Annotated in this window: 49 protein-coding genes and 1 pseudogene; 28 read left to right on the top strand and 22 right to left on the bottom strand. The window is 64.2% G+C overall.

Annotated elements, in window-relative coordinates; translation table 11 throughout:
* The 5 genes and pseudogenes from AC3WJM_RS18320 to AC3WJM_RS18340 form a co-directional block, all read left to right on the top strand.
* Window positions 1–444: pseudogene (locus AC3WJM_RS18320) on the top strand (TasA family protein); the annotation flags it as partial.
* Between the two features lie 84 nt (window positions 445–528).
* Window positions 529–1,515, top strand: coding sequence for a signal peptidase I (locus tag AC3WJM_RS18325; protein ID WP_332602680.1), 987 nt, complete (start codon window positions 529–531; stop codon window positions 1,513–1,515).
* Window positions 1,516–1,573: 58 nt separating this feature from the next.
* Window positions 1,574–2,068, top strand: coding sequence for a hypothetical protein (locus AC3WJM_RS18330; protein WP_492272595.1), 495 nt, complete (start codon window positions 1,574–1,576; stop codon window positions 2,066–2,068).
* 66 nt (window positions 2,069–2,134) lie between these two features.
* Window positions 2,135–4,369, top strand: a complete 2,235-nt coding sequence (locus tag AC3WJM_RS18335) for a S9 family peptidase (protein WP_492272596.1) — start codon at window positions 2,135–2,137, stop codon at window positions 4,367–4,369.
* A gap of 55 nt (window positions 4,370–4,424) precedes the next feature.
* A complete protein-coding gene (locus AC3WJM_RS18340; protein WP_492272597.1) occupies window positions 4,425–6,038 on the top strand; it encodes an ATP-binding protein in 1,614 nt (537 codons plus the stop codon).
* A gap of 133 nt (window positions 6,039–6,171) precedes the next feature.
* On the opposite strand, the gene AC3WJM_RS18345 is transcribed toward AC3WJM_RS18340, so the two are convergent.
* The 3 genes from AC3WJM_RS18345 to AC3WJM_RS18355 form a co-directional block, all read right to left on the bottom strand.
* Window positions 6,172–6,345, bottom strand: coding sequence for a hypothetical protein (locus AC3WJM_RS18345; protein ID WP_172465637.1), 174 nt, complete (start codon window positions 6,343–6,345; stop codon window positions 6,172–6,174).
* An 82-nt stretch (window positions 6,346–6,427) separates the two neighbouring features.
* Window positions 6,428–7,228 carry a response regulator transcription factor gene (locus tag AC3WJM_RS18350; RefSeq protein ID WP_492272598.1) on the bottom strand — a complete coding sequence of 267 codons (801 nt, stop codon included), beginning with the start codon at window positions 7,226–7,228 and terminating at the stop codon, window positions 6,428–6,430.
* Between the two features lie 172 nt (window positions 7,229–7,400).
* Window positions 7,401–8,051 (bottom strand): TetR/AcrR family transcriptional regulator, encoded by a 651-nt coding sequence (locus tag AC3WJM_RS18355; RefSeq protein WP_492272599.1) that lies wholly within the window; start codon window positions 8,049–8,051, stop codon window positions 7,401–7,403.
* A gap of 201 nt (window positions 8,052–8,252) precedes the next feature.
* Between AC3WJM_RS18355 and AC3WJM_RS18360 the strand changes: the two genes are divergently transcribed.
* Entirely contained in the window at window positions 8,253–9,146 is an 894-nt protein-coding gene (locus AC3WJM_RS18360; protein WP_492272600.1) for a DMT family transporter, read from the top strand.
* A 28-nt stretch (window positions 9,147–9,174) separates the two neighbouring features.
* Here AC3WJM_RS18360 and AC3WJM_RS18365 read toward each other — a convergent pair whose 3' ends face one another.
* On the bottom strand, window positions 9,175–9,729 hold the full coding sequence (locus AC3WJM_RS18365; protein ID WP_059389549.1) for a GNAT family N-acetyltransferase: 555 nt from the start codon (window positions 9,727–9,729) through the stop codon (window positions 9,175–9,177).
* A 130-nt stretch (window positions 9,730–9,859) separates the two neighbouring features.
* On the opposite strand from AC3WJM_RS18365, the gene AC3WJM_RS18370 reads away from it, so the two are divergent.
* The 3 genes from AC3WJM_RS18370 to AC3WJM_RS18380 are packed head-to-tail and all read left to right on the top strand — an operon-like array spanning window position 9,860 to window position 12,358.
* Window positions 9,860–10,342, top strand: a complete 483-nt coding sequence (locus AC3WJM_RS18370; RefSeq protein WP_059389548.1) for a hotdog fold thioesterase — start codon at window positions 9,860–9,862, stop codon at window positions 10,340–10,342.
* Window positions 10,343–10,349: 7 nt separating this feature from the next.
* Window positions 10,350–11,702: a phenylacetate--CoA ligase PaaK gene (gene paaK, locus AC3WJM_RS18375; protein ID WP_306959145.1), complete on the top strand. Its 1,353-nt coding sequence runs from the start codon at window positions 10,350–10,352 to the stop codon at window positions 11,700–11,702.
* A gap of 53 nt (window positions 11,703–11,755) precedes the next feature.
* Window positions 11,756–12,358 (top strand): TetR/AcrR family transcriptional regulator, encoded by a 603-nt coding sequence (locus AC3WJM_RS18380; RefSeq protein WP_078107744.1) that lies wholly within the window; start codon window positions 11,756–11,758, stop codon window positions 12,356–12,358.
* A 146-nt stretch (window positions 12,359–12,504) separates the two neighbouring features.
* On the opposite strand, the gene AC3WJM_RS18385 is transcribed toward AC3WJM_RS18380, so the two are convergent.
* The 3 genes from AC3WJM_RS18385 to AC3WJM_RS18395 form a co-directional block, all read right to left on the bottom strand.
* A complete protein-coding gene (locus tag AC3WJM_RS18385) occupies window positions 12,505–12,912 on the bottom strand; it encodes a VOC family protein (protein ID WP_059389546.1) in 408 nt (135 codons plus the stop codon).
* 380 nt (window positions 12,913–13,292) lie between these two features.
* Complete coding sequence (gene paaZ / locus AC3WJM_RS18390) at window positions 13,293–15,395, bottom strand: phenylacetic acid degradation bifunctional protein PaaZ (protein ID WP_492272601.1); 2,103 nt, start codon at window positions 15,393–15,395, stop codon at window positions 13,293–13,295.
* A gap of 146 nt (window positions 15,396–15,541) precedes the next feature.
* Window positions 15,542–16,267, bottom strand: a complete 726-nt coding sequence (locus AC3WJM_RS18395) for a tyrosine-protein phosphatase (RefSeq protein ID WP_492272602.1) — start codon at window positions 16,265–16,267, stop codon at window positions 15,542–15,544.
* A gap of 197 nt (window positions 16,268–16,464) precedes the next feature.
* Here AC3WJM_RS18395 and AC3WJM_RS18400 point away from each other — a divergent pair, with 197 nt between their 5' ends.
* The 7 genes from AC3WJM_RS18400 to AC3WJM_RS18430 all read left to right on the top strand — a co-directional run bounded on the left by AC3WJM_RS18400 (window position 16,465) and on the right by AC3WJM_RS18430 (window position 23,910).
* Window positions 16,465–17,478, top strand: coding sequence for a LacI family DNA-binding transcriptional regulator (locus AC3WJM_RS18400; RefSeq protein WP_492272603.1), 1,014 nt, complete (start codon window positions 16,465–16,467; stop codon window positions 17,476–17,478).
* Between the two features lie 159 nt (window positions 17,479–17,637).
* Window positions 17,638–18,873: a sugar ABC transporter substrate-binding protein gene (locus AC3WJM_RS18405; protein WP_306959157.1), complete on the top strand. Its 1,236-nt coding sequence runs from the start codon at window positions 17,638–17,640 to the stop codon at window positions 18,871–18,873.
* A 10-nt stretch (window positions 18,874–18,883) separates the two neighbouring features.
* Complete coding sequence (locus AC3WJM_RS18410; RefSeq protein ID WP_492272604.1) at window positions 18,884–19,918, top strand: carbohydrate ABC transporter permease; 1,035 nt, start codon at window positions 18,884–18,886, stop codon at window positions 19,916–19,918.
* A gap of 175 nt (window positions 19,919–20,093) precedes the next feature.
* Window positions 20,094–20,846, top strand: coding sequence for a carbohydrate ABC transporter permease (locus AC3WJM_RS18415; RefSeq protein WP_253257452.1), 753 nt, complete (start codon window positions 20,094–20,096; stop codon window positions 20,844–20,846).
* A 113-nt stretch (window positions 20,847–20,959) separates the two neighbouring features.
* On the top strand, window positions 20,960–21,727 hold the full coding sequence (locus tag AC3WJM_RS18420) for a ThuA domain-containing protein (protein WP_307054594.1): 768 nt from the start codon (window positions 20,960–20,962) through the stop codon (window positions 21,725–21,727).
* On the top strand, window positions 21,724–22,890 hold the full coding sequence (locus AC3WJM_RS18425; RefSeq protein WP_492272605.1) for a Gfo/Idh/MocA family protein: 1,167 nt from the start codon (window positions 21,724–21,726) through the stop codon (window positions 22,888–22,890). The genes AC3WJM_RS18420 and AC3WJM_RS18425 overlap by 4 nt, the downstream gene beginning before the upstream one ends.
* A gap of 168 nt (window positions 22,891–23,058) precedes the next feature.
* Entirely contained in the window at window positions 23,059–23,910 is an 852-nt protein-coding gene (locus tag AC3WJM_RS18430) for an SGNH/GDSL hydrolase family protein (protein WP_492272606.1), read from the top strand.
* Between the two features lie 49 nt (window positions 23,911–23,959).
* On the opposite strand, the gene AC3WJM_RS18435 is transcribed toward AC3WJM_RS18430, so the two are convergent.
* Window positions 23,960–24,553 (bottom strand): GNAT family N-acetyltransferase, encoded by a 594-nt coding sequence (locus AC3WJM_RS18435; protein ID WP_441433104.1) that lies wholly within the window; start codon window positions 24,551–24,553, stop codon window positions 23,960–23,962.
* 202 nt (window positions 24,554–24,755) lie between these two features.
* On the opposite strand from AC3WJM_RS18435, the gene AC3WJM_RS18440 reads away from it, so the two are divergent.
* Window positions 24,756–25,700: an endonuclease domain-containing protein gene (locus AC3WJM_RS18440; protein ID WP_492272607.1), complete on the top strand. Its 945-nt coding sequence runs from the start codon at window positions 24,756–24,758 to the stop codon at window positions 25,698–25,700.
* A 90-nt stretch (window positions 25,701–25,790) separates the two neighbouring features.
* Here the strand turns inward: AC3WJM_RS18440 and AC3WJM_RS18445 are convergent, their stop codons facing one another.
* The 5 genes from AC3WJM_RS18445 to AC3WJM_RS18465 form a co-directional block, all read right to left on the bottom strand.
* Window positions 25,791–26,654: a 3-hydroxyacyl-CoA dehydrogenase family protein gene (locus AC3WJM_RS18445; RefSeq protein WP_284990067.1), complete on the bottom strand. Its 864-nt coding sequence runs from the start codon at window positions 26,652–26,654 to the stop codon at window positions 25,791–25,793.
* A 2-nt stretch (window positions 26,655–26,656) separates the two neighbouring features.
* Window positions 26,657–27,457, bottom strand: a complete 801-nt coding sequence (locus tag AC3WJM_RS18450) for an enoyl-CoA hydratase/isomerase family protein (protein ID WP_306959175.1) — start codon at window positions 27,455–27,457, stop codon at window positions 26,657–26,659.
* Entirely contained in the window at window positions 27,457–28,680 is a 1,224-nt protein-coding gene (locus AC3WJM_RS18455) for a thiolase family protein (RefSeq protein WP_307054581.1), read from the bottom strand. The genes AC3WJM_RS18450 and AC3WJM_RS18455 overlap by 1 nt, the downstream gene beginning before the upstream one ends.
* Before the next feature lie 130 nt (window positions 28,681–28,810).
* Window positions 28,811–29,470, bottom strand: coding sequence for a pentapeptide repeat-containing protein (locus AC3WJM_RS18460; RefSeq protein WP_284990070.1), 660 nt, complete (start codon window positions 29,468–29,470; stop codon window positions 28,811–28,813).
* A complete protein-coding gene (locus tag AC3WJM_RS18465) occupies window positions 29,470–29,928 on the bottom strand; it encodes an SRPBCC family protein (RefSeq protein ID WP_059389532.1) in 459 nt (152 codons plus the stop codon). The genes AC3WJM_RS18460 and AC3WJM_RS18465 overlap by 1 nt, the downstream gene beginning before the upstream one ends.
* 73 nt (window positions 29,929–30,001) lie before the next feature.
* Between AC3WJM_RS18465 and AC3WJM_RS18470 the strand changes: the two genes are divergently transcribed.
* Window positions 30,002–30,727, top strand: coding sequence for a dienelactone hydrolase family protein (locus AC3WJM_RS18470; RefSeq protein ID WP_492272608.1), 726 nt, complete (start codon window positions 30,002–30,004; stop codon window positions 30,725–30,727).
* Between the two features lie 62 nt (window positions 30,728–30,789).
* On the opposite strand, the gene AC3WJM_RS18475 is transcribed toward AC3WJM_RS18470, so the two are convergent.
* Complete coding sequence (locus AC3WJM_RS18475) at window positions 30,790–32,268, bottom strand: amino acid permease (protein WP_492272609.1); 1,479 nt, start codon at window positions 32,266–32,268, stop codon at window positions 30,790–30,792.
* A gap of 201 nt (window positions 32,269–32,469) precedes the next feature.
* Here AC3WJM_RS18475 and AC3WJM_RS18480 point away from each other — a divergent pair, with 201 nt between their 5' ends.
* From AC3WJM_RS18480 to AC3WJM_RS18500, 5 genes are all read left to right on the top strand, one after another.
* Entirely contained in the window at window positions 32,470–33,198 is a 729-nt protein-coding gene (locus AC3WJM_RS18480) for a CPBP family intramembrane glutamic endopeptidase (protein ID WP_492272610.1), read from the top strand.
* A 67-nt stretch (window positions 33,199–33,265) separates the two neighbouring features.
* Window positions 33,266–33,703: a VOC family protein gene (locus AC3WJM_RS18485; RefSeq protein WP_059389530.1), complete on the top strand. Its 438-nt coding sequence runs from the start codon at window positions 33,266–33,268 to the stop codon at window positions 33,701–33,703.
* Between the two features lie 21 nt (window positions 33,704–33,724).
* Complete coding sequence (locus tag AC3WJM_RS18490) at window positions 33,725–34,678, top strand: 1,4-dihydroxy-2-naphthoyl-CoA synthase (protein WP_492272611.1); 954 nt, start codon at window positions 33,725–33,727, stop codon at window positions 34,676–34,678.
* Between the two features lie 9 nt (window positions 34,679–34,687).
* Entirely contained in the window at window positions 34,688–35,821 is a 1,134-nt protein-coding gene (locus AC3WJM_RS18495; protein ID WP_492272612.1) for an AMP-binding protein, read from the top strand.
* A 61-nt stretch (window positions 35,822–35,882) separates the two neighbouring features.
* Window positions 35,883–36,764 (top strand): 1,4-dihydroxy-2-naphthoate polyprenyltransferase, encoded by an 882-nt coding sequence (locus AC3WJM_RS18500; RefSeq protein WP_492272613.1) that lies wholly within the window; start codon window positions 35,883–35,885, stop codon window positions 36,762–36,764.
* Window positions 36,765–36,956: 192 nt separating this feature from the next.
* On the opposite strand, the gene AC3WJM_RS18505 is transcribed toward AC3WJM_RS18500, so the two are convergent.
* Window positions 36,957–37,265: a DUF4229 domain-containing protein gene (locus AC3WJM_RS18505; RefSeq protein ID WP_059389528.1), complete on the bottom strand. Its 309-nt coding sequence runs from the start codon at window positions 37,263–37,265 to the stop codon at window positions 36,957–36,959.
* A gap of 81 nt (window positions 37,266–37,346) precedes the next feature.
* Here AC3WJM_RS18505 and AC3WJM_RS18510 point away from each other — a divergent pair, with 81 nt between their 5' ends.
* Window positions 37,347–37,724 carry a PLD nuclease N-terminal domain-containing protein gene (locus tag AC3WJM_RS18510; RefSeq protein ID WP_059389527.1) on the top strand — a complete coding sequence of 126 codons (378 nt, stop codon included), beginning with the start codon at window positions 37,347–37,349 and terminating at the stop codon, window positions 37,722–37,724.
* 152 nt (window positions 37,725–37,876) lie between these two features.
* Here the strand turns inward: AC3WJM_RS18510 and ccsB are convergent, their stop codons facing one another.
* Genes ccsB through AC3WJM_RS18535 form a run of 5 tightly spaced genes read right to left on the bottom strand, consistent with a single transcriptional unit; the run spans window position 37,877 to window position 42,777 of the window.
* A complete protein-coding gene (gene ccsB / locus AC3WJM_RS18515) occupies window positions 37,877–38,941 on the bottom strand; it encodes a c-type cytochrome biogenesis protein CcsB (RefSeq protein WP_332602659.1) in 1,065 nt (354 codons plus the stop codon).
* Entirely contained in the window at window positions 38,941–40,692 is a 1,752-nt protein-coding gene (gene resB, locus AC3WJM_RS18520) for a cytochrome c biogenesis protein ResB (RefSeq protein WP_442880296.1), read from the bottom strand. The genes ccsB and resB overlap by 1 nt, the downstream gene beginning before the upstream one ends.
* Entirely contained in the window at window positions 40,692–41,447 is a 756-nt protein-coding gene (locus AC3WJM_RS18525; protein WP_059389523.1) for a cytochrome c biogenesis CcdA family protein, read from the bottom strand. Before AC3WJM_RS18525 ends, resB begins: the two co-directional genes overlap by 1 nt.
* A 14-nt stretch (window positions 41,448–41,461) precedes the next feature.
* A complete protein-coding gene (locus AC3WJM_RS18530) occupies window positions 41,462–42,112 on the bottom strand; it encodes a TlpA family protein disulfide reductase (RefSeq protein ID WP_370872167.1) in 651 nt (216 codons plus the stop codon).
* Window positions 42,113–42,114: 2 nt separating this feature from the next.
* The gene (locus tag AC3WJM_RS18535) at window positions 42,115–42,777 is read right to left on the bottom strand and encodes a histidine phosphatase family protein (RefSeq protein ID WP_306959194.1); all 663 of its coding nucleotides are present in this window, start codon (window positions 42,775–42,777) and stop codon (window positions 42,115–42,117) included.
* A 203-nt stretch (window positions 42,778–42,980) separates the two neighbouring features.
* Between AC3WJM_RS18535 and AC3WJM_RS18540 the strand changes: the two genes are divergently transcribed.
* The 3 genes from AC3WJM_RS18540 (at window position 42,981) to AC3WJM_RS18550 (ending at window position 45,453) form a co-directional block, all read left to right on the top strand.
* The gene (locus tag AC3WJM_RS18540; RefSeq protein ID WP_284990081.1) at window positions 42,981–43,529 is read left to right on the top strand and encodes a YceI family protein; all 549 of its coding nucleotides are present in this window, start codon (window positions 42,981–42,983) and stop codon (window positions 43,527–43,529) included.
* A 403-nt stretch (window positions 43,530–43,932) separates the two neighbouring features.
* Window positions 43,933–44,403 carry a hypothetical protein gene (locus tag AC3WJM_RS18545; protein WP_059389520.1) on the top strand — a complete coding sequence of 157 codons (471 nt, stop codon included), beginning with the start codon at window positions 43,933–43,935 and terminating at the stop codon, window positions 44,401–44,403.
* 243 nt (window positions 44,404–44,646) lie between these two features.
* Complete coding sequence (locus AC3WJM_RS18550; protein WP_492272614.1) at window positions 44,647–45,453, top strand: hypothetical protein; 807 nt, start codon at window positions 44,647–44,649, stop codon at window positions 45,451–45,453.
* A 46-nt stretch (window positions 45,454–45,499) separates the two neighbouring features.
* Here AC3WJM_RS18550 and AC3WJM_RS18555 read toward each other — a convergent pair whose 3' ends face one another.
* Both AC3WJM_RS18555 and AC3WJM_RS18560 read right to left on the bottom strand, forming a co-directional pair.
* Entirely contained in the window at window positions 45,500–46,207 is a 708-nt protein-coding gene (locus tag AC3WJM_RS18555) for a redox-sensing transcriptional repressor Rex (protein WP_059389518.1), read from the bottom strand.
* Window positions 46,208–46,258: 51 nt separating this feature from the next.
* Complete coding sequence (locus tag AC3WJM_RS18560; protein ID WP_059389517.1) at window positions 46,259–46,513, bottom strand: glutaredoxin family protein; 255 nt, start codon at window positions 46,511–46,513, stop codon at window positions 46,259–46,261.
* A 77-nt stretch (window positions 46,514–46,590) separates the two neighbouring features.
* Here AC3WJM_RS18560 and AC3WJM_RS18565 point away from each other — a divergent pair, with 77 nt between their 5' ends.
* Window positions 46,591–47,409 (top strand): HAD family hydrolase, encoded by an 819-nt coding sequence (locus AC3WJM_RS18565; protein WP_284990086.1) that lies wholly within the window; start codon window positions 46,591–46,593, stop codon window positions 47,407–47,409.
* Window positions 47,410–47,728: the final 319 nt, after the last annotated feature.

The raw sequence follows: 47,728 nt of genomic DNA on the forward strand, positions 1-47,728 counted from the left end.
AACCGCCTCAGCGTCGCCGCCTCCGGCCTGGTCCCCGGCGACACCGTCCAGCGCGTCGCCACCCTGGCCAACGCCACTGGAAACCAGAACCTCTCCGCGATCACCCTCACCACCGCGGCCTCCCCGACCTCCCTGCTGGACACCAACACCACCATGGGCCTGCAGGTCACCGTCGATAACTGCTCCACCGCCTGGACCGAAGCCGGCACCGCCCCCGCCTACACCTACACCTGCTCCGGCACCACCACCAGCGTGCTCGCCTCCCGCCCCGTCATCGGCGCCAACCTCACCCTGGCCAACCTCACCTCGGTCACCGCCGGACACACCGACAACCTCCGCGTCACCCTCACCCTGCCCTCCACCGCAGACAACACCCTGCAGAACCAGAGCAGCACCATCGCCTTCAGCTTCACCGGCACCCAGCGCACCGCCACCAACCAGTAACACCCCCACCCAGCCAGCCCTCCGCCGTCGAGCCCCCCATGCAAACGACGGCGGAGGGCCTTCCACAAGAACGGAGACCCAGCCATGACCGCATCACTGGTCCGCCCCCGGCGGGTCTCCCAGACGGCCACCACGACGGCGACGCCCGGCTCGGGCAAGAACCGGGGTGTTGCGTCGAAGATTGCCCGGGCGCTGGTCAGCGTCATCACCACCACGATCATGGTCGCGGCAGTGGCTGCGTTCCTGTTCCTCGCGGTCGGGCCCCGCGTCCTCGGCTACCAGACCAGCACCATGCTCACCGGCTCGATGTCGCCCCTGATCAACCCGGGAGACGTGGTTGTCACCGTTCCCGTGGCGGTCCAGAACCTGAAGGTCGGGGACATCATCACCTACCACATTCCGGTGGAGGACCAGCGGGTGGAGACCCACCGGATCATCGACCTGACGGTGAACAACCAAGGCACTGCCACCGTCCGCACCAAGGGCGACGCGAACAACGGCGCCGACCCCTGGACAGCGACATTGGCCGGAGGCCAGGTTGACCGCCAGGTGTTCACCGTCCCGTACCTGGGCAACGCGATCCGCGCTCTTCGTGATCCCGTGGTCCTGAAGGTCCTGATGTATGGCGCTCCGGCCGCCCTGGTGGTCATGGTTCTCGTCTCCATCTGGCGGAAAAAGCCCGAAGGCGACGACGGCGCCGTGGACACCGGCGCTGCCCTGCCGGCCTTTGACCGTCGCCCGCTCAAGCGCCTGGCACGGGAAATGAAAAGCAAGGAGGCTGCCGAGAAGTTCGCGGCCGCCTACGCCAAGATGCTTCCCCAGCGTGTGGACAAGATCAGCCACGCACTGAGTACCGGCGACAGCGACCTCGCGATGGATGCGGTGCTCAGCCTGAAAACCAGCTCCTCGATGGTGGGGGCGCTGCGGATGGAACAGCACTGCGTCCGCCTCGAACACGCCTTGGTCACAACCGACCACACCGCGGCAGCCCACGCCGGGGAACTCGTCCGCCAGCACCAACCACAGCTGGAAAAGGCCCTGGGCGGTCACACCACCCGGCGCGCCGCGTAAAATCCTCTTCACAGAACCGAACCGGATGCCCTCCCCTTACCGCATGAAAGCGGTGAGAATGGAATGGACCACCGGGCCTGACAGAAAGCCGCTGACCTTGCGTAGAAGCCGGAGCACCGCCGACGCAGCGCAGACGCCTGCGTTGGGGCGCGTCGCCGCGGTCCTGGCAGCGGCTGCGGTGTTGGTCTTCGCTCCCGGTATCGCGCAGGCCGCGTTCAACTCAGCTGCGGGCGCTGCCCTCCCGGTCTCCTCCGCCACCCTCACATCCACCGCCACCGTCAGCGCGTCCTGCCAAGGTTCGACCCTCACCATCAGCGTCACGAACTGGGCACTGACGGACCCCCGATTCGTAGGACAGTTCACCGTCACTTCCAGCCTCGGGCTCGTCCTTTTCAGCGGCAACAGCAACCAAAGTGGGGGCGGAACCTACACGGCGAAAATCATTCCCCACTTTGGAACCTGGAATTGGTCGGTCAGCAACCAGTATCCGGTCCCCGGCACCAACAACACCTGGACGGGCACCCCCACGTCGGGCCAGTTCACCTGCACCTAAGCGCACACCGCTACCCCCGCAGCGAACGCGGGCTCCGGCGTCCGTCAGGCTCTATATATTGAGAGCATGACCCAGACTTCCGGTTCCGCCCAGCCATCCCACGCCGAAGGCCCAACGGCCCCCGTCGCCAAGAAGGTGCCGCGCACCCGCGAGCACCACGGCGATGTTTTCGTGGACAACTACGAATGGCTCCGGGACAAGGAATCCTCCGAGGTCATTGAGCACTTGAAGGCTGAAAATGCCTACCAGGAAGCTGTCACCGCACACCAGGAACCGCTGCGGGAGGCGATCTTCCAGGAAATCAAGGGACGCACCCAGGAGACGGACCTCTCGGTCCCCAGCCGCAAGGATGGCTGGTGGTACTACACCCGCTCTGTCGAGGGCAAGGAGTATGGCATCCAGTGCCGCGTCCGGGCCGCGAACTCGGTCAACCCGGTGGCGGACTGGACCCCGCCGGCGGTGGAACCCGGCGTCGAACTCCAAGGCGAAGAAGTCCTGCTGGACGGGAACGCCGAGGCGGAAGGCAAGCCGTTCTTCTCCATTGGCGGCACCGCCGTGACGTTGGACGGCAACCTCTACGCCTACGCCGTGGACAACTCCGGCGAGGAACGCTTCACGCTCCGCATCAAGGACCTGCGCACGGGTGAACTTCTGCCCGACGTCATCGAGAACATCTTCTACGGCGTGGCCTTCTCCCCCGACGGCACGCGGATCTTCTACACCGTGGTTGACGATTCCTGGCGCCCGTACCAAGTAAAGTCGCACGTCCTGGGCACGCCCGTCAGTGAAGACGAGGTCATCTACCAGGAGGACGACGTCGCAATGTGGCTCGGATTCGAGCTCTCCTCCGACCGGAGGTACCTCGTGCTGAGCATCGGCTGCTCGGAATTCAGCGAGACGCGCCTGCTGCGCTTCGACGATTTCGACGCCGGCCTGTCCACCGTGATTTCCCGCGACGAACACATCCTCTACGAGGCCGAGCCGTTCCTCCTCGATGGTGTTGATGGACAAAAAGCTGAGACCATCCTCCTGACCCACAACAAAGGTGCCATCAACTCGATGGTGTCCATCGCGGACCCGGCCGAGTTCGCCAAGCCGCTGTCCGAGCAGAACTGGCGCACCGTCGTCGGGCATTCCGACGCCGTTCGCGTCAACGGCGCGGGCGTCACCTCGACGCATCTGGTGGTGTCGGTACGGCAGGACACGATCGAACGCGTGCAGGTGCTTCCGCTCGCCGGGCTGGGAACCGCCGCGCAAGGCGCCGCCGTGGAGCCCGCCTTCGACGAGGAGCTGTACACGGCCGGCGTGGGTGGAACCGACTATGAAGCGCCCGTGATCCGCATCGGGTACACGTCCTACTTCACGCCGTCGCGGGTGTACGACTTCGTGCTGCCCACCGCCGCCCTGCCGCACGGCGAACTGCTGCTGCGGAAGGAAAGCCCGGTGCTGGGCGGGTACACCGCGTCCGACTACGTGGCCACCCGGGAATGGGCGACGGCGGCGGACGGCACGCGCGTCCCGCTGTCCGTGTTGCGGCACGCCTCCCTTGCGCGGGACTCAAGCGCCGCCGGCCTGGTGTACGGCTATGGCTCGTACGAGGTCAGCATGGATCCCGGCTTCGGCGTGGCCCGGTTGTCCCTCCTCGATCGCGGAATCGTCATGGTGATCGCCCACATCCGCGGCGGCGGCGAGCTCGGCAGGCGCTGGTACGACGACGGCAAGAAGCTCAACAAGAAGAACACCTTCACGGACTTCATCGCGGCAACGGACTGGCTCGCGTCCTCCGGCTGGGTGGCCCCGGAGCGGATCGCGGCCATGGGCGGCTCCGCGGGCGGCCTCCTGATGGGTGCCGTGGCCAACCTCGCGCCGGAAAAGTACGCGGCGATCGTGGCGGCCGTGCCGTTCGTGGACGCGCTCAACACCATCCTGGACCCCGAACTGCCGCTCTCCGCGCTCGAGTGGGAAGAATGGGGCAACCCCATCACGGATCCCGAGGTGTACGAGTACATGAAGTCCTACACCCCGTACGAGAACATCCGGGCCGTTTCGTACCCGCAGATCGCAGCGGTCACGTCCTTCAACGACACCCGCGTGCTCTACGTTGAACCGGCCAAATGGGTCCAGGTGCTGCGTTCCGAGACCACGGGCACGGCGCCCATCGTCATGAAGATCGAGATGGACGGTGGACACGGCGGAGCATCGGGACGGTACGTGCAGTGGCGCGAGCGCGCGTGGGACTATGCCTTCGTCGCGGACTCCCTTGGCGCCGTCGAACTGCTACCTGGAGCCGGACTCAAGTAACGTTCTCGATAGTAGGCTTCCCGTGGGGGGACGGACCGGACAGTAGGAGCGTAGCTTGACTGACAATGCATCGTTGCCAAACCGGGCCTTGGTGGCCGACCCTGACCCGGCCCGTCTCGCCGAGACGGTTGCAGCGCTCGCCGCGGCAGGGTTCATGGTTCGTTCAGTGCCCGACGCCGGTTCACTTGCGGCCGCGCTGGAAAGCGAACCGTGCGACGTGCTGGTGGTGGACAACGGCCTCCGGGAGTTCCTTCCCCGAAACAGCGTTCCGGTTTTGCTCTTGTTGGACCCGGAGGATGAGCTGGATGTCGCTGCCCTGGAAGCCTGGACGATTGCCGATTTTGCCTACAGGAGCCAGCCTCCCGTCATTCGTGCACACAGGGCCTTGGTACTGATAGCCCGCGCCGCCGAACGGACGCGCCGCCGTTCGGAAGCCGAGTCGCTGAGGGAGAGCCTGCGGAAGGTATCCGCGGCGATCCGGTCAACCATTGATCCAGGCCTGATTGCCCGGCACCTGGTCGACGGAATCGGCGAGGCCTTGGGCGCGGAACACGTCTGGTTCACGACGTTCCCGGATACCCGGGTGCCGCAGGTGAGCGCCGAATGGAACGCTCCCGGACTGGTGCCGGGAGTCCTGCCGGGAGAACTCACTGACGAAATCGCCACGTTCGAACTGGCGGAACGGTTGTGGGCAGAAGCGGAAGTGCAGCCGCTGCCCAAACGGGCTCCCTCGGGTGATACCGGTGGTGCGGGGGCGCCGTCGGCCTCTGTTGTGGTGCCGGTAGGCGAGGGAGACCTCGTTCTCGGCGTCATCTGGATCGCCCGCCCGGACACGGCGCAGGAATGGACCCGGGCCGAAATAGGCCTGATTCAGCACGTCTCGGGGAACTTGGCGTATGGCCTGATGCAGAGCCACCTGATCGGCGCGCAACAGCAGGTCATGTACAAGCTCCAGGAACTCGACCAGGCCAAGACCGACTTCCTCACCACCGTGAACCACGAACTCCGAACCCCCCTGACGTCCATCACGGCATACCTGGACATGATCCGTGCCGGCGCCGGTGGACCTCTTCCCGCGGGCGTCGAGCGGATGGTCGATGTCATTTCGCGAAATGCCGAGCGGCTCCGACGGCTGATCGAAGACATGCTCACAGTCTCGCACCAGGACACTTCCGGCGACCTCGAACTGAGCCGCGTGAATGTGGGCACCCTGCTCAGGCTTGTTGTCTCGACGTTGCAGCCGCTCGCCGACTCCCGTTCGCTGTCCCTCACTGTGATGCATGCGCCCGGAACCATGACCGTCCAGGCCGACGAGGCCAAGCTCGAGCAAGTCTTCGCCAACATCATCAGCAACGCGATCAAGTTCACGCCCAACGGCGGCCACGTCGCGGTCAGCAGCGGGGTCACCTCGGACCCGGGGACGGTACCCAGCGTGGTGGTGCGCGTGGAGGACACCGGCGTCGGGATCCCCGAAACCGAGATCGAGCAGGTGTTCACACGGTTCTTCCGCGCTTCAAACGCCTCCACTGCGGCCATCCCCGGGAGCGGGCTTGGCCTGGCGATTGCCCACGACATTGTGGAACGCCATTCCGGCCGGCTCGACGTCGAGTCCGCCCTGGGCGTAGGAACCACGGTTTCAGTCCGGCTCCCGCTGGATACGGAGAGCTAAGGGCGGCCGCCCAAAAAAACACCGCCCCTGGGCGGTGGCCCGGGGGCGGTGCGTGGAGCTTCTTCTTGCCCGTCTACCCAAGTAGCTAGCAGTAGATGCCGTTATGAGGCGCCAAAACGGCATCTAGTGCGAGTCAGTTGGGCCACCAACCGATCTGAGCGTAGTTCACAACAGTGCCGGTGGTAACCGTCGTTACTGTTGTGCCGGTGGTGTCGTGCGTGGTCTTCGGTGCGGCATTGGCAGGGGTGACAAATCCGCCAATAGCCAGCAGGCCCGTCATGAGCAGTGTTGCGGCGAATTTTTTCATGCGATGCTCCTTTGAGCCGTGAAAATCCGAAGTTGACTTTCCCAGCGTAAAGAGCGTTGTTAAAGGTTCGCTTAAGATTGGGTCAGTTTTCCGATGTCTTTGCGGCTAGGCGGTAACCGACGCCCCGCACAGTTTCCACCCACCGCGGCGACTGCGCCGAGTCGCCGAGCTTCCGCCGCAGATTGGCGATGTGCACCTGGATCGCGCGCTCTTCGGATTCGCTGACAAAGCCTCCCGTTTCGTACTCCCTGGCATGGAGCCAGCGGGCAAGCCCCGTGGTGCTTCGGACAACGCGCCCGGCCTCCATGAGGGCCTGAAGAAGGTCGAACTCGGTGCGGGTCAATTGCACCTCTTCAGTTCCCACCCGGGTGGTCCGCGTGGCTACGTCCAGGAAAAGGCCATTGTGTTCCAGTCCCGATGGCTCAGCCGCCGGCAGCGCAGGTGTGGGTCCGGTTGGCGAGTTCGACCCCGGGGCCGGCGGCAGCTCCGCCGTCGGGCTCCCTCCGGAGCTGCTCAAAAGCTTGCTGCCGCGCGGCCGGCGAAGGAGCGTCTCAACCCGGGCCAGGAGTTCGCGGGGGCGGAAGGGCTTGGTGACGAAGTCGTCGGCGCCGATGGCCAGCCCTTGCAGGGTGTCCACTTCACGTGCCCGGGCGGTGAGCATGATGATGTAGGCGTCACTGAACTCGCGGACGCGGCGGGTGACCTCGATCCCGTCAATGTCGGGCAGGCCAAGGTCCAAGGTGATCACGTCGGGGTTGTGAAGGCGGACCGCATCCACGCCGTCGACGCCGTTTCCGGCCGCGTAAACCTCCAGGCCCGATGCCTCGAGGACGGCATGGACTACCTCACGGATGTCATCGTCATCCTCGATTACTACAGCCACGCCCGATGCGCCCACGTCAAGATCCCCATCTCTCTTATGCTCAGCCCACCTTAACACCAGCGGTACCTGCTATTCTCGCGCATGTCGGCGTAAGTCCGCTTCACGAGCGCGTGCGCGGCCCGTGCGGAGATCGTTGCGGGGCTATTTCCGGCACTCTTCCTGGTCGCACTGCTCACCCGATCTGGAGCTCGCGCCTCACGAACGCGATAAGCAGGTTCCGCGATGTTTCGACCGGAAGGGACGAACCCCGCGCATAGCATTGGACGGCGAGGCCATCCACCATGGCTGCCGTTTCGATGGCGAAACCTTGGGGATCCTCGCAGACGAAGGATCCCTCGCTGACGCCGCGCTCGGTGATCTCGCGCAAGGCGCTGCGCCAGCCGTCGTAGTGTTCGCTCATCCAGCTTCCGTAGGCTTCGTCCCTGGCCGCAGCGGACCAGAAATCGAACCAGATCAGCCAGTGCCTGCGGGAATTCGCATCCGAGCCGAACATCGCCTCGAGGAAAAACAGCAGTTCCCTAGTAGGGTCGCCGGACCCTCTGGCGCTCTCCTGCAGCGGAACGTAGAAGTCTGCGGTTTCCGCCTTGACTACTTCCATCAGGACTTCGTCGAGACTCTTGAAATGGTAGGTGATGGTCCCGGGTGACACTCCGCAGGCTTTTGAAATGTCGCGGATCAGGACATTGAACAGTCCTTTGTCCGCGATCAGGTCCCGCGCGGCGTCAACCACCAGCTGTCGCCGCACTTCAGTGGGGTGCCGCTGCCGTTCGCCGGCAGTCTTGGCGCGAGGCCGCTCTTCGTGGTCCTTGGCGGTCGCCGTCATGTCGCTCGTCCCCGTTTCCCCTGCTCAGGCCGATGTCCGACTGATGCGCTTCTCAAAGGTCTCTTCAAAGAATAGTTGCTCTTTATTTCTTCCGCGAACGATCTAATTCATGTACTGTACGAATAAATCGTCCGGGAGAGCAATAGTTCCCTGAATAACCGCCCTGTAGCAAAGGGCCACTTCACCGGGAAGGCCCCAATTGTGACCGGATGGTACCGAAGACCAGATGTGCTGATGGTGCTGTCTTCCGCGCCCACATACGTGGCTACCCGCGAGGCCCTGAAAGTGACGGACCCCCAGGACCTGACGCCGCTGCGCTACTTGGGCGCCGCCGTCGTGCTTGGCTTGGTGCTGCTGATCCGGCGGCAGCGGCTTACGCTGCGGGGTGGTGACATTCCGAGGATGCTTGTCGCGGGATTACTGGGGTATGCGGGCTTCGGCCTGCTCCTGAACCTCGGGCAGACGACCGTTCCGGCCGGAACAGCGAGTCTCCTGCTGAATATCTCGCCCGTCTTCGCGTTCGTCCTCGGTCATCTGATGTTGCGGGAGAGAACGTCAGGCCTGGGCTACTGCGGGATGCTGCTTGCCGTAGCAGGCGTCGTAGCCATTACGCTGGGCGATTCCGCGGCCGTCGGCTTCAACGGCGATGCCTTGTACATCGTGGCAGCCGCACTTCTCCTGTCGGCATTCCTCATCGTCCAGCAGCCCCTGCTGGCACGCGTCCCTCCGCTCGAAGTGGTCTTCTGGGGATCCCTCATCGGCGGAGTGGCAACCCTGCCGACCGCCCGGTTCGCAGCGACGCCGTCCGAGTTCACGTGGAACGCTTGGCTGGCATTGGCCGTGCTCGTGGTGATCTGCACCGTGGTGGGCTACGGTTTCTGGAACGTTTCGCTCTCGCGGACCAGCGTGGCAGAGGGCGGTTCTCTCCTGTACGTCGTGCCGGTGCTGTCCCTGCTGCTCGGGTGGATTTTGCTCGGCGAAGTCCCGGGTGTCGCCTCGCTCCTCGGTGGCGCGGCCGCATTGGCCGGCGTCATCCTTCTCTCCCGGGCAACCGCATCCATCGCACCCGAGAAAGAACTGGAGCCCGCACCATGACCGTCCCCCAAGCAGCTCGCAGCGGGCGCTATTTCCGCGCGCGCCACTCCGAGTCAAGCATCGCGTAGATGACTTCGGTGGACCATTGGCCCTTGTAATGCCAGTTGTCCACGAGCTCGGCTTCGCGGCGCATCCCAAGCCGTTCGCACAATCCCGACGACGAGGTGTTCAGGGCATCCAGCTTGGCCTCGATCCGGTGGAACATGAGGGTTTCAAAACCCAGGCGGAGCACGGCTTCGGCCGCTTCTGCGGCGTAGCCCTGGCCTCGGCTTTCCGGCGCCAAGATCCAGCCGATTTCGGCCTGCCCCGTGCCCGGCAGCCACTTGAGCACCACTTCGCCAAGCAAGCCCGGCGTGTCCGCGCGCTCTATGGCGAGGCACACCCAGTCGCCCTCTTGTTCGAAAGAGAAGTTGGCGTAGCGGCCCAACGCTTCCATGGACTGCGTGAGGGTCAATTCCTGCCGGAGCAGGAAGCGCGCCGTCTCGGGCAGAGACTGGTAGGCGTGGAATCGCTCCAGGTCAGTGGCCTCGAACCTGCGAAGCACGAGCCTCGGGGTCCGGATGGGCAGTTCGATGAGCGGCATGACTCGAGGCTACTACGTCGGGGTTTTTGGGGGTCTGGATCCGTCCCGCCGAGCGATCTCCTCTTGACAGTTCAAGCAAACTGGGATTACCTAATGAACATTCGGTAAATAAAGCTGGAGGCAATGACGCATGGTTGAGACCACCCTTTCTGGCGCAGCGCAGCACCAGATTCTCAAGAACGACTACGCCTCCGAGTGGATGGGCCTGGAGGTACTCAAGGTCGACGACGGCCACGCCACCGTCCGCATGAAGCTCCGGCAGGAAATGCTCAACGGCTTCGGAATGGCCCACGGCGGAATGATCTTCGCCTTCGCCGATTCAGCTTTTGCACTGGCATGCAACCCGGCCAACCCCTCGCCGTCGGAAGCCGACACCATAACTGTCGCCGCCGGCGTCGACATCAACTTCCTCAAGCCGGCCTATCAAGGCCAAGTGATCACCGCCGTCGCGAACCGTCGCGCCAACAACGGCCGCAGCGGCCTGTACGACATCCAAATCTTCGCGGCCGACGCAAGCGAACCTTCCGCCGTCGGGTCGCCCGAAGAACCGGGCAGCTACGGCGAGCTCATCGCCGAGTTCCGTGGCCGCAGCCGCACCATCTCCAAGAAGTAGGAAGACAATGACACAGAACACCGTCGCCGCTCCCGACGCACCGCTTAACACTGCACAGCTAGATCGCGAAGAAACCATCTCCCGCGACGAGCTCGAGGCCTTGCAGCTGAGCCGCCTCCAGCACACCGTGGCCTACGCCTACGATCGCGTGCCACTGTACAAGCGCAAGTTCGACGACGCCGGCGTCCACCCTTCCGATCTCCGCGAACTGTCCGATCTCGGCAAGTTCCCGTACACCACCAAGGAAGACCTCCGCCAGGAATACCCCTTCGGCATGTTCGCCGTACCGCAAGACGAAGTAGCCCGCATCCACGCGAGCTCCGGCACCACGGGCCGGCCAACCGTCGTCGGGTACACCAAGAACGACCTCGCCAACTGGGCAACCCTCGTAGCCCGTTCGCTCCGCGCTTCCGGCGTCCGGCCGGGCATGAAGGTCCACAACGCCTACGGCTACGGCCTGTTCACCGGCGGTTTGGGCGCCCACGCCGGTGCCGAAGCGCTCGGCTGCACCGTCATCCCGATGTCCGGCGGCCAGACCGAACGCCAGATCCAGCTGATCCAGGACTTCAAGCCGGACGCGATCCTGGCGACCCCGACCTACCTGCTCACAATCGCCGACGCGATGGCGCACATGGGTGTGGATCCGGCGTCGACCTCGCTCAAGTACGCCGTGCTCGGAGCCGAACCGTGGACCGAGGAAATGCGGCATGAGCTCGAAACCACCATGAACATCAAGGCCTGCGACATCTACGGGCTTTCGGAAGTCATGGGCCCGGGCGTGGCCGGCGAGGCCGTGGAGACCCAGGACGGCTGCCACATCTGGGAAGACCACTTCCGCCCCGAAATCATCGATCCGTTCGATCCCTCCCGCGGGGAAAGCGCCGTGCTGGCCGACGGCGAGCCGGGCGAACTCGTCTTCACCTCGCTCACCAAGGAAGCGCTGCCGATCATCCGGTACCGCACCAAGGACCTCACCCGTCTGCTGCCCGGCACCGCCCGCCCCGCGCACCGCCGCATGGGCCGCATCACCGGACGCAGCGACGACATGATCATCCTGCGCGGCGTGAACCTCTTCCCTTCACAGATCGAGGAGATCGCCCTGCGCATCCCCGAGCTCAGCCCGCACTTCCAGCTCGAGCTCACCCGCCCCGAAGGCAAGCGCATGGATTCGCTGACGGTCAAGATTGAGCGCCGCGAGAACGTTTCGGTCGAGGCGGGCACGACGGCGGCACACGCCCTGCGCGAACAGATCAAGATCCACGTGGGTTCTTCGTGCGTGGTGGACGTCGTGGAGCCGGGTTCGCTTGAGCGCTCCAACGGCAAGCTGCGCCGCGTCTACGACATGCGACCCAAGAGGTAACGTGGCCGGGCGCGTGCGCGAATCAACCGACCGTTCATGAGAAAATGGCCAGCATGCCTAGTGAAACAGTAACCAAGCGGGGACGCCCCGGATACGACCAGCAATCAGTGCTGCTCATCGCCGTCGACGTCTTCAACCGCCACGGTTACGACGCCACATCCATGGGCATTCTGGCCGAAAACCTGGGCATCTCAAAATCAGCCATTTACCACCACGTGCCGTCCAAGGGCGACCTCCTGAAGCTCGCCCTCGAGCACGCACTGGGTGGGCTCGAGGCCATCCTGGAACAGCCCGAGGCTGTTACCGGGGCGGCCGATGCACGCCTTGAGTTCGTCCTGCGGCAGACCATCGCCGTGCTGGTGGACCGGCTGCCGTTCGTCACGCTGCTCCTGCGTCTCCGCGGCAACACCGACATTGAGCGCGATGCCCTGGAACGGCGTCGTGCCTTCGACCACAAGGTGGCCGCGTTGATCTCGGCCGCCCGCGAAGAAGGCACGCTGCGCCAGGACATCGACCCCCGCACCGTGACCCGGCTCCTGTTCGGGACCATCAACTCGATCGTGGAGTGGTACAAACCGGGCGGCTCGCTCTCCCCGCAACGTCTGGCCGACGACGTCATCACCATGGCGTTCGACGGCCTCCACGCCTCGGCGTAGGTCACCCCTGGCTTCCCCCTGCCCCTCAGACGCTCGCTCACATATACGGCACTTTCAACCGACGCCCGCTCACATATACGGCACCCTCCCCCAACGCCCGCTCACTAAAAAGTGAGCGGGCGTTCTGCGTGGTGCTGTGATGCTTTTCAGAGCTGGTATTCGGCCTGGATACCCAAACTTTCATGGACGCAAAGGACGTTGTTTTCCGTGTCCATGAACCAGGCGCAACGGTCGGCGTCGGTGGTACAAATGTGGTGTTCTGTCTTGAGATCCGGGAGATCGTAATCCCGGAATTCGACGCCGTTCGCCTCCATTTCGTCGACTGTCCGCTCGATGTCACTGACTTCAAAGGAAAGGGCAGTGTGCGACGAGTGCATGCCGTCCTTGATGGGCATCAACTGCAGCATGGGACCGCCGTCGATGCCGAACAAATCATTTCCATCCCAGGTCATGCCGCGATGAGGGAGGCCGAGTTTCTCCGCGTAGAAGCTGCGGGCTCGGTCCACGTCGTCGACGGGCAAGACGGTTGTGGCTGTTCTGAGTGCTAGGTTCATTTCGCCACCTCCTACGCAAAAAATCTTACGCCGAGCGGGATCGGAAAGACCTTGTGGCCGCGCGTCCGCCTAGACCGTTGTCAGGGCGACAGCCTCGGCCTACTATGTGCACAGCCCCCTCGCAGGGGAACAACTCCGGGACCTTGCCTCAACGGGTGATGGGAGCACCTCGACTCCGACATACCGCACCCCGGGGCAATAGAACTCCCCGACACGGAACGCTCCCCAGTGATGGGGAGCGTTCCGTATGCAGTACACAAGTGAGCGAGCGTCCAGCCAAACACCCACATACGTGAGCGAGCGTCCAGCCAAACACCCACACAAGTGAGCGAGCGTCCGGCCAAACCCCCACATAGGTGAGCGAGCGTCGGTAGGGGAGGCTACTTCTCCACGAGGGTCAGGACGTCGTAGGTGGCTACGATTTCGTCGTTCTGGTTGGTCAGGACGGCGTCCCAGGCTACTTCGCCGTATTCGTCGGTCTCGCGCGGAGTGATCTTCTTGGCCGTAAGCGTGACCCGGATCGAATCCCCGGCGGCAACGGGAGTGATGAAGCGCAGGTTCTCCAGGCCGTAGTTGGCCAGGACGGGGCCCGGTGCCGGCTCCACGAACAGGCCGGCGGCCCAGCTGAGCAGCAGGTACCCGTGCGCCACGATTCCCGGGAAGAACGGATTGGCTTCGGCTGCTTCCTGGTTGGTGTGGGCGTAGAAGGTGTCGCCGGTGGAGTTGGCGAAGGCCGTGATGTCGTCCAGGGTGACCTGCCGCAGTTCGGACCGCACGGCGTCGCCGATCCGCAGGGTTGCCAGCGACTTCCGGAACGGGTGCGTACCTTCGGTCTCCACTGTGAAGTTGCGGTCCGCGCCCGTGTGCCAGACGCCGGTCACGGCAGTGAGCATGTTCGGCGAGCCCTGGATCGCGGTGCGCTGCATGTGGTGCATGACGGAACGGATACCACCGAGTTCCTCGCCACCACCGGCGCGGCCCGGCCCACCGTGAACCAGGTGCGGCACAGGCGAACCATGCCCGGTTGACGAGCGGGCGTCCTCGCGGTTGAGCATCAGGACACGGCCGTGGTGTGCCGCGATTCCCGTCACCAATTCCCGGGCGACAGCAGGATCGTTGGTGCACACGGAGGCCACCAGGGAGCCGCCACCGCGGGCGGCGAGGCGGACGGCGTCGTCGAGGTCCGAATAGCCGATCACGGACGACACCGGACCGAAAGCCTCGAGCGAGTGGACGGCTTCCGAGTCCACGTCGGCCCAGCTCAGGACAACGGGCGACATGAACGCGCCGCCCTCCACGACGCCGATGGTGCCATCCAGCGAGGTGACCGACGGCGAATCCAGCGTCCCGTACGCGAGCTCGCCACCGGCGTCGAGCATTGACTGCACTGCCGCGCGGACGTCGGCGAGCTGCTCGAGCGACGCGAGGGCGCCCATCGTGACGCCCTCTGCCCTGGGGTCGCCGACGACGACGCGCTCGTCCACGCGCGCGCCGATGGCGGAGACGACGTCGGACACCAGCGCCTGGGGCACGATGGTGCGGCGGATCGAGGTGCACTTCTGACCGGCCTTGACCGTCATTTCGGTGACGACCGACTTGATGAAGGCGTCGAACTCGGGGGTGCCGGGCACGGCGTCGGGTCCGAGGATGGCCGCGTTGAGGGAGTCGGTTTCGGAGGTGAAGCGGACGCCGCCCTGGACCACGTTGGCGTGGGACTTGAGCGAGTTGGCGGTGGAGGCGGAACCGGTGAAGGCGAGAATGTCGCGGTAGTCGAGGTGGTCCAGCAGGGTGCGGGCGGATCCCGAGATGAGCTGCAGCGAGCCTTCCGGCAGAATGCCCGACTCGACGATCGCCTTGACCACGACGGCGGCAACGTAACCGGTGGGGGTGGCTGGCTTGACGATGGTGGGGACGCCAGCGATGAATGCAGGCGCGAACTTCTCGAGCATGCCCCACACGGGGAAGTTGAAGGCGTTGATCTGCGCCGCGACGCCCGGGATGCGGGTGTAGATATGCTCACCGGCGAAGGAACCGTCCCTGGACAGGACTTCCATGGGTCCGTCCACTACAACCTGCGAGTTCGGCAGTTCGCGGCGGCCCTTGGAACCAAAGGTGAAGAGCACGCCGATGCCGCCGTCGATGTCCACCATCGAGTCGATCTTGGTGGCGCCGGTCTTGAAGGACGAGGCGTAGAACTCTTCGCGGCGGCCGTTCAGGTACTGGGCGAGTTCCTTGAGCTTGAGGGCGCGCTGGTGGAAGGTGAGCTTGCCGAGCTCGCGCTGGCCCACCGTGCGCCCGTAGTTCACGACGCCGGCAAGGTCCAGTCCGTCGGTGTTGACCGTTGCGAGGATCTCGCCTGTGCTGGCGTCGCGGACGGGGACGCCAGCTGAGGCTTCTGCGCTGGGGGTCCACCACTCGCCCTGGACGAAACTGGGCACGGTTTCAACGGTTGTGGCTTCCGGAGCGACTGCGGTACTGGTCATCGTCGACGGGTCCTTCCAAGGCACGGGCACGAAATGGACTGAACGGCCGCAAATTACTGACCGGCCGTTCGGTAATACAACCCAGAATACATGAGAGGCCCGATCTGCACACTAGATGCCCGCCGGGACGCTGCTTCTACCGCGTTCTACCGCGCCGGAGCGTTGAGTTTCGCTCGGATGGCGGAAATTTCTGCCTTAGAGACGCCGTTCGCTCCCAGGAAGGTAGCTGTGTCCAAGGAATGCGCGAATTCCAACAGGCTCACGCTGCGCGATGCCAGCAAGGCCTCGAGTGCGTCTTCCTCGAGAAAGGGATCATGGGCGTGCGGGGCGCGATGGTGGCGGTGGCGCTCGTTGATTCCGCGCATTCCCTGCTGGTAACCCCGCACGATTTCCTCGTCGCCGGCTCCGGACAGGTTCTGCAGCATCACGGCGATGATCCCGCTACGGTCACGCCCGGCAGCGCAATGCACTACAACCCCGCCGGGTGCCGCGGCGATGGCTTTGAAAACAGCGGCGAGTTTGTCCGGGAAGAGCCGCACATAGTCGGCGTAGTGGGCAGGGTCTTTCAGGTACGGGCCAAAGCGCTCGGTGAACTCCTTGTCCTCCGGATCTTCGGTGGGGCAATGGACGATCTCGAAGCGAGCAGTCGCATCCGCCGAAACCTCGGGATCAACCTCCCTGGGCTGCTGCTCGCGAAGGGTCCGCAGATCGATCACGGTGCGGATGCCGGCGTCGTACATTTGCTGCCACCCGAGATCGGTGAGCCATTCCCGCCGGCCCATCCGGTACAAGCCTCCGGCGATGTGCCAGGCGTTCACCGCACCGTCCCAATGGACGCCCCGCTGCTTGGCTGCGGTTGAGATCCCATCCATACCGGACAGCTAACCACACGCCGGATAGGTGAGCGAGGGTTTGCTCGGAAGGCGGGATATGTGAGCGGGGGTTGGGTCTTGCGGGTCTTACGTGATCCATGTCATACTCTTTCTCGATACGCATCGACGATGCGTATCGACGCACACCGAAGTACGCATCACCAAGACCCACCGAACCCGGCAAGGAGGCCTGGAACGTGCCCACCAGCAAGGATGTCGCCCAGGCTGCCGGAGTAGCCCAAAGCACCGTCTCGTACGTGCTCAGCGGCAAGCGGCCCATTTCCGAGAAGACCCGGAAAAAGGTCGAGGCCGCCATCGAGCAACTCACTTACCAACCCAACGCCGGCGCCCGCGCCTTGGCAAGCCGCAAGACCCGGGTCATCGGCCTGGTCATTCCGTTCATTCCCGAGCTGGAAATGGGATCGATCATGGAGTTCGTCTCGGTCATTGCCAGCACGGCCCGGCAATTCGACCACGACATTCTCCTGGTCACCGACGACGAAGGCGCCGCCGGACTGAGCCGCGTGGTCGGGCAGCAGATTTGCGACGGCCTGATCCTCATGCAGGTTGAGGACGAGGACGAGCGTCTCCCGGTGGCCCGCAGCCTGAACGTCCCGGTGGTGCTGATCGGCATTCCCCGCGATCCGTCCGGGCTGGTCTGCATCGACGCCGACTTCGAAATGGCCGGCGAACACTGCGTCCGGGATCTTGCGGCCGCAGGCCACTCCGTGATTTCCGTTATTGATTGGCAGCCCGCGGTGATGGACCGCCACGTGAACTACGTCGACCGGTTCTTGCACGGCACGGACGTCGCGGCCAAAGCACTGGGCGTGACCGTGCTCCACCTTCCCGGCGGGACCGACCGCGCCACCATCGCCGAATCGGTGGACAAGGCCCTCGCCGGCACCACCGGAAAGCCCGCATTCATCGCACCCGACCGCACCATCCAGGACATTCTGCGCCGCGACTTGAGCAGCCGCGGTTTAACCCTGGGGCTGGACGTTTCTGTTATCGGAAGCGCCTCCCCCACCCTCGCCGAGCTCCAACCCATACCGCTTTCCACCATCGATCTGCGCCCGGCTGAAGTATCCCGCCGGGCAGTCAAAATCATGTGCCAACTCCTCGAAACCGACTCCCACGGACCACACGAATCCCTGGAGTTGGTACCCACGGTCATCACGCACCGTTCAAGCACCCTCCGTCCGCAGTGAATCGCCACCCCTGATCCACCGCGTCAACGCTTTTCATCGCAGGTCGTTACTCCGTTACTCCGTTCGTTTCAGCATCGTCGATACGCATCGATGATTCGATAATTCACTTCCCATCAACAAACGCACCATTCCCTTCCTCCACCAACAAAGGAACAGACAATGAAGTCAGCTATCAGGACACGCCGCCCGCTCGCCCTGGCCGTGGCCGCTCTCGTCGGCCTCCCGCTCGCCATCTCGGGCTGCGGCACCACTACCTCCGCCTCCTCCACGGATGCCGTGAAGGAAATCTCCGTGATGGACTACTACAACAACGAGCCGGACAAGTCCTTCATCGGCGACGCCCTGACCGCCTGCGGCACCAAGGCAGGCGTCACGATCAAACGAGAGACCGTGCCGGGCAAGTCCTTGATCTCCAAGGTGCTCCAGCAGTCCTCTTCGAAGACGCTTCCGGATGTACTCATGCTCGACAATCCGGACCTGCAACAGATTGCCGCTACCGGAGCGCTGGCTCCACTGTCCGATTTCAACATCAGCACCGCCGATTTCGCGCCCGGGGTCCTGAGTGCAGGCACCTACAAAGACAAGGTGTACGGGCTAGCCCCCACCGTGAACACGATCGCGCTCTTCTACAACAAGGACATTCTGGCCAAGGCCGGAGTCACCCCGCCCACCACGTGGGACGAGCTGAAGACGGCGGCCACCAAGCTCACCTCAGGCGAGCAGTATGGCCTGGCCTTCAACGCCAACCCGACCTACGAGGGCACATGGCAGTTCCTTCCGGTCATGTGGTCCAACGGAGGCGACGAGAAGAACATCGACACCCCAGCGACAGCCCAGGCCCTCCAGCTCTGGACCGACCTCGTCAAGGACGGATCCGTGTCCTCCTCGGCGCTGAACTGGACCCAGGCAGACGTCAAGGACCAGTTCATGGCAGGCAAGGCAGCCATGATGGTCAACGGCCCCTGGCAGATCCCGGCGCTCGACAAGAACACCGCGCTGAAATACGGCGTCGTGAAGATTCCGGTCCGTGACGCCAGCCAGACAGCCGTTGCCCCGCTTGGCGGCGAAGTGTGGACCGTTCCGCAGACAGGCAATAAGGCCCATCAGGCCAAGGCCGCGGAAGTGGTGGCCTGCATGAACAGCGACGAAAACCAGCTGGCCATGGCCAAGGTCCGCAACACTATCCCGTCCAAGACCTCGCTGGCCGCAAAGTTCGCCACCGACAACCCCAAGCTCGCCACCTTCACCGACCTCATCAAGACAGCCCGGGCCCGTACCGGCGAACTCGGAGAAGGATGGCCGGCACAGGCGACCAAGATCTACACCGCAATCCAGACCGCGCTGACGGGCAAGGCCTCCCCCGCCGACGCCCTCAAGCAAGCCCAAGGCCAGTAAGCGGCTGGACATGTCCCTCACAACTGATTCGTCGCAACCCAGAGCGCAGGCCAAGTCGCAGGCCAACCAGCGCGCCAACCAGCAGGCCACAGCGCGCGCAAAGTCCGGCTCGGACAACACCCGGGCCGAGGAGGCAATCCAGTCACCGCGCCGGCGCAGCCGCAAACGCCGCGAGCGCCTCTTCCAGTGGCTGTTCCTGGTCCCTGCCGTGACCTACATGGCGCTGTTCTTCGGCTACCCCGTGGTCAAGAACATCGTGATGAGCTTCCAGGATTACACCACGGCCACGTTCTTCACGGGCGAGGCCCCCTGGGTGGGGTTGGCGAACTACGCGAAGGTGCTGTCGTCGTCGTTGTTTTCAACATCTTTGGTGAATACCGCGCTGTTCACGCTGGGATCCATACTGGGCCAGTTCGTGATCGGGCTGGCGCTGGCGATCTTCTTCCAGCGCAAGTTCCCGCTCAACGGAATCCTGCGTTCGCTGCTCCTGCTCCCCTGGTTGCTGCCGCTCATCGTGTCCAGCGCCGTGTGGAGATGGATCCTGGACAAGGACAGCGGAGCCTTGAACCGCTTCCTCGGAGAGATGCACATCGTGAATACGGGCGTTCCATGGCTCACCAGTACCTCGCTGGCGCTGATCGCCGTGGTGGGGGTGAACATCTGGATCGGCATCCCGTTCAATCTGACCATTCTCTATGGCGGCCTCCAGGAAATACCGGATGAGCTCTACGAGGCCGGTTCCTTGGACGGCGCCACCGGTTGGAAGGCGTTCCGGCACATCACCTGGCCGATGCTGCGTCCGGTGGTGAGCGTGGTCCTGGTGCTCGGCGTCGTTTACACCCTCAAGGTGCTGGACATCATCCTGGGCCTGACCAACGGCGGCCCGGCGAATTCGACCCAGACCATCGCCACCCAGTCCTACGATCTGTCCTTCCACGAGTTCAAATTCGGCGAGGGCGCCGCGCTGGGCAACGTCCTGGTGGTCATTTCGCTGGTCTTCGCGGTCCTGTACTTGCGTGCCAGCCGGCGTTCCGTCGATGAGTGAGGAAACCATGACGACGACGAAAATCACCACCCGCCGTTCGGCGCCGGCGGGCGCCCGGAAAGCGAGCGCCCGAAATAGGATCGCCTCCAAAGGCGCCGGACCGGTTCGCTCCGGGACGGGACCCGAGCGAAAAAGGTGGGGCTACACCGTCCTGGCGATCGTCTTCCTGGCCATCATGCTGTTCCCGGTCTACTGGATGGTGAACGCTTCGCTGCAGCCCAACGGCACCACCTTGGAAACCTCGTGGCTGCCGCTCAAGCCGGACTTCACCGGCTACGCCACGGCCATCAGCGAGCAGGGCGGGAACCTGGCCACCAGCCTGGTGATCTCGCTGGGCAGCGTGGTGCTCAGCCTGGCTATCGCGGCGCCGGCGGCCTATGCCTTGGCTTATTTCAAGGTCAAGGGCGCCGGCGTGGTGCTCTTCGCGATCCTGATCAGCCAGATGATCCCGGGGATCGTGGTGGCCAACGCGCTGTACACGGCCTACAACGATCTTGGCCTGCTCAATTCCATCCCGGGCCTGATCCTGGCCGACTCCGCGCATGGCATCCCGTTCGCGATCCTCATCATCAGGGCCTTCATGAACGGCATGCCCGCCTCGGTTATCGAGGCGGCCCGAGTAGACGGTGCCGGGCATGTGAGGGCGTTTTGGTCCATCGTGGTGCCACTGAGCAGGAACTCGCTCATCACCGCGGGGCTCTTCACTTTCCTGTTCACTTGGAGCGACTTCCTGTTCGCCCTGACCCTGACCACCACGGAGGCCGTGCGGCCCGTGACATTGGGAATATTCCAGTACATCGGCGCCTACGTGAACGACTGGAGCTCCGTCATGGCCACGGCCGTCCTCGCCTCCATCCCGGCCATCATCCTGCTGGTCGCGGCGCAGAAATACATCGCTGCGGGCACGGCCAGTGGAGCGGTCAAGTAGCGGCCGTCAAATAGCCAGATCCCGACGGCGGGTCCCGCCGCGGGTGCCGAGCTCGCCGCCCGCGGCTCCGCACCGCCGTCGGGCACCAAACCACTAACCTTCAAGGAGAAACCATGTCTGAACCAATCCGCGTCACCGTCTGGAGCGAAAACCGGCACGAAAAGCGCGACGAACTGGTGGCCCGCCTCTACCCGGAGGGCATGCACGGAGCCGTTAAGGCCGGCATCGAGGAGAACCTCGGCGACAAGGCCAGCGTCCGCACCGCCACCCTCGACGAGCCCGAGCACGGCCTCACCGAGGAAGTCCTCGCCACCACGGACGTCCTCACCTGGTGGGGGCATATGTCCCACGGTGATGTGGACGACGAGATCGTCGAGCGCGTGCACCGCCACGTCCTGTCCGGGATGGGCTTGATCGTCCTGCATTCGGGGCACTGGTCCAAGATCTTCACCAAGCTCATGGGCACCTCATGCACGTTGCGCTGGCGCAGTGAGCAGGACCGCGAACTGGTCTGGACTGTGGACCCCACCCACCCCATCGCTAAGGGCGTGCCGCACCCCATCGTGATCGATCAGCAGGAAATGTACGGCGAGTTCTTCGACATCCCCACTCCGGAGGAGCTCGTGTTCATCAGTTCCTTCAGCGGCGGCGAGGTCTTCCGCTCGGGCTGCACGTTCCGCCGCGGCCACGGCAAGATCTTCTTCTTCAGCCCCGGCGACCAGGACTACCCGGTCTACCACCACAAGGACGTCCGCCGGGTCATCTCCAACGCCGTCGAATGGGCAGTCACCGATCGGCCCGAGCGCGCCCACCCTGAACTGCTGCGCTACGAGACCAACGATTTCTTCAACGGCAAGAGCTACCAGGGAGCCAACGCATGAGTACCCATTTCGCCACCCTTCCCGACGACGGCACTCCCCTTCGCGTCGTCGTCGTCGGCGCCGGGGGGATGGGCCGCGCGTGGCTCCGGACGGTGCACGAGTCCCCGCTCGTGGAGCTCGCGGGCATCGTCGACCTGGACCTGGACGCCGCCCGCGCCGGCGCGGCGGCGATCGGGCGTCCCGATCTGCCGGTGGGCTCCGGGACCGCACAGTTGGCGTCCGACGTCGGCGCCCAAGCGGTCATCAACGTCACCGTTCCGGTAGCCCACCATCCGGTGACCACGGAGGCGCTTGCGGCAGGGCTGCCCGTGCTCGGCGAAAAGCCCGTGGCGTCCACTGTGATCCAGGGGCTGTCGCTGGCCGCGGCGTCGGAGCTTAGCGGCCAGTTGTTCATGGTCAGCCAGTCCCGCAGGTACAACAGGCATCTTTTCGAGGCCAAACGGCTTTCTGCTTCTCTAGGCAGCGTGGGGATTGTCTCCGCCGAGTTCTTCAAGGCACCGCATTTCGGCGGATTCCGGGATGCCATGGACCACCCGTTGCTGCTGGACATGGCCATCCATCAGTTCGACATGGCCCGGTTCCTGCTCGACGCGGATCCTGTCTCGGTGTTCTGCGAGGAATACAACCCGTCCTGGAGCTGGTACCGCGGCGATGCAGGGGCCACCGCCATCTTCGAAATGACCGGTGGGGAGCGCTTCGTGTTCACTGGAAGCTGGTGCAGCCCGGGCCAGGAGACCTCCTGGAACGCGGCATGGCGGATCAGCGGCGAACACGGCACGGTCCTGTGGGACGGCGACAGCGAACCTGTGTCCTCGTTGGGCGCTGATTCGGGTCCCGGCTGCGACGATCCCGGGCAGGAGATCGCCGGTTCGCTGCGTGACTTCGTGACTGCCCTGCGTACAGCGAACACTCCCATGGGGCAGGTCCACCAGAACATCATGAGCCTGGCCATGGTGGAAGCGGCCATGCTCAGCGCATCCACCGGCACCCGCATTTCCGTGGACGCGCTGCTCGAGGAATCGTACTCCCAGGCCGTCCTGACGGAACGCGACCCGGACGTACTGGAGGTCCTCAAGTCCTGGACCTCGGTCCGCAGCGCCCTCACCCCTCCAGCCCACCAGCCCACCAGCCCAACTGACCCCCGCCGTAGCCGACCCAACTAACTCGCAGTTGTTGTCGTTTTGAGCCCTCATAACGACAACAACTTTCAGCTAGTTGGGTTTCCGTAGTCGTGGGCCCGCAGCTCGCGTAGTCTGGCCGCAAGACTGCCGGGCTGGGGTAGCCCGCGCCGCCAAGCGGCACTGCAGATCGACACGAGGGGGATATCAATCATGCAAGCAGCTAATTCGCGACGCCGGTGTGGCCGCCTGGCGGGCGCCGTCGCCGTCGTCGTACTCCTGGCAGGATTCGGCGCGGGACCTGCACAGGCGAATCCGACCACAGCGAAACCGGCCGATGTCTATGTCGCCCTGGGCGATTCCTATGCCGCCGGCACGGGCGGCAGCAGTCCGGCTCCGGGCTCGTTGCCGGGCTGCCATCAGAGCCTGGACAGTTACGCCGCCCTTTTGGGCGGGCTGAACCTGGGCTGCTTCGGTGCTACGTCGCTTGCCGTCAAGGCAGGTCTGGACAAGCTGTCCCCCGCCGATCCTGTCGCGATCGCCCTGGGGTCCGCTACCGAAGTCTCGGTGACTGTTGGTGGCAACGACGTCGGCACGGGAGTTGTGGCGGTGGCATGCACCAGTGCCGATGCCCTGGCCTGCGCTTCGGCCGTGCAGGGCGTGGCGAACGCCCTGCCCGCGCTACCCGGCAACATCGTGGCCATGGTCGAGTCCATCCGGCAAAAGGCACCCCACGCCGACATTGTGCTGACCGGCTACCCGCGCTTGTTCACCGTCGGCCCCACGATGCCTACCGCCGAGAAACAGTTGGCCACCACCCTGAACGGATTGGCTGACCAATTGAATGCGACCATCGCCGGCGCCGCCTCCGCCGCAGGGGTGGGCTATGTGAGCGTGACGGAACGGTTCACCGGGCACGGCATCGGTTCCAACAATCCGTGGATCCACTACACCCAGCCATCGCCTTTGGATCCGCCCGAGCTCGCGTTGGAGAACTTCCATCCCACCGACGCCGGCTACTCCCAGGGCTACCGTACGGCCGTGAACAGCGCGCTCAAGAAATAGCTGGCGTCAGCCGCGAACGCGCCGGAGCGCGGTCGTTCGGTGCACGCGCTCAGGACCGCTTCGCGAGCCTGAACTCGAGCCCGGTGCGCACCGCGGGCCACTCGTGTTCGAGGATGGAGAACACCACCGTGTCTCGGAGCACTCCGTCCAAAGTCCGCGAATGGTTCCGGAGGACGCCGTCCTGCTTCGCGCCCAACCGTGCGATGGCCTCGCGGGACTGGTGGTTGAGCCAGTGCGTGCGGAATTCGACGGCTGGGCAGCCAATGGTTTCGAAAGCGTGACGCAAGAGCAACAGTTTGGAATCCGGGTTGCTCCCGCTGCCCTGTGCCGAGGCTGCGTTCCACGTGGAACCGATCTCGACACGCGGAGTGGCACCGTCGATGTTCATGTAGGTGGTCATGCCGATGAGCTTGCCGGTCGCCTTCAACCGGGTCGCGAACGGAAGCATGGATCCTTGCTCCTGCAGCCCGAGCCGGCGGTCGATCTCCGCGGCCATGCCCTCCGGCGTCGGGACCGAGGTATACCAGAGCTTCCACAGCTCGCCGTCTTTCGCGGCATCCACAAGACCGTCGTGGTGCTCGGGGCCAAGGGGCTCCAGGGTTACGAAGCGACCGTCCAGGGTCACGGGTGCAATGTGAGTCACCCAGCCAGCCTAACCGACCCAACTGGCTCGCATTTGTTGTCGTTTTGGCGGCTGTAAACGACAACAACTGCGTGGGCCCACGCCGCCAGGGTTCCCTGGCCGAGCTTGCGAGGCGAGGGGGCGGTGGGGACTAGTTGGGCTGCCGGGGCAATTGCCTGTGGATAACTAAATATGGCGTTCCAGGATTTGCAACGATAGGGCGATGAGGACCCCGCAACCCTTGCCGGCGCTGCTGGCCGGCGCCCCGTTCACCTTTCAAGAAGCGCTCGACGCCGGTGTGAGCCGGCGGCGGTTGCGGCACCGATCGCTCCCCTCGCCAAGCCGGGGCATCAGGATTCCGGACCACGCATTGGTTCCCGGGCAGGCGACGGACGTCGGTTTCATCCGGCCTTTCACCGCGGTGACCGAGTTCTCGGCCGCGTCTCACGCCACAGCCTTCGGTTTGTGGTCGTTCCCGGGGTTCCTGCCAGGCAGCGATGATCCGCGCATCCATATTTCGCGTCCGGACACCATGGCCATTCCTCGACGAACCGGGGTGGTTGGGCATGTGGGGCAGTTCTTCGACGACGAAATCACCAGTCTTGGCGGTCTCTTGATCACCACGCGCACCCGGACCTGGCTTGATGTGTCCCGGAAGATGAGTGTGGATGAACTGACGGTCGTTGCCGACCATCTGGTCCGGATCCCTCGGCCCGAGTTCGAAGGCCGGACAGAGCCGTACGCAACATTGGAACAACTGGCCGACATGCTGGACCGGCACAAAGGCACGCCTGGAATCCGCAAGGCCCGTTTGGCACTCGAACAGGCACGGATCGGCTCGGACTCGGCACCCGAAACCCGGCTCCGGCTGGCCCTCGAAAACGCCGGACTGCCCGAACCGCAACTGAACGTGGCCGCCGAGCTAGGCGCCGGCGTCGTACGTCAACCGGACCTGGCCTATCCGGAACACCGTGTAGCGGTCGAATACGACGGCGAGCCGCATTCCGAGCCGGCCCAGATAGTCCGGGACATCGCCCGCGAAGAGGATTTCGCCCGTGCCGGCTGGCACTTGGTGAGGATCTCCAAACGGCACATGGAGAACGACGCACGGTCCGCCGTCGCGAAAGTCCGTGCCGTGCTCCTGGACCGAGGCTGGACACCCAAGTGACGGTTCGCCCCCCCAAGTAGCTCGCAGTTGTTGCCGTTATGGGGCGTCAAAACGACATCAAATGCGAGTCAGTTGGGTGGCCCGGAAGCGCTAGTCAGTCCAGTCGAAGAAACCCTTGCCGGTCTTGCGGCCCAGCTCGCCACGGGCAACCTTGTCGCGCAGGATCTGCGGAGGGGCGAAGCGCTCCCCCAGGGTCGAATGCAGGTACTCGGCGATGCCCAGGCGCACGTCCAGGCCCACGATGTCCGTGGTCTTGAGCGGTCCCGTGGGGTGCTTGTAGCCGAGCACCATGGCCGCATCGATGTCCTCCGCGGAGGCCACGCCTTCCTCCACCATGCGCATCGCCTCGAGTGCGATCGCCACGCCCAGCCGCGAGGAGGCAAAGCCTGGCGCGTCATTGACGACGACGGCGGTCTTGCCCAGTGCCTCGGTCCAGCTTTTCGCCGTGGCGGCGAGCTGGGGTGAAGTCTCCTTGGCCAGGACCACTTCGATGAGCGTGGAAGCCGGGACCGGGTTGAAGAAGTGCAGGCCCACGAAATTGCCAGGCCTCCGAAGTTGCGAAGCGAGGCCGGTCACGGAAAGGGACGAGGTGTTGGAGGCCAGGAAGGCGTCAGCGGAGAGGTGCTCCTCCACAGCCTTGAGGGCCGCAACCTTGAGTTCGTAATCCTCGGGCACGGCTTCGACCACGAGCCCGCAGTGCACGAAGGAGTCGTAGTCGGTTGAGGTGCTGAAGCGGGACAGTGCTTCTTCGGCTGATTCCGTCAAGGTGCCCCGGGCGGCGGACTTGGCCACGGCCTCGGCAACGCGAGCTTGCGCACCGGCGGCGGATTCGTGGTCCCGCTCGACGACGATCACGGTGGCGCCCTTGATCAGGAAGGCGTGGGCGATGCCGGCGCCCATGCGGCCACCGCCGAGGACACCGACAACATGCGGGATAGCGGGCGTTGCTGTCATTTTCAGGTCCTGTCTGGGTTGTCGCTGGACGGGTTGTCGCTGGATTGCTTGGCGCTTTTCTTGTCCAGGAACGCCTGCATGCGGTCGAACTTGGCTTGCGATTCGAAAAGCATGCCTTGGGCCAACGTGTCGATCACGGGGTGAGCCTCGGCCGGAGCGTGGAACACGGACTTGGTGATCCGCACGGCCAGGGGGTCCTGCCGGCCGATCCGGTCAGCAAGGTTGTGGGCCGCTTCCATCAGCACGGGAGCTTCATGGATCTGGGTGATCAGATTGATGCGAAGGGCTTCCTCGGCACGGAGGACCGCCCCGGCCAAGAGGATTTCCTTGGCGATCGGCTCCCCCACGAGTTCCTTCAGGCGCCAGGTTGCACCGGCCGCCGCCATGATGCCCAGTCCGGTTTCCGGGTTGCCGATGCGCAGGCTGGGCGTGCCGATGCGGAAGTCCGCGGCGTAGGCGAGTTCGGCTCCGCCACCCAGACAATAGCCGTCCAGGGCCGCGATGACGGGCATGGGCAGCTTCGCGATCCGCACGAAAATGGTGGAATTGATGCCGCGCAGGGCGTCGTCACGGCGACGTTCCCTCAACTGGCCGATGTCCGCACCCGACGCAAAGACGCCTTCGACGCCGGCAATGATCAGGATTTTGGGCTCTCGCTCAAGGTACTCGCACACCTGATGGAGTTCGTCCACCATCTGCTGGTCGATCGCGTTCCGGACCTCGGGCCGGTTCAGCAGCACGGTTACGCGGTCCTCGCGTTCCTCGATGAGCAACGTTCCGAATTCCTCGGGGTTCAACGCCATTACATGCCTTCCAGGAGAATGGCGGCGCCCTGCCCGACGCCGATGCACATCGTCGCGAGGCCGATCTTACGGTCCGCGGTGCCCAGCTCGCGTTCCATGCGGCCCAGCAAGGTGATCGCGATACGCGAGCCGCTGGAACCGAGCGGGTGCCCCAACGAGATCGCACCGCCGTCGAGGTTCACGATGTCCGGATCCAGGCCCAAGCGCCGCATGCTCGCGAGCGATTGCGTCGCGAAGGCTTCATTGAGTTCGACGGCGCCAAGGTCGCCGACCGTGAGTCCCGAACGGGCCAGGATTTTCTGGGAAGCCGGAACCGGGCCGATGCCCATGATTTCCGGTTCGCAGCCGGCCGAGCCGCCGTCGATGATGCGGGCCCGCGGGGTGAGGCCGAACTTTTCGATGGCGGCCTCGGACGCAACGATGATGGCGGAGGCGCCGTCGTTGAGCGAGGAGGAGTTGCCCGCCGTGACAACGGATCCGCCGGCAACCACTGGACGGAGCCCGGCGAGGACCTCCATGGTGGTTCCCTCGCGTGGGCCTTCGTCCGTGTCCACCACGGTTTCGCCCTTGCGGGTCTTCACGGTGACCGGAACGATCTCTTCCTTGAAGCGGCCCCCGGCGATGGCAGCAAGCGCGCGTTCGTGGGAGCGGACGGCGAAGGCATCGGCGTCTTCCCGGGAGATGCCGTCCACGCGGGCGACTTCCTCGGCAGTTTCCGGCATGGAATACGTCATCTTGCCGCCGCGGGACAGCTCTCCCTTGGTGAAGAGGGAATTGGCGAAGCGCCAGCCGATGGACGTGTCGAAGATCTGGCCCGGTTTGGCGAAGGCTGTGGTGGGCTTCTCCTGTACCCAGGGCGCCCGGCTCATCGATTCGACGCCGCCCGCCACCACGATGTCCGCAGCACCGGCCTTGATCATGTGGCTGGCCATGATGATGGCGCTCATTCCGGAGGCGCACAGGCGGTTGACCGTGATGCCGGGGATGTGGAGGGGCAGTCCCGCCAGAAGGGTGGCCATGCGGGCGACGTTGCGGTTTTCCTCGCCGGCGCCGTTGGCGTTGCCCAGGATGACTTCATCGATGGCGTCGGGGTCGACGCCGGCACGGGCCACCGCTTCGCGGACCACGAGGGCTGCCAGGTCATCAGGCCGGACCGCGGAAAGCGCGCCGCCGTAACGGCCTACCGGGGTGCGGGCACCGCCAACAAGAAAAGCCTCGACCATGAGAACATCCTTCGCGAAGGGAGCGGGGTCGGCGAATAATTTACCGACCGTTCGTTCTATAAAGATTACACGGCGCCGCGCGCCGGTCAACCGTCGCGTGGCATACCGTCACCTAGCGGTCAACTGTCACTCAGACCACCCGGATACCCAGGTGTCCGGCCAACAAGGGTGCCAGCAGGCTGAGCTGGTAATCGTCAATGACCACCCCGGACAGGCCGCCGAGTCCATTGATCATCCGGAAGTCCGAGCCCCGCAGGTCTACGTCCTTGAGCTTGGCCCCTGAGACATCCAGCGTCCCGATGGTGCAATCCTTCAGCACCATGCGCGTCGCAGTGCAAGACCCGAGGTCGAGCTCGTTGATGATGCAGCCCGTGATCACCACGTCCGTGAGTTTGGATCCACGCAAGTTCAGGAAGTCCAGCTTGCCGCCGTCGATCTTTACCGAATGCCAGGCACCCTCGTACATCTCCGCTGAACCCCACCGCGGGTTGCTGATCTCCACTTCGCGCCACGAGGTGCGTGCGGCCGTGAATACCGGCGCGTAGGGCTCATTCAGGATGCAGTCCCGGAACGTCGCGCCGCGCAGTTGTGCCTCGTTGAAGGAGACCCCGTTGAATTCACACTCGATGAAGTCCGCCCCGCTCAGCTCCGCGCCGTCGGCCACCGCGCGGGTGAGGCGGACGCCGTCGTACCGTTCCCCGCGCTGGAAATCCGGCGCGGGATCGTCGCGGAGCTCGTCAAGCCTGATCGGGGAGATGCGGGGCGCCGTCACTTTGGCAGCCGCCGCCATCAGAGCGCCTCCGCTTTCGCCGCGATCTCCGCGAGATCCTTCGCGAGCGCCTTGCGCGTAATGCTCATCCCGAGCTTTCCGAACGCGGCCATCATGACCTTGCTGAAGAACGTCGGCTGGAGGACCTCGGCGCCGAAGAACAACACCAGTTCGGTCCCGCCGTCGCGCTCTTCCAGGGTGAATCGGGTGGTGTAGTCCGCACCGCCCTGCTGGGCTTTGACCGTGGTGCCACGCGGCGGATCGATCTGGGCAACGTGCATTTCCACGGTCTCCTCCCGGCCCATCATGGCGCGGGTTTCCTTCCACCGAGTGCCCTCGCCGTAGGGGCCCTCACTAAGCATTTGAATGGCTTTGACACCGGACAGGGTCTTGGCCGAGCCGGGAATATCCGTGATGACAGCCCAGACTTTCTCGCGGGTGGCATTGACGTGCTGGCTGAGAGTGGTGCTGTGGTCCATGCATCGAGCCTAACGGCGACTGCTGACAAAAACAGCCGACAAAGACGCTTGCGCCGTCTGGCAGGATTGCACCATGGTGCACATCGACTTGAGCGCGGACAGTGCGGCGGCAGGAGGCTCCCGGACCCTGCGGGGGTACCTTGCCGAGCCCGACGGCGAGGGGCCGTTTCCCGGCGTCGTCCTTATCCATGAAGCCTTCGGGCTCGACGACGTGATGAAGCGGCACGCGGACCGGCTCGCCGCGGCCGGTTACTTGACCCTCGCCGTCGACCTCTACAGCGACGGCGGCGCGAGGCGCTGCCTCGTGGCGACCATGCGCTCCCTGGGGTCGGGCACGGGCCGGGCCTTCACGGACGTGTCCACGGCACGGTCCCGGCTCCGCAACGACGCGCGATGCACCGGGAAAGTGGGAGTCATCGGCTTCTGCATGGGAGGCGCCTTCGCCCTGCTCGCAGCCCATGACGACTTCGACGCCGCCTCCGTGAACTACGGCCAATTGCCACGGAACCTTGAGCAGGCTTTGGAAGGTGCATGCCCGGTGGTGGGCAACTACGGAGGCAAGGACCGGACGTTGCCTAGAGCGGCCGCAAAGTTGGAGGCCGCGCTGACGAGCCTCGGGATCGAACACGACGTCAAGGAATTCCCGACGGCGGGCCACGCCTTCATGAACGACGTCCCGGTAGGGCCGCGGCCACTGCGGCCGTTGATGCGGGTGATGGGCATCAAACCCGATCCGGCCGCCGCTCCGGAAGCCTGGCAGCGGATCGAGGACCACTTCGCGAAGTACCTGAAGGGCTGAACCAACAACGACGGCGGGCGCCCCCTTGAGAGGAGGCGCCCGCCGTCGTCGGCTAGTACGCGCTAGCTAAAAAGCTCGCTCTTCGGTTCGTTGTTCTTGACCTTCTGCCAGCCGAGCCACAGCACCAGGGCGAAGAACGGGATGGTGGCCAGGGTCCAGAGGCCCAGGAGGAACACCTCGCCCGTTGCATTGTCCGTCATGGTGTCCATGCCGATCAGCACGGTGATGGCCAAGAGTGCGATCAGGCCAACCCAACTGGTCCACGGCGAACCCGGCATGGGGAGGCTGGAGACGTTGCCCTTCTTCTTGCGCAGCGCGATCTGGCTGGCGAAGATCGAGCCCCATGTGAAGATGACCCCGATCGAAGCGGTGTTCAGCGCGAGGTCGAAGGCGTGCGAACCACCCAACCAGATGTTGAGCAGGATGCCCACGAGGTACACGGCACCGATTGCCAGGATGGCCGCGTACGGCACGTGGCGGGTGGACATCTTGGTGAGCCACTTGGGGGCGTGTCCATTGTTGGCCATGGTGCGGAAAATGCGGCCGATCGAGTACAGGCCCGAGTTGCACGAGGACAGCGCGGCGGTGATGACGATCATGTTCATGACGTCGCCCATCCACGGCAGGCCCATCTGGCCGAACACCGTGACGAACGGGGAGGTGCCCGCGTGGTACTGGTCGGAGGGCAGGAGCATCGCCAGCAGGGTGACGGAACCGACGTAGAAAACCACAATGCGGATCACGACGGCGCGGATCGCCTTGGGCACTTCGCGTTCCGGGTTCTGCATCTCGCCGGCGGTGATGCCGACCAGTTCGATGGCGTTGTAGGCGAAGATCACGGCGTTGAGGACCAGGATCATCACCAGGCCGCCCTTGGGGAACATGCCGCCTTCGGCAGCGAAGAGGTTCCCGACGGACGCGTGGCCGGTGCCGACCTGCGCGTTGGTGACCACCATGAAGGTGCCCACGGCGAGGAAGATCAGGATCGCGGCGACCTTGAGGCAGGAAGCCCAGAATTCGAACTCGCCGAAGGCCTTGACGCTGAACAGGTTCACGGCCACCAGCAGCACCAGCGCGGCGATGGCGGACAGTTCAACGGGAACGTTCGGGAAGAAAAACTGGAAGTACAGGCCGATGGCAATGAGTTCGGCGATGCCGGTCATGGCCCAGTTGATGAAGTACATCCAACCGGAGAGGAAGGCGCCCTTCTTGCCGAACATTTCACCGGCGTAGCTGACAAAGGAGCCGGAGGTCTGGCGGTACATGATCAGTTCGCCGAGGGCCCGCATCAGCAGGTAGGCGATGACGCCGGCAATGGCGTACGAGAAAATCAAGGCCGGACCGGTGGAGGCGAGGCGTCCGCCCGCGCCCATGAAGAGGCCTACGCCGATCGCGCCACCCATCGCGATCATCGTGACGTGGCGGCGGCTCAGGGTCTTCTGGTAGCCCTCGGCGCTGAGGTTTTCGGAAGTTGTAGCGGTACTGGGCGCAGCCAGGGTTCCCGGCTCACGCTGAAGGTCGGTTGTGGTGTTTTGAGGCACAGCTGTTCCTTGTGGGTTGAGGAGATACCGGCCCTGGCTTCACGCGCATCGGCACAAGCAATTCGAGCTTTCAGCCTGTTGGCAAGTCGAATCAGTGGCGAAAACACGGAAGCGTCGAAGGTAAATCCGGCAAAACCATCTTACCCGGTGATTTCGGCGGAGCGTGACGCGGGCAACAAACAGGGGCGTTACGCTGGACATATGGGCACCATTCCGCCAGCCGGCAGGCTATACCGTTTCACGGGCTTGGACGCTGCGGCTTTCGGACTCTATGTGTCATTGGCGGCTGTCCTCAGCCTCGCCACGGCCCCGGTGACGGCTTTCGTACAGCACGTCTTCCCCGACCCCGCCACCGCCGTCTTCGCCATCAACCTCTCTTTCTACGCATCGGTGGGCCTGTTCGCGGTTGCGGCTGCGTGGCGCGTCATTGCCCGGGACCTCCTGATCCTGGCCACGCGTCCGTGGTTCACGCTCGCCATGATTCCGCTGTCCATCGTGGCGATGCTCGTGATCACCGCCATCCTGGTGACAGTTACCGGCTCGGCCAAGGAGTCGCAGAACCAACTGGGCCTCCAGTCCCTGGTCCTGCAACTGCCGGCCTGGTTCGTGGTCCCTTTGCTGGTGGTGTTGGGGCCCTTCGTGGAGGAATACCTGTTCCGGCACCTGCTCATCGGCAAGTTGTCCCGCCGCGTCAATATTTGGCTATGTTGCGCGCTGTCCGTGCTTTGTTTCGCGGCCATCCACGTGGTGGGACGAGAGGGCCTGGTACTTCCGGCCCTGGCCCCGTACCTCGGAATGGGCGTCGTGCTGGTGGCCGTCTACGTCTGGACGGGCAAGAACGTGATGTTCTCCTACTTCGTTCACGCCGCCAAGAACCTGTTGGCCGTCGTGCTGATCTACGCGATCCCGCCGCAGCTCCTCGGCGGCTAACCAACCCGGACCGGAACTGTCCGCTTGGCACTTCCCCGGCCACGCGCCGTCGTCGTAGGTTCAGTTCATGGCACTGAACTTTCAGGTAGTGATCGACTGCAAGAATCCGCACGTCCTGGCCGATTGGTGGGCCGAGACGCTCGAGTGGATCGTGGAGCCCCAGGACGAGGCGTTCATCCGGTCCATGGTGGATCAAGGCTTCGCCACGGAGGAAGAGACCACCACCCACAACGGCAAGCTCGTGTGGAAGGACGGCGCGGCCATCGGCCCGGAAGAAGACCAGGACAAGGACACCCGCCGCCGCTTCCTGTTCCAGACCGTTCCGGAGGACAAGACCGTCAAGAACCGTGTCCACTGGGACGTTCGCCTCAACGGACAGGACAAGGACGACGTCCGCGCCGCATTGGAAGCGCGGGGTGCGAAATACCTGTGGACGGCAAAGCAAGGGCCGCACGAATGGCACACCATGGCGGATCCCGAAGGCAACGAGTTCTGCATCAGCTGACGGGATTACTAGACTCTGAGGGTGAGCAACGACTTCCCCGCCAAGGTATCCGACGTCTTTGACCCGTCGCGCTGGCGTACCGTGTCCGGTTTCGACGATTTCCAGGACATGACGTACCACCGGCAGGTCGAGCGGGACGCAAACGGAAAGGTGACGAGGGACCTTCCGACGGTCCGGATCGCTTTCAACCGCCCGGAGGTCCGCAATGCCTTCCGCCCCGGCACCGTTGACGAGCTCTACCGCGCCATGGACCACGCCCGGATGACTCCGGATGTCGCCACGGTACTCCTCACCGGGAACGGCCCCTCCCCCAAGGACGGAGGCCACTCCTTCTGTTCCGGCGGGGACCAGCGGATCCGCGGCCGCGACGGCTACCGGTACGCCGACGGTGAGACGCAGGAGAGCATCGACCCCGCGCGGGCCGGCCGCCTGCACATCCTGGAAGTCCAGCGGCTCATGCGGACCATGCCCAAGGTGGTCATCGCCGTCGTGAACGGCTGGGCCGCCGGTGGCGGGCACTCACTGCACGTTGTCTCGGACCTCACCATCGCGTCCCGCGAGCACGGCAAGTTCAAGCAGACCGACGCCACCGTGGGAAGTTTCGACGCCGGTTACGGCTCGGCGCTGCTCGCCCGGCAGATCGGGCAGAAAGCCGCCCGCGAGATCTTCTTCCTTGCCCGTGAATATTCCGCGGAGGACATGGTCCGCATGGGTGCCGTCAACGAGGCTGTGGACCACGAGCGCCTCGAGGAAGTTGCACTTGAGTACGCCGCGGACATCGCGCGCCAGTCCCCGCAAGCCATCCGCATGCTCAAGTTCGCCTTCAACCTCGCCGACGACGGCTTGGCCGGCCAACAGGTCTTCGCCGGGGAGGCCACGCGCCTGGCCTACATGACGGACGAAGCCGTGGAGGGCAAGGAAGCCTTCCTCGAGAAGCGCGATCCGGACTGGTCCAACTTTCCGTACTACTTCTAGGACTCGCCCGTGAACATCGACCCCGTTCTCAAAGCCTTGGCCGCCGCCCTCCACGATGAGGGACCCGCCGTCGAAATCGTCGTCCCGGAGGACGGCACCCCGGTAGCGGTCGCCGTTGAAACGCCTGGTTTCGAGGATGCCGCAGTAGTGGTCCGCACCTCCGGTTCCACCGGCACGCCCAAGTCCACGGTGCTCACGGTCGACCAACTCGCAGCTTCTTCCATGGCCACGGCCATCGCGCTCCGCGGCGAGGGACAGTGGCTCCTGGCCCTGCCGCTGCAATACGTTGCCGGCGTCCAGGTTTTGGTCCGCTCGCTCTTCGCCGGCACGCGCCCGTGGGTCATGGACCTCTCGAACGGCTTCACTCCGGAGGCCTTCACCGCCGCCGCCGAAGAGCTGACGGACACGATCCGCTTCACCTCGCTCGTGCCGACGCAGCTGCAGCGGCTCCTGAACTCACCCTCGCCGCAGACCCTCGCAGTACTTCGCCGTTTCAACGCCATCCTTCTGGGCGGGGCGCCTGCCTCCGCCGCGCTGCTGGACGCCGCCAGGGAGGCTGGACTGAAGGTGGTGACCACCTATGGCTCCGCCGAGACGTGCGGCGGCTGCGTGTACGACGGAAGCCCCATCGACGGGGTCAGGGTCATGCTCGACGACGACGGCCGGGTCCTCCTGGGCGGCGACACCGTGGCGTCCGGTTACCTAGGGGCGCCCGAGGCGACCGCCGAGGCGTTTTTCGAGGAGGACGGCACACGTTGGTACCGCACCAACGATCTCGGCGAGCTCGCCAACGACGGCACGCTCACGGTGCTGGGACGCGCCGACGACATCATCATCACCGGCGGCGTGAAAGCCTCCGCGGCGTTCATCCAGGCGGAGCTTGAAAAGTTCGACGGCGTCACGGCGGCTTTCGTGGCCGGGGTGCCTTCCCGCGAGTGGGGCCAGGCGGTGGCGGCCTATGTCGCCGTCGAGGACAGCTCCCCGGAAGCTGTCGCGGCCTACAAGGCCCGCTGCCAGGAATCGCTGGGGACCCTCGCGCCCAAAACAGTGCTGACCACGGATGGCCTGATCATGCTCCCCAACGGAAAGCCGGACCGGCTGGCGATGATCGAGCTTCTCGCCGAGGTGCATCAGGGAGAATAGACACGTCCTCCCTGACCGTCATTTGCCTTCCCCCAACGCGAAACAACACGAGGTACTGAACGTGGCAACAGCTGCACAATGGATTCAAGGCGCCCGCCTGCGCACCCTGCCGGCCGCGATCGCGCCGGTGCTGATCGGCACAGCGGCCGCCTACGAGCTGCAATCTTTCCGGCTCTTGAATGCCATCCTTGCCGCCCTCGTGGCCCTGCTGCTGCAGATCGGCGTGAACTATGCCAACGACTACTCGGACGGCATCCGTGGCACCGATGAGGACCGCGTGGGTCCGCTCAGGCTGGTCGGTTCCGGCGCTGCACGACCGGACCACGTCAAGTGGGCTGCGTTCGGCGCGTTCGGCCTGGCCATGATTTTCGGCCTGGTCCTGGTGATCATTACGCAGAGCTGGGGGCTGATCCTGGTGGGTATCGGCTGTGTCCTTGCCGCCTGGGGATACACCGGCGGCAAGAACCCGTACGGCTACCTGGGCCTGGGCGACCTGTTCGTGTTTGTCTTCTTCGGCCTGGTGGCAACGCTCGGCACCACCTACACGCAGGCCGGGCAGGTGAGCCTTCCGGCCGTCATCGGAGCGATTGGCACGGGATTGATCGCCTGTGCCCTGCTGATGGCCAACAACGTGCGCGATATCCCGACGGACATGGCCGCGGGCAAGCGGACACTGGCCGTGCGTCTGGGCGACCGCCACGCCCGCGAGAGCTATGTCCTGATGTTGGCCGTCGCGATCCTGCTGGTAGTGGTGCTGGCGCCCGCCAAGCCGTGGATGCTGATAGTGCTGCTGCTGATCCCCGCTTGCCTCATGCCGGCATGGCTCATGGTCAACGGCCGGAAGCGCAAGAGCCTCATCCCCGTCCTCAAGCAGACCGGAATGATCAACCTTGGCTACAGCGTGCTGTTCTCGCTGGGCCTCATCCTGAGCCACGGCTTCTAACGCCCGCTCACATATAAGCCAGTTTTCGAAAACCCTCGCTCACATGATGTGAGCGAGCGTCCGCAGGAAACCCCACATATGTGAGCGAGCGTCCGTAGGAAACCCCATTTATGTGAGCGAGCGTCCTTCCCCACAACCCTCGCTCACATATAGGCCGTTTTTCGAAAACCCTCGCTCACATGATGTGAGCTTCTAGGCTTCTTTGGGGCGGCGGTCGTTCTCGACCTTTACCGCGGGGTTTTCATCGACCAGCCGGTCCTCGATCGAGGCGTCCTCAATCTCCAACGCTGAGCGGATGGGCTTGGCCCGCCCGGAGAAACGTTCGCGCATGGCGGCAGTCGCGGCGTCGCGCTGCTTCTGGAAAAACAAGTAGCTGATGGCGAACGCGATGAGGCCCGCGAAAATCGCCGCCAGGAACAACCCCGTCTGCAGGAGGGCGAAGAGAACGAAGAGCGGTACGAAGATCGCCAGGCGGATCAGGGAGTATTTGAGGAAAGCCACGGATCAAGTTTAGCCTCACAGCCTGATTGCACCCTGATCGCGCACCTATCACCGGACCCGACGGCGACTAGACTTGACGGTATGCTCCGCGTTGTTGCAGTTGTCGCCGTCCTGCTCGTGTACGTCTATGGGCTGGTGGACGTCATTCGCACCGACCGCCGCGCCACCCGGGGAATTTCCAAACCCGCTTGGCTCCTTGTCGTGATTTTCCTGCCGATCCTCGGAGCCGCTCTTTGGTTCATTTTGGGCCGCCCCTACAACATCCGGCCCACCCCGCAGCCTGCGAGCCACCCCACCGCTCCCGACGACGACCCCGACTTTCTCCGCAACCTGGAGGTCCGCCGTCGCAACCAGGCCGAAGCCGAACGGCTGAAAAAGCTCAAAGCCGAACTCGAAGCCAAGGAACGCAAGCTCAAGGGCGAATCCAAGGCCGACGACAGCGGCGACGTCAACAGCTGACACCTCGCCCATTGCACCTGCGGCACGAAAGGGCTCCCTTCCTGACCTCTTTTGAAACACGAACGACGGCGACACGCCCGCAAGTGCGGAGTGTCGCCGTCGTCGTTAATTCAAAAAGGGTCAGGACGGTAAGGCACCCGTCCTGGGCAGTCCTACTGCGACAGCCCCGAGTAAGAGTGCAGGCCGTTGAAGAACACGTTGACCACCGTGAAGTTGAAGATCACGCACAGGTAGCCTGCAATCGACAACCAGGCTGCGCGGGTTCCCGTCCAGCCGCGGGTGGCGCGCGCGTGCAGGTAGCCGGCGTAGACCACCCAAATCACGAAGGTCCAGACTTCCTTGGTGTCCCAGCCCCAGAAGCGGCCCCAGGCTTTCTCTGCCCAGATGGCGCCGAACATGAGGGTGAAGGTCCAGCCCACGAACCCCACGGTGTTGATGCGGTAGGACAGGTTTTCCAGGCTCAACGCGTTCGGTACGAGCCGCATGAAGCCCAGTTTGTCCACGCCGCCGGCCGCCAGGGTCTTCTGCCGGTGCGATTGCAGCAACTGCAGGGCTGACATGGCGAACGTCAAAGTGAACAGGGACGCGGACATCACGGCGATGGAGACGTGGATGACCAGCCAGTAGCTTTGCAGTGCCGGAACCAAGTGGCCTACCGGGGTCCAGTACGTCACGGACGCGGCCACCATCATGATCACGGCGAGGCCAAGTACGAAGGTGCCCAGGAAGCGCAGGTCACGGCGGATGAGCGAGAGCAGGAAGACCGCAACCACCAGGAAAGCGCCGGTGGTCAGGAACTCGTACATGTTGCCCCACGGCACGCGGCCTGCGCCGATCGCGCGGGTGATGACTCCGGCACCATGGATTGCCACGCCGATGATCGCGACCGCCACCGCCACGCGGGCGGGAATGCGGCGCTCGGCGGCGTACTTCATGTCACCGCCGGCGGTCTGGTTGACGGAGGTGATGGCCGACGTCGGGCGCTCAGTACGGCCGGCCGGTCCGCCGACGTCGTTTCCACCGGCACGCCCGGCGGCGACCGGAACCTTGACCTCGGCTGCCACGGAAGAGGCTGCCTTCAGGTCCACTGCCTTCAGCATCTTGCTGCTCTTGGCGAGGTCCCACGCGAAAGCGATGAACGCCACCGTGTAGGTGCCGGCCGCGAGCAGCATGAAAAGCTCGCTGTATTGGCCCATGGTTTCGTTGATGGGGAGCATTACTGGTCCTTCGAGGTTGAGGAAGAAACGGTGTCGGTGGACTGATCTGTGTGGAGCAGCCATTCTCGTTGCAGCAGTTCGCGGATCGCGGCAGCTTCGCCGGCCAGCCTGTGGTCCTCGCCGCGGGCAAGGAGACCGTACTCCACCATTGTGCGCCCGTCGTCGTGGGTTCCGGTGCGGACCCAGACGCGACGGCGGTTCAGGTAGAGGGAGAGAATCAGTCCGGCGACCGCAAGCAAGGCGAACACGAGCGCGGTGGCCTGGCCCGGATTGTGGTGGATGTCGACGCCGACGTACTTCTTGACGCCGTCGAAAGTGATGCTGCCCTTGCCGTTAGGAAGCGTGTAGGTGCCTCCCGGGGCGAGCGCGATGGCCTTCTCCGCCATGCCGCGGCCATTGAGCGGGGTCAGCTTGGCTACATCGAGCTCGAAGACGTTCTGCGGGGCGCCCTTGTTCAGGCCGAGGTCGCCGTAGTACGAGTTGAGGTTCAACTGCGGGTTGAAGAGTTCGGGATCGCCGCTGTAGGCGACACCCTTGTCCGTCACCATGGCCGTCGGCAGGAAGAACCCCGCGAAGCCGAGCTGATCGGGCTTGGCATCGGGAACCTTGATGACCACCGAGGAGTAGTAGTTGTCACCCTGCAGCTTGGCCACGACAGGCCCTTGCATCGCGACGTTGCCGGCGCCGTCCCGGACCGTGACTACGGGAGCGTAGCCGTTGCCCGTCAGGTAAATGCTCGTATCGCCAAGGGACACGGGATCGTTGACCTTGAGGACCTGCTTCTTGGCGGGCGCGTCCGGGGTGTCCCTGGTGGTGACGTCCGCCGTGAAGTCGATGGGCTGGCCGAAGTGTGCCGACGATTCACGGTCGAACTTGACGTCGAACTTGTTCAGCTGGATGGAGTACGGCTGCAACCAGCTGCTCTGGAAGTTGGTGCCGGGGCTGAATTGGTCGTAGCCCACCAAGGTGTTCACGAACGTGTCGCCTTCCACCAGGATGCGCTGGCCGCTGTAGCCGAACAGCCCGCCGACCGCCACCGAAACCAGCACTCCGATCAGCGAAGCGTGGAACACGAGGTTTCCCACTTCCTTGAGGAAGCCGCGCTCGGCACCCAAGGACGGCATGGCGGCGTCGACGTCGCGCACCTCCACGCGGTAGCCGCGCTTCTTCAGGACCGCAGCGGCGTCCGAGATAGCCTTCGACGCCGGGATCCCGGCGTCGGCGGGCAGCACAAGCGTCCCGTACTCCGGGAGGCGGGAGAGACGCTTCGGGGTCCGCGGCGGCTGGGAGCGCATTGCCTTGTAGTGGGCGATGGCCCGTGGCGTGACACAGCCGATCAGGGAGATGAACAGCAAGATGTAGATCGCCGAGAACCAGGCAGAGGAGTACACGTCGTAGAGCTGCACGGAGTCCAGGAGCTTGCCGTAGTCCGGGTGGTCGCTGATGTACTGCGTCACGATCGAAGGGTTGGCCGGGCGCTGCGGGAACAGCGAGCCAGGAACTGCCGCGACTGCCAGGAGCAGCAGCAGGAACAGCGCCGTACGCATGCTGGTCAGCTGGGTCCAGGCCCAGCGCAGCATGCCTACGATCCCCAGGACCGGCAGTGCCGCCTCGGCCTTGGCCTTGTCGATCGCCTTGCCGGCGGCCTTGCCAGCGGCGTTGTCAGAGGCGTTGCCAGCGGCGTTGTCAGCTTCCGCGGATTCGCTGGCGGACTTGTTGGACTTCGTTTTACCTTGCACGGGCTCGCTCATCAGATCGGCAACTTCACATCGGTTTGGAACCAGTACTGCAGCCCGGTAACCCAGGCGCCCCACACTCCCGTGGCCATCAGGATTCCCAAGAGGATCAGGATGCCCCCGCCCATCCGCTGGATCGCGAGGCGATGCTTGCGGAAGAAGGACATGACACCCATCCCCCGGCGGACTGCGAGGGCTATCAAAAGGAAGGGAATGCCAAGGCCAAGACTATAGACAAACGCCAGGAGCGCCCCCTTCGCCGCGGACGATCCCCCGGAAAGGCTCAGCAGCTGAACTGCGGAATAGGTAGGGCCAATACAGGGGGCCCAGCCGAGTCCGAACGTGATGCCCAACAAAGGAGCACCCCACAGACCGGCTGGCGGCTTGGCATGGATTTTGGCGTCACGCTGCAACCACCCGAAGCCGCCTAGGAACACAACGCCCATGATGATCACCAGCACGCCCAGCAATTGCGTGATCCACGCGTTCTGCGGGCCGGTGATGAGGGTCCCCAATTGGCCGAACGCGCCACCGAGCAGGACGAAAATCGCGGAGAATCCGAGGACGAACAGGCCGATTCCCGCGAGCATGCGTCCGCGCTTTTGCTTCTGGAGGTCGACGCCGCTCAGCCCGGTCACGTAGCCAAGGTAGCCAGGCACCAGCGGCAGGACGCATGGCGACAGGAAGGACACGAGTCCGGCCAGCAGGGCCACGGGGATGGCCAGCAGCAAGGAACCACTCAGGATGGTCTCGGCGAAAGGGCTGTTCACGCTGTCCGGGCCACCTACTCGGCAACCGCGGTGGTGATGAGGGCCTTGAGGGTGCTCTTCTCGATCTCGCCCAGGACGCGGGCGGCAACCTTGCCTTCTTTGTCCAGGACGAGCGTGGTGGGCACCGCACCCGGGGGCACAATGCCGGAGACAGACAGGAGCACTGCGCCGTCTTTGTCATTGAAGCTGGGGTACGTGAGCTTGAACGTCTGGTCGAACGCGTCGGCCGTCGCCTTCTCGTCCCGGAGGTTCACACCGTAGAACTGGACACCTTTGCTCTTGAACTCCTGGTGCAGTTCCTCAAGAATCGGCGCTTCAACCCGGCACGGTGCACACGCGGCGAACCAGAAGTTGAGGACGGTCACCTTGCCGACCAGGTCCTGCGGAGTCACGACAGTTCCGTCGAACAACGTGCCCTTGATCCCGACGGCGGCCTTACGGTCGGCTTTGGCGAATTCCGTCACCGAGCCGTCCCCGGCGACGTAGTTCTTGTTGTCGCCGGCTTTGGCTTGCTGGGCCAGGGCGTCTTCCTGGGCACAGGCGGACAAGCCCATGGTCAATGCAGAGAGTGCCACACCACCGACAGCGAGGAAGCTGCGGCGTGAGGTCAAGGCTGCGTTGATTTTCTGGCCGCTGGTCTTGCGGCTGGTGGTATCGCGGTCCATGGTCATGCTCCGGGCGTCTTCGCGGCACCGGGCAGCAGCACGGCGGCGGGTTCGCTGTACTCCACCCGCGCAACCTTGCCGTCGTCGAACACCAGGGAAGTCAGCGACGTCAGCGTGCACTCGCGTTTGCGCGGATCGTGCCACAGGGGCCGGCCCTCCGCGCTGAGGCGCGTGGCGTAGATGGGAAGCTGGTGGCTGACGAGGATGGCTTCGGCGCCATCGCCGCCGAGTTCGATTGCCTTCAGCCGGGCGTCCTCGACGGCGGCACGCATCCGGGCGACCTGGTCCTGGTACGACTCGCCCCAGGACGGACGCAAGGGGTTGCGGTACTCACGCCAATGCTTGGGCTTGATGAATTCGGAGAGGTGGGCCTTGAGCCCTTCGAAGTGGTTCTCCGCCTCGATGATCCGCGGTTCCGTGTGGATCTCGAGGTCCAACGCCTGGGAAGTGGGAAGGGCGGTTTCCTGCGCGCGGGTCAGCGGCGAGGCGACAAGGTAGACGATGTTCGCCCCCTGCGCGACGCGGGCAGCGAAGTGGTCCGCGAGCATCTTGGCCATCTCGCGGCCGCGTTCGGAGAGGTGAAATTCGGGCAGTCTGCCGTACAGAATGCCGTCGGGATTGTAGACCTCGCCATGGCGGAGCAGATGGACAGTTGCTTGGGGCATGTTTACCAGTTTCTCAAAGAAGGCGGGCGATCTGAAATCTTCTACGTTTCGTAGAACTGAAAGTTTCTTCAGAATGTTCCCTGAAGGTGGAATAAAAGATGCATTTGCATGTTTATACTTGACACAAGGTTCGGTTGACACTTCAACTAAGTACGGCCGAACGACCGATGAAGCTACGATCACACCTTCCCAAGGAGAACCCCATGACTCTTCCCGCAAACGTCACCACCGGCGTCTGGACCCTCGACAACTCGCACAGCGAGATCGGCTTCACCGTCCGCCACGCAGGCATCAGCAAGGTCCGCGGCCAGTTCACCGAGGCAGAAGCCACCCTTGAACTCGGCGGCAGCCTGGCCGACTCCAAGGTCGCCGCAAGCATCCAGACCGCCAGCTTCGACTCCGGCGATGCCAACCGCGACGGCCACGTCAAGGGCGAGGACTTCTTCGATGTGGAGAAGTTCCCGGAAATCACTTTCGTCTCCCGCCACGTCAAGGCTAACGGCGACAGCTTCGACCTCGTGGGCGATCTGACCATCAAGGGCGTCTCCAAAGAGGTCACCATCGAAACCGAGTTCAACGGCGTAGCCGTTGACCCGTTCGGCAACACCCGCGCAGGCGTTTCCGGTGAGACCACCATCAGCCGCAAGGACTTCGGCCTGACCTGGAACGCAGTGCTCGAGGCCGGTGGCGTCCTGGTCAGCGACAAGGTTGTCATTAACCTCGAACTGGCCTTCATCGCACCTGCCGCCTAATCCCCCAGGTTCCCAATCCCCGGGGTTAAAGGGCGGAATGGCGCCTTCGGGGCTGCACACGATCACGTGCGCAGCCCCGGAGGCGCCATTTTTTGCTCGCGGTGTCACCCGCCTATTGTTCGGGTAAAAGCCGATACTTAGCGGCGAATTAGCCAAGAATTTCCTATGAATCCTTAAACCTCAGGTCTAAAGTGATGCCATGAGTAACCCAAACGAAGCTCCTCAGCCTCAGCAGCCCGGAGCCCAGCCACCGCAGCCCGGCAATGTCCCTCCTGCGGGTTACCAGCCTCCGCAGGGATACCAAGCACCTCCTTCTTACCAAGCACCCCCCTCTTACCAGCAGCCCGCCCCCGGATACCAGCAGCAAGGCCAACCCGGACAGGGAGAAGGTTTCCACTTCGAGATGCCTACCGACGGTCCGAAGAACTTCAACGATGTCCTTCCCAAGGGCGGTTTTTCCGGCATGTTCAAAGTGACCGGAATGCCCACAGAGTTGAAGGTCTCCTACTGGATCTGGCTCATTGGCGGACTCCTGGCCCTCTTGGGTGGCCTGCTCGGCCTGTTCGGCTCCATTGTGCTCTTCACGCTCGCGCCGGCAATCGCCGTCGTCGTCCTCCTTCTGGTACTGATAGCGCTGGTTGTGGCGGCCGCCCAAATCGTCTTCGCGATGAAGATGAAGGAAGGCAAGGAGTGGGCCCGCCTCGCACTGACCGTCATTGCGGGAATTTCCCTGATCCTCTCGATCGTGGGCGGAGCGATGGCAAATGGACAGAGCAACAACTGGTTCAGCTTCGTCATCAGCCTCATTGCAACGGTCCTGATGTGGCTGCCCAATTCGCAGGCGTGGTTCAAGTCAGTGAAGGGCGCCGTCTAGCCAACCCGTTACAAGCCGGAATTTCATAGCTGAAGGCCGCGGCCGGTCCCGGAAGGACCCCGCGGCCTTCCGTTTGTCCATGCAGGATTCACGGGAGCTCCGCCGAAGCTTGTTCAGCGAGAATTCTTCCCGTGAATCATCACCAGCGCTGTGCCGTCGGGGTACGGTGGAATTAAGCCGAGCTGGGGGCGGGGCACGTTGCACCCGGCAGCCGTATCTGCAGTCGACACGCAAAGGAATGCCATGAGCACCCCTCCGTACCCGCCGTCCACTCCGGGCGAGAATCCCACCCCTGAGGAGCCGAAATACGGCCAGCAGACACCCCAGCAGGGTCAGCCGCCGCAATACGGCCAACAAGCTCCTCAGTTCGGGCAGCCTTCGGCTCCGCAGTACGGCCAGCAGGCGCCCCAGCAGCCGTCCGCACCCCAGTACGGGCAGCAGCCGCAGTACGGGCAGCCGTCCGCACCCCAGTATGGACAACAGGCTCCCCAGTACGGGCAGCAGCCGCAGTACGGGCAGCCTTCCGTCCCGCAGTACGGGCAGGGCGGCCCCGTCACTTGGCCGAGCCAGCAGCCCGCTGCGACGTCCGGAGTCCCGCAGTTGGTCAACATCTCCTTCTGGCTGATGATTGCCGCAGGGGTACTGACCTTGATCGGCATTCCCTTCACTATCGCTACGCTGAACTCGCCGGCAGGCAAGAACATGTTCAACCAGGCCCTGTCGGCGCAAGGAAGCAACGCTTCAGGCATAGACACGAGCACCTTCATCGGCATTGCGATCACGTTCCTGGTTATCTTCTCGGTGATCTTTGCCGGGCTCTACGCACTGGTTGCGTTCAATGTCCGGAAGGGGAAGAACTGGGCCCGCATCCTGGGCACGGTCTTCGCTGGAATTTCCCTGCTGGGCCTGACCCAGATCGGCATGGGCACCATCACCATCCTCTTGGGCATCGCCGCGATCGTGATGCTCTATTTGCCGGCCTCGGCGCCGTACTTCCGGAAAGCCCAGCCGTTCGCGAACCCTTACGGCCAGGCGCCGTACGGCCGCTAGACGCTAGACGCTAAAACCAAAACAACGGGTGCAGACCCGGTCCGGCCTAAATGGCCTGGCCCGGGGTCTGTGCCCGTTGTGCGTGATACGCCAGGATCTGGAGCTCGGTGGCCATGTCCACTTTGCGCAGATTCACGTACGGAGGAACCTGCAGCAGCACCGGGGCAAAGCTGAGGATGCTGCGGATACCCGCGCTGATCACGCGATCGCAGACGCCCTGGGCCACCGCGGCCGGGAGGGCCAGGACAACCATGTTGGTTCCGGTCCGCTGAAGGACCGTTTCAAGATTGGCGGCGTCGCTGACCCGCAGCCAGCCGACCTCGTTCCCGATAATCATGGGATCGGCGTCGAGGATCGCCACCACGTCGAAACCGCGCGACTCGAAGCCGCCGTATCGTGCCAAGGCCTTGCCCAGGTTGCCGGCGCCCACAATGGCCACTTTCCAGTCGTGGGTCAGGCCGAGCGCCGCCGCGATGTGCCGGCTCAGGTACTGGACCTCGTACCCGACGCCACGCGTTCCGTAGGAGCCGACGTAGGAGAGGTCTTTGCGCAAGGTGGACGAACTGACTCCGGACGCCTCAGCCAACGCCTCGGAGGAAACCCGTTCCACGCCTTCACCGAGCAGGGAGTTCAGAGCGCGCAGGTAAAGCGTCATCCGGGCCACAGCCGCGGGCGGTATCTGCTTCGCGGCAGACTCCTTGTCCCCGGGTACAGCCTCGGCGGACGGTTCCAGCGCAGTCACGTTCTTCTCCATTGCGTCGCTTTGTTTTCCCACTCTATTGCCAACAAAGCTCGGCACGCATGTTCAGGCGGCGATGGCCTTCTTCAGGACCCGCACCAATCGTGCCTCATCGATTTTCCAGAAATCCCGCTGGATTCCGTCCACGAATACCACCGGGATCTCCTCGGCGTAGCGCTCGCGCAGTGCCGGGTCAGTGTCGATTGACTGTTCGGTCCACGTGAGCCCAAGGCTTGAGGTCACGCGTTCGACGGCGTCCCGCGCCGCGGCGCAAAGGTGGCAGTCAGCTTTGGTGAGGAGTACGACGTCGGGATTTGGCATGGTTCAACGGTATCGCTTCAGCGTCGTCACGGCAGTCGCGAACGGCAGGGGGCCGGACGATTGACTAGACTCGAGGCATGCCCGTCGAGAAGAACGCCGTTGTGGCCACTGCGCCGGCTGCAACGCAGCAACACGGCGAAGCCGCATTCTTCGACGTCGACAACACCCTCATGAAGGGTGCCAGCCTCTTCCACGTTGCCCGGAAGATGTATGAACGCAGGGCCTTCACGCTCTCCCAAGCCGCGGGCTTTGCCTGGAAGCAGTTCAAGTTCGTGCTCCGGGGCGAAAAGATGGAGGACGTCCATTCCGTCCGGGATTCCGCGCTGATCCTCGCGGCCGGTATCAAGGTGTCCGATATCAAGGAGCTGGGCGAAGAGGTCTACGACGAGATGATCGAGTCGCGGATCTGGCCCGGTACCAAGGCCCTGGCGGAACAGCACCTGCGTGTTGGCCGGAAGGTCTGGCTCGTCACCGCCACGCCCATCGAAGTTGCCACCGTCATTTCCACGCGGCTCGGCCTGACCGGCGCCCTGGGTACCGTGGGCGAGGTTGAAGATGGCGCTTACACCGGCCGGTTGGTGGGCGAGATCCTCCACGGGCCAGCCAAGGCCGTGGCCGTGCAGCGCGTAGCGGACGAAGAAGGCCTGGACCTGAAGCGCTGCTGGGCGTACAGCGATTCGCATAACGATATCCCGCTGCTCACGTTGGTGGGCCACCCCGTGTGCATCAATCCCGACGCCGGGCTTCGCCGCCACGCGCGGGAGAATAACTGGCCTGTTTACGACTTCCGTTCCGGCCGCCGGGCAGCCACGCTCGGCCTCAAGGCCGCGACCGTCGGAGGCGCCGTCTACGGCTTGTGGCGGGGCTTCTCCAAGTTCCGCAGCCCGAGGGCCTAACCCCGGCAACCCTCGCTCACATGTACCCGCCTCCCCGGCAACCCTCGCTCACATATACCCGCCTCCCCAGCAACCCTCGCTCACGTATACCCGCCTCCCCGGCAACCCTCGCTCCCATGATGTGACGGCCTCATTCCGGCATGTGCCCACATACGGGAGCGAGCGTTGTCGAAACGGCCGACATACGTGAGCGAGGGTCCGGGGAAAAGCACTCATATGTGAGCGAGCGTCACCGGGGACGGATCGAGTAGGAGGGCCGGGTCTCCCGGCCCTCCTCTCACACCACCGTACGTGCGGGCCTCGCATACGGCGGTTCGCT

Source organism: Arthrobacter sp. FW306-1B-G06A (assembly GCF_058781765.1).

Excerpts from the sequence above, each read along its gene's own strand:
- AC3WJM_RS18540 (WP_284990081.1), top strand. The coding sequence starts at position 42,981 with ATGACTCTTCCCGCAAACGTCACCACCGGCGTCTGGACCCTCGACAAC.
- AC3WJM_RS18395 (WP_492272602.1), bottom strand. The coding sequence starts at position 16,267 with ATGGATGGGATCTCAACCGCAGCCAAGCAGCGGGGCGTCCATTGGGAC.
- AC3WJM_RS18370 (WP_059389548.1), top strand. The coding sequence starts at position 9,860 with ATGGTTGAGACCACCCTTTCTGGCGCAGCGCAGCACCAGATTCTCAAG.
- AC3WJM_RS18325 (WP_332602680.1), top strand. The coding sequence starts at position 529 with ATGACCGCATCACTGGTCCGCCCCCGGCGGGTCTCCCAGACGGCCACC.
- AC3WJM_RS18410 (WP_492272604.1), top strand. The coding sequence starts at position 18,884 with ATGTCCCTCACAACTGATTCGTCGCAACCCAGAGCGCAGGCCAAGTCG.
- paaZ (WP_492272601.1), bottom strand. The coding sequence starts at position 15,395 with ATGACCAGTACCGCAGTCGCTCCGGAAGCCACAACCGTTGAAACCGTG.
- AC3WJM_RS18530 (WP_370872167.1), bottom strand. The coding sequence starts at position 42,112 with ATGGACCGCGATACCACCAGCCGCAAGACCAGCGGCCAGAAAATCAAC.
- AC3WJM_RS18555 (WP_059389518.1), bottom strand. The coding sequence starts at position 46,207 with ATGGAGAAGAACGTGACTGCGCTGGAACCGTCCGCCGAGGCTGTACCC.
- AC3WJM_RS18330 (WP_492272595.1), top strand. The coding sequence starts at position 1,574 with ATGGAATGGACCACCGGGCCTGACAGAAAGCCGCTGACCTTGCGTAGA.
- AC3WJM_RS18445 (WP_284990067.1), bottom strand. The coding sequence starts at position 26,654 with ATGACAGCAACGCCCGCTATCCCGCATGTTGTCGGTGTCCTCGGCGGT.
- AC3WJM_RS18510 (WP_059389527.1), top strand. The coding sequence starts at position 37,347 with ATGCTCCGCGTTGTTGCAGTTGTCGCCGTCCTGCTCGTGTACGTCTAT.
- AC3WJM_RS18405 (WP_306959157.1), top strand. The coding sequence starts at position 17,638 with ATGAAGTCAGCTATCAGGACACGCCGCCCGCTCGCCCTGGCCGTGGCC.
- AC3WJM_RS18425 (WP_492272605.1), top strand. The coding sequence starts at position 21,724 with ATGAGTACCCATTTCGCCACCCTTCCCGACGACGGCACTCCCCTTCGC.
- AC3WJM_RS18485 (WP_059389530.1), top strand. The coding sequence starts at position 33,266 with ATGGCACTGAACTTTCAGGTAGTGATCGACTGCAAGAATCCGCACGTC.
- AC3WJM_RS18455 (WP_307054581.1), bottom strand. The coding sequence starts at position 28,680 with ATGGTCGAGGCTTTTCTTGTTGGCGGTGCCCGCACCCCGGTAGGCCGT.
- AC3WJM_RS18430 (WP_492272606.1), top strand. The coding sequence starts at position 23,059 with ATGCAAGCAGCTAATTCGCGACGCCGGTGTGGCCGCCTGGCGGGCGCC.
- AC3WJM_RS18415 (WP_253257452.1), top strand. The coding sequence starts at position 20,094 with ATGCTGTTCCCGGTCTACTGGATGGTGAACGCTTCGCTGCAGCCCAAC.
- AC3WJM_RS18480 (WP_492272610.1), top strand. The coding sequence starts at position 32,470 with ATGGGCACCATTCCGCCAGCCGGCAGGCTATACCGTTTCACGGGCTTG.
- AC3WJM_RS18560 (WP_059389517.1), bottom strand. The coding sequence starts at position 46,513 with ATGCCAAATCCCGACGTCGTACTCCTCACCAAAGCTGACTGCCACCTT.
- AC3WJM_RS18345 (WP_172465637.1), bottom strand. The coding sequence starts at position 6,345 with ATGAAAAAATTCGCCGCAACACTGCTCATGACGGGCCTGCTGGCTATT.
- AC3WJM_RS18470 (WP_492272608.1), top strand. The coding sequence starts at position 30,002 with ATGGTGCACATCGACTTGAGCGCGGACAGTGCGGCGGCAGGAGGCTCC.
- paaK (WP_306959145.1), top strand. The coding sequence starts at position 10,350 with ATGACACAGAACACCGTCGCCGCTCCCGACGCACCGCTTAACACTGCA.
- ccsB (WP_332602659.1), bottom strand. The coding sequence starts at position 38,941 with ATGCTCCCCATCAACGAAACCATGGGCCAATACAGCGAGCTTTTCATG.
- AC3WJM_RS18440 (WP_492272607.1), top strand. The coding sequence starts at position 24,756 with ATGAGGACCCCGCAACCCTTGCCGGCGCTGCTGGCCGGCGCCCCGTTC.
- AC3WJM_RS18550 (WP_492272614.1), top strand. The coding sequence starts at position 44,647 with ATGAGCACCCCTCCGTACCCGCCGTCCACTCCGGGCGAGAATCCCACC.
- AC3WJM_RS18335 (WP_492272596.1), top strand. The coding sequence starts at position 2,135 with ATGACCCAGACTTCCGGTTCCGCCCAGCCATCCCACGCCGAAGGCCCA.
- AC3WJM_RS18535 (WP_306959194.1), bottom strand. The coding sequence starts at position 42,777 with ATGCCCCAAGCAACTGTCCATCTGCTCCGCCATGGCGAGGTCTACAAT.
- AC3WJM_RS18465 (WP_059389532.1), bottom strand. The coding sequence starts at position 29,928 with ATGGACCACAGCACCACTCTCAGCCAGCACGTCAATGCCACCCGCGAG.
- AC3WJM_RS18420 (WP_307054594.1), top strand. The coding sequence starts at position 20,960 with ATGTCTGAACCAATCCGCGTCACCGTCTGGAGCGAAAACCGGCACGAA.
- AC3WJM_RS18380 (WP_078107744.1), top strand. The coding sequence starts at position 11,756 with ATGCCTAGTGAAACAGTAACCAAGCGGGGACGCCCCGGATACGACCAG.
- AC3WJM_RS18450 (WP_306959175.1), bottom strand. The coding sequence starts at position 27,457 with ATGGCGTTGAACCCCGAGGAATTCGGAACGTTGCTCATCGAGGAACGC.
- AC3WJM_RS18565 (WP_284990086.1), top strand. The coding sequence starts at position 46,591 with ATGCCCGTCGAGAAGAACGCCGTTGTGGCCACTGCGCCGGCTGCAACG.
- resB (WP_442880296.1), bottom strand. The coding sequence starts at position 40,692 with ATGAGCGAGCCCGTGCAAGGTAAAACGAAGTCCAACAAGTCCGCCAGC.
- AC3WJM_RS18460 (WP_284990070.1), bottom strand. The coding sequence starts at position 29,470 with ATGGCGGCGGCTGCCAAAGTGACGGCGCCCCGCATCTCCCCGATCAGG.
- AC3WJM_RS18355 (WP_492272599.1), bottom strand. The coding sequence starts at position 8,051 with ATGACGGCGACCGCCAAGGACCACGAAGAGCGGCCTCGCGCCAAGACT.
- AC3WJM_RS18545 (WP_059389520.1), top strand. The coding sequence starts at position 43,933 with ATGCCTACCGACGGTCCGAAGAACTTCAACGATGTCCTTCCCAAGGGC.
- AC3WJM_RS18385 (WP_059389546.1), bottom strand. The coding sequence starts at position 12,912 with ATGAACCTAGCACTCAGAACAGCCACAACCGTCTTGCCCGTCGACGAC.
- AC3WJM_RS18365 (WP_059389549.1), bottom strand. The coding sequence starts at position 9,729 with ATGCCGCTCATCGAACTGCCCATCCGGACCCCGAGGCTCGTGCTTCGC.